This is a genomic window from Nocardia vulneris, from assembly GCF_001613425.1.
Lineage (GTDB): Bacteria > Actinomycetota > Actinomycetes > Mycobacteriales > Mycobacteriaceae > Nocardia > Nocardia vulneris.
Genome location: NZ_BDCI01000042.1, coordinates 1 through 57,671 on the forward strand (window position 1 = coordinate 1; position 57,671 = coordinate 57,671).

Below are 57,671 nucleotides of genomic sequence, written 5' to 3' on the forward strand. Positions count from 1 at the left end.
TGGTGGTGGTGGTGCTTGTTCGAGGATGACGTGGGCGTTGGTGCCGCTGACACCGAATCCGGATACCGCCGCCCGGCGGGGATGACCGTTGACCGGCCACTCGCGTGCCTCGGTGAGCAACCCGATATGCCCGGCGCTCCAATCCACGTGGGAGGACGGGGCATCCACATGCAAGGTCCGGGGAAGTACACCGTGACGCAGGGCCTGCACCATCTTGATCACCCCGGCCATACCCGCGGCGGCCTGGGTATGGCCGATGTTGGATTTGATCGAGCCCAGCCACAACGGCTGCCCGTCACGGTCACGCTGACCATAAGTCGCCAGCAGGGCCTGAGCCTCGATCGGGTCTCCCAGCCGGGTACCGGTGCCGTGGGCCTCGACCACATCGACCTCGTCCGCGCCGACTCCCGCGTTGGCCAGTGCCCGCCGGATCACCCGCTGCTGGGAGGGCCCGTTGGGTGCAGTCAAACCATTGGAAGCGCCATCCTGATTGACCGCGCTACCCCGCACCACCGCCAGCACCTGATGACCGTTACGACGAGCATCGGACAACCGTTCCAGCACCAGCACACCCGAACCCTCACCCCACCCCGTCCCGTCGGCCGCCTCCGCGAACGGTTTACACCGCCCATCAGCAGCCAGCCCCCGCTGCCGGGAAAACTCCACGAATGTCCTCGGCGACGCCATTACCGTTACGCCACCAGCCAAAGCCAGAGAACACTCCCCCAACCGCAACGCCGCCACTGCCTGATGCAACGCCACCAGACTCGACGAACACGCCGTATCCACCGACACCGCCGGCCCCTCCAACCCCAGCACATACGACACCCGGCCCGACACCACACTCGCCGAACCACCGGTCAGCCGATACCCCTCGGCGCTCTCCCACACAGAGCTATTCCCGATCCAGCCTCCCCCGTAGGCTTGATCCATTACGCCTACAAATACCCCAGTCGGTGTGCCCCGCAACCGCCCTGGGTCGACTCCCGCCCGCTCCAGCGCCTCCCACACAGTTTCTAGCATCAACCTCTGCTGTGGATCCATTGCCAGCGCCTCGCGTGGGCTGATCCCGAAGAACCCAGCATCGAACTCACCTGCGTCGTAGAGGAACCCGCCTTTGCGCACATACGACTTGCCTGCTCGCTCTGGATCAGAATCCAACACGCCTCCGGCATCCCACCCGCGGTCGGCCGGGAACCCTGCGATCACATCCTGCCCCTCCGACACGACCCGCCACAGCCCCTCCGGCGAATCCACACCGCCAGGAAAACGACACCCCATACCAATAATCGCCACCGGCTCAACTGACCTGGCTTGAGATTCAGATATGAACTGCCGCGCCTGCCGCAGCTCTGCTATGAGTTTCTTGATGTATTCGATGTAGTGCGAATCTCTTGACATTAGCGAACCTTTCAAATTGCACCCTTAGGTACAACTCGCGGAGGACGTATCGCCCCACACTGCAGCAGGATTATCCAAAAGTGTATGCAAATAGAAAAATCGGCCACGCCATTTCGAAGGAACTACACCACACCGGCACATACTGATTTCGCTAAGATATATCGAATTCGTCTCTTAGGAGATCTATAATCTCCTCACCCGTCATCAATTCAAGTTCATGCATATCCGCCCCGCCGGTTGAATCGACAATTACCAATCGACTGAGACGAAGTATGCTGCTCCTAATATCCGAGCGTTCACCAGCGTCTGTCACCTCACCCATGAGTCTTCGCACAATCTCAAGATTATTCAGTATTATCGCCGCAGCATCTGGCGAATCCGAACCCCGCAATTTCTCCAGGTGAGATATTAGCTCCACAGGAGTGGGAAATTCAAATAGCAGAGTTGAGGGCAATCGCAGTCCCGTGATAGCACTCAAACGATTTCGTATCTCAATCGCATCCTTTGAACTCAGCCCGAGATCTTTGAAACTCACATTCGTTTCAAAATCTTTACCGATATTCTTTATCAACCGACGGAGCGTGTCCTGGATATTTAACTCAGGTTCTACAAAACGTTCTTCGATAGTTGCCAAACCTGGACTAATTGCGACTGCGTTTCCATTCATCAGAGATGAATAAGACTCGATTCTATGTGCAATGAAGTTGATAAACCCAGAAGCGACCTCGCCATCACACGCACGATGATCGAAGGTTAGGCTGAGATGCAGGACGTGCCTTACCGCAATACCGTCAACAGTTACCCACGGCCTCTTTTTTATACGACCAATGCCCAAAATGGCCACTTCAGGGTAATTAATGATCGCCGCAGAACCGTCTACCTCCAACGCGCGAAAGTCATTCAACGTAAAAGTACCGTTACGATACAGGCTGATATCCGCATCGCCCGATAGGGCTTTACCTCTTATTGTTGCGATAGCTTTCGCAAGTTCAGCCTTATCCATTGAGCTCGCACCTTGGACAACCGGAACAAATAGTCCAAGTTGAGTCTGTGTGGCGATACCCAGATTCACGCTACTGGCCGCATGAATCACACCATCGATGATTGTAGAGTTCAGCTCTGGATAACTTTTCAGCGCTTCTACCGTCAACTCAGCGATACAAGCAAGGACTGGATCACACCCATCAATGGATGCGAATACAGATTCACTCTCCATAAGGTCTGTAGCGTCGACATCCAGCCAGATTGTCACGTCTGGAATTGTCCGCCGGGACAACACGTACTTCTCTGCTCTAAGATCTAGGCTGTGGCTAGCTGTTTTTGCAGTTATTTCCCGTTGAACATCGCTCGCAGTTATCATTCCCCCAATCCCCGTCCCGCGCACAAGTCTTAGATTTATCTCATTAAGCGCCGCTAAGTGACGAATCCGTGGCGATACCACTTTTATCGAATCAGTATCACCAAGAAATCCAGACTCATCGCCATTAGATGCTGCATTCGCGTCTACGCATGACGTTTTTGCCACGAGCGGTCGAGAAGCTCTGACGTCAGGTCCACGACTACTTGCCCTCTTGCGCTCCAAGATTGACATAAGGGGCTGACCGACTTCGACCGTCGAGCCTACTGCAGCGTACAATTGCTCCACAGTCCCAGCGCATGAACTAGGGAGCTCCACCCGTGACTTCGCGGTCTCTACTTCGACGACAGGCTGGTCGAGCTCGACCGCTTCACCTTCGCGAATAAGCCAGCATACGATTTCTGCAGTAACCAGCCCGTCACCAAGTCTCGGTAGACAAAAATCAACCATGGGTTACCGCTACTTGACTCTCGTCCCACTGAAGCCGCTTTATTGCTTCCAGAATCTTCGACACACTCGGAAGATAGTCACCTTCAAGCCTAGGCGGCGGGTAGGGAGCATCGAGTCCAGCAACCCGCAATATTGGGGCGGATAGGTAGTGGAAACACTCCTCGGTGAGTCGCGCCGCAACTTCCGCACCGTAGCCGAGGAAGCGTGGAGCCTCATGAACAACGATACATCGACCAGTCTTTCTTACCGAATCACCGGACGTTGTGTCGTCGAAAGGTGCGAGCGATCGCAAGTCAACAACTTCAACGTCCCAACCGTGATCAAATGCTAGCTCTGCCGCCTCAAGCGCAACCGCCACTGATCCTCCGTAAGAAATTATAGTCACGTCAGTACCTTTGCGCCGTACTAGCGATTTCTCAATATCGGACACATTTGCTGATAAGTCTATACACTCTTTATCCCAATACCGGCGTTTCGGCTCAAGGAATATAACAGGATCACGCGAAGCTATGGACGCCTTTAACATCCCATATGCGTCAGACGGCGTCGACGGAGTAACGACGCGCAACCCGGGTGTATGGGCAAAGTACGCTTCGGACGAATCGCTGTGGTGTTCTACAGCACCGATGCCACCGCCATACGGAATTCTGATGACTACCGGTAGCGTAATTGCGCCCTGTGTACGGTAGCAGAATTTTGCCAAATGGCTAAAAATTTGCTCAAGCGCAGGGTACGAAAAGGCATCGAACTGCAGCTCCACCACCGGCTTCAAACCATTCATCGCCATTCCGATAGCGGCGCCAACAAGGCCAGACTCAGCTACTGGTGCATCTATTATCCGATGCGATCCGTAGCGCTCAACCAGACCAGTCGTTACTCGATATAGCCCACCTAGCCGCCCAATATCCTGCCCGAGCAAGGTCACAGTTTCGTCCCGCTCAAGTGCTTCCGAAAGCGCATAGTTTAGTGCCTGTGAAAAACTTAGCTCTACCTCGTCACTCCGTGATGGTGCGGTTCTGGAATACAAGGATTCCCTCCCAAAGACGGCCAGCCCAATAGCCAGAGCCCGCGCTAGTTGCAGCTGGCAAATATGATTCGAACTCCGCGAAGCGGATCCTATTCAGGACCGATATCTATTAATATTAGTTAGCCGGCAAGTCATGGCACTGCAAAGACGTGAGCGGTTAGAGAATTACCGCTAGACTGTTCAGATAGGACAGCTGCCTCACGGACGTCATTAACAACCCTATGTTCGATCTCTAGCATTCTGGCTCGAACTTGGTCGCTAACTATTCCCCTAGCTTCAAGAAAATGCTTCATCCGCTCAACAGGGTCCCGAAGTATCCAACGCGCATGCTCGCGCGGATCACGGTACTTGTCTGGATCATCAGATGTCGTATGGGGTCCGGTACGATATGTCAGCGCTTCGATAATAAACGGCCCCCCACCCGAACGACTAGCGTCCAATGCGTTCTTTACCCGACTGAATACAGCGGCAACGTCATTTCCGTCTACTAGTTCACCCGGTATCCCGTAACCCACCCCTTTACATGCAAGTGACGGAGCGACTGACTGCATCTTTGACGGTACGCTGATTGCGAACCCGTTATTCTGAATTAGAAAAACGACCGGAACCTGCCAGACGGCGGCCAGGTTGAACGCTTCGTGTGCATCGCCCTCACTAACCGCCCCGTCCCCAAGAAGTACTAGAACTGCACCGTCTTCTTTATTATGTTTCGCTGAAAACGCCAGCCCAACGGCGTGTGGCATATGTGTGGCGAGAGGGGTACATCTCGGTGCGACCCTGTAGTAGTGGGGATCATGACCCGAGTGCCATTCACCGCGAAATGAGGTCAGTATTTCACGCGGAGTAACCCCGCGAGCCAGCATAGCTACGCTATCGCGATAGGTTGGAAATAACCAATCCCGCGCCTCCATTGCTGCCGCGGCTCCAACTTGACAGGCTTCTTGACCAAGACACGGTGGATAAGCGGACAATAATCCTTGCCTCGCAAGTATCGTCGCTTGGCTATCAAATTTTCGACCTATCACCATCTTTTCGTACAGCGACAACAGTGTCTGCGGATCAGGAAGATCCGGATGATCCGCTGTGAGTTCATCGCCGTTTCCTGGCAAGATACTGAGTGGATTACGGGCTGGAAGTAGATCCACCCCCAGTCGGCTTTCGGATTCCACCGCCACGCCCTCCCCTTGCAGCTAGATCCCCACAAGACAGTCGACCCAGGTCCTGACTGCCTAGCAAGACTTACTACTCCAGCACCGTACCGGCAAAGTGGCATGTCGGCAACAGACGAAACCCTCGCGGCGATAGCATGTTTCGATGGCTCAGCTCGGTACGTCAGGCGAAAGGGTGCATCCTCACGCTCAAGATCATCGACGTTGTGGAAGTTCTCCGGCCTGGCGCGTCCACCGTGCCACGGTCGCCGATCGACACGATTGTGGGGTGAGGTGCTCGGCAAATGCTGGCCGCAGCGTCGCAGCCCAGAGTCACCTTCTATCCGCCGGTTCGTCGGCGGATAGAACAGTACGGCCAGGCCGGGCGGTTGGTGTATGCGACAACTACTGACCCGAGCGGCCAGCGAAGACCAACTCTTCGTGCAACCGAGGTTCCCGCCTTACCGCAGTGAACGACAAACGCCGGCCCGTTGTCGGTCAGGCCACGCTCCATTGCATGAGCTATACGAAGATCGAAACCATCGCCGAGCACAGTTGGCCTGACCCTCAACACACGCCGCGAGTCACTGGTTACGACCGGCGCGTACGCGTCCGGAAACCGCTGGACCGTAGCGGAGAGACGCCGCGCCTTCTACGCTAGTTGGTCGATTTTATGCAAGCTGCAACCTGACTGCCACCGCGAACACTCGGCAGCTTTGGCCGGTGCGCCGCTCGTTGATCGCCAAGGCGTGTAAGGCTCCGGCCCTCGTGCGAGTGCCGCTACACAGGACTCGGTGCACCTCGCTTAACCGCGCTGAGTCCGTATACCGATCAGGCTTTTGCGAAATCGCTCACTGCCGAGGAGAACACCCGATGAGCAGCATGCCCGCCTGCGCCGTTCGGGCGGGTCCACTTGCACCGCACCTCTTGCGTCGTGCCTCGAAAGTAACTTAGGCTGCGATGCACTGACATTCACCGAGGGGGCGGAATACCTTGTCTCACCAGGCTTTTCACCACAGATTGCGATCTTGGGGGGGTTGGCCGGTAGTCGTCCTTGTCGTACTTGCCGCCGCGGTTCCTGAAATCCTGACTGGAACGACCACCCTGACCGGATCGCCAACAATACTGTCGAACGTCGTCGGTCTCCCCCTGCGGATGGCCCTGTATGGGCCCGGCGCGCTGCTGATCCGGGAGGTTGTCCGACGGCGCGGCGGCAGTTGGCCGTCGATGCTGGTGTTCGGTGCCATATACGCAGCCTTCTTCGAAGGACTTTTGGAACCAGCATGGCTCACCCCGCAGCTCTTTCCACCAAATGGACACCCATATGGAGCGGCTTTCGGCGTTTTTTGGACATACGCTGCGTTCAATATTGGCTTTCATTCAATTTGGAGCATAACGCTACCGATCGTGCTCACCGAAATACTATTCCGTCGTCGCCGCTACCAGTCCTGGCTCGGCGCTGGCGGCATACGCTTGGCGGCTGCCGTCTTCGTCCTGGGCGCCTCATTCACCGCACTGTTCTTTCGCCACGTCACCATGGCACGGTACGGTATCGATGCCAAAATCGGGCCGATACGATACCTCGGTGTAGTCTTGTTTGTTGTGGTTTTAACGTTACTCGGCTGGCGGAGCACGAAGTGGGTAAACCAGCTCGGACGCGCAGAGAGGCGAGCCCCTGCGGCATGGCTGGTTGGATTGTCAGCAGCGGTTGGAGCGCTCCTATGGTTCGCAACGATTGAACCCGACGCATGGGTGCGACACCTACCGATACCAGTCACATTGCTATGGCAATTCGCGATTGTCGTGGCTGGCGTTCTGCTTGTGCGCGAGTGGGCAGCCCGCGAAGCCTGGGGGAACCAGCATAGACTCGCCCTTATCGCTGGGGCTCTCGGAGGGGAAACCTTCGGTGGGTACCTGATCTTCCATCGGACCGGAGTCAACCTAGTGTTCGAGATCGGTGCAGGGATCGTCGCAGTGACCGCGCTTGTCATCATGGCTGCTGTAGTCGGTAATCGTACTGATGCGTGGGCCCGGGTTGTGCCTTAGCAAAGCTCGATCAGCAAATTGACGGACAGTTCGAACGCACAGTTGTAGCTATGGGCGTCAACGTCGCCGGCAGCAGCAATGCTGGTGCAGTCGAGGCAGACTGGGCTGGCTAAACGGTACCGTCACTCAGGTCCTGACATTCGGCCGAAACCGATGTAAGTCTAACTGCATCTTCTCGAAATAATCACAAGCTAAGCACGCGTAATTCTCCGTGTACACAGTAGCAACTTGATCCACATCCGCCTGTTATTTGAGTAGCCGAACTGCTGGGTGGATCCAAGTGCGGGACACCTTCGATCGCCGCCTGGTCGCGCGCATTCACAAGACATCTGATATTCAGCTACTGCATCAAAGCTACGTTACACGGTTCCGGTTCTGTGTTGACCGCACTGTTTACTGCGCAAACTGGTAAGCACACCTGCAAATCTGGCCCGCCGCCCAGACTCACCGCAATCAGTATCCGCGGCGGCGCCGACCTCCCCTCGGCTCGGCGCGAGTTCGAGCGTAATCCACGGTTCATCCACCACAGATCAGCGCCTCATCTCATTTACCAGCGCTCGACGTCGGCCGAATATGTGTCGGTGTTGCCCATAGGCGGACTCGCCCTCATACAGGCGAAACCGCGTCGGCGATTGACCGGCTCGTTTCACAGTTGCATCTTCGAACGCCTAACGCCTGTCATCGCGAGCCACATCATCGCAGTTCACCAAGCAAATCAGTTGCACACTCCCACTACAAATAGACGCGGTCGGACAGGGAGAACTTGATTCGTGCGGCCAATCTACGCGTCATCATGAACAACATGCAGTATACGACGCAGGTTAGCAATCACTGCCGATGCTTGGGAATTTAAGTAGAAATGACCTCCGCGGTAGGTATGAAGCTCGAAATGACCAGTAGTGTGCTGCGCCCAGTCCTGCGCCTCATCCTTGGTCACGCGCGGATCGTTAATCCCAATATGAGCAGATATTGGTGCTCCAAAGGGCTTCCGCGCGGTATGACGATAGTTCTCTACAGCAGTGTAGTCAGCGCGCAATGTCGCAAGAACCAGTCGTCGCATTTCAGGATCAGCAAGCGCGACCGGATCAGTCCCGCCCAGCGTGCCAATCTCTGCGAGGATCGCCTCATCAGTGAGAGTATGGATCTTCTCCAATCGTTCGCGATTCGGTGCCCGCCGACCGGAAACGATAAGCACTGCTGGTTGACATCCGTTCTCGACAAGCCGATGTGCAACCTCGAATCCAACTAACGCACCCAGACTATGTCCGAAAATAGCCAGGGGCCTGTCGGCCCATCCGAGCAGTTGCTCGGCAACGGCGTCGGCGAGCTCGGCAACAGTCTCAAGCGGCTTCTCCAGTCTGCGATCTTGGCGTCCCGGATACTGAACAGCAAGCACATCGCAGCCAGGAGACAGCGCCCTTGCTACAGGCATAAAATAGCTTGCGGAGCCGCCGGCATGCGGCAGGCAGGCGAGCCTGATCGTCGCGTCGGGGTCAGGGCTGAATCGCCGAATCCATAGCTGATTGGTCTCATCAAGCGCTACCATGGCGATCAATACCTCCCACTGTCAAACTCCCACACTCCACTCACCGTATCAGCCTCGATCGGCCTAGGTGCTGTGAGTCGTTCCTGATGTGCAGTAACCGGCAATCTATCCGTCCTTCTCCACTGTTATTGTTCCCGTTGGGAAGGGATCGAGGTCGGATGGAGGGAGTTTCCAGCTAGGGCACACGCATCCTCAATCGCCAACGGGCCGGTGTCTCTTCGATACCCCGTGTCAAAGCAGACTTGAGACAGAAGTAGCGGCATGACACTAGCTACCGCACCAGGACCGCTGCTCGATAGGTCGCATCTGGATGTCATTGGCAGCAAACGAAGCTGAACACCAACGCGGTCGGGGCGCTGGCCGAAGTGTACGTTTCACCTCCCTCCGCCATACTCTTGCCGATGACCGTTGCGGAACGTGCCCAGGCATGACCGCCGAGTTGCGGGGCAGACTTAAAATTTCGGTACGCGAGCGACATCTCGCTGGCTTACCAGGGCAACTCCATCGGATCTTAGTGCTGACCAATGCTGCCTAGATCAAACGACTATCAACGACATACGTCAAGTAGCTACCGCAGCCATCCAGCGCAGCCATGAGTCAAATAATTCCCAGAAGCTCGCTCGCAGCAGCAGGGAGGGCGGCCTCAGTTGCTGTCAGACATCCCGACTACATTTACTCCATAGCCGAACACTCGCTGCGGGTGCTTTTGCGCCCTTGGCTACAGTGCTGACACTTGGACAGGAGTCATATGAGCAGGTACGTGGTCATCATTACACCCGAGCATGAAGGCGCAGACGCAGCCGCCGGACACGCGGAAGCCACGATCAAGGTCGAAACTGCCGGCCCGAAGCCTCGCATCACAGAAATGACCATCAGGTCCACGGCAGCGGGAGGCTTGTCCGCCCACACCCTGCCGAGTATCGACCTCGAATCGGTTGTCACCGCACTCGCGGCCGGAGTAAGTCCGAGCCCATCCACCCCAGAGCCTTGTGCGACTGCAACGCATACCGCGCAGTCCGCCCTCGCCGCGACAGGCGAACAACGCTCGGCGCAGCAACCGGAAGCGGCACAAACCGGCAATGTGCCAGTATCAACCGTGGCCAAGGACACGACTACCCGCGGTGCCACGGAACGGGCTTATCGCCGTATGCCCGACGCTGACGAACTCCGCGAGGTGTATGACAGGATTGGAACAGTCACAGGTCTCGCCCAACATTTCGGTGTCCCTCGACACACCGCGCAAGGTTGGATGGGCCGACTCCGGAAAATGGGTGCCGAATCCATGCCGAGATCCGCAGATGCCGAATAGGTCGCGGAGCTACGTCAGCGAAGGGGATATTGTGAGCAGTACATACAAAGTAACGATCGCATCTGACGAGCCGGATAAGGCTACTGCAATCATAACCGTCGAGCTTGCTGCAGGAAAGGTGCGAGTAACCGAGGTTCGTGTAGTAATCGGCGAAGATGGTGCGCCGCTGCCGAACGAGCTAACGCACGTCGACTTTTCATTGTTGATAAAAAACGCTGCGCTTATGTCACATGGGCAGCTGCCGGTTGATGCAAAATCTCCCGATGCCGAAGCTGAGGAACTGAAGCCAGCGCCTGATCATGCACACACAAAGCCCGCGCCCGCCCGAGAGCGCGCCGTTGTTCCATCTGGACCTAGGGATGTCGACAATACTCGTCGCGCGTCAGGCTCGGCCCGCGCATCCGGTGCGCCGTCGGACTTGGCAGTAACCTTCTGGCGCCTCGGCAGTATTACCAAAGTCGCCAAACACTACGATGTTCCACGTCACATAGCGCAAGACTGGATCAAGGTTCTGAGTCAGGAGGCCAAGCTACCGAATACCTGGAGCAGCAAAAGGCCAGCACGATAGTTTGATCAAAATTGGACGGTTACCGATCGATTCAAGGGCGATCATATACTCTCCGCGGCAAACACCGCCGTGACAGCGCCGCTTATTCTCCCCTAATTCATTCCTCCACATCGAACCTGCCTGCATCGGACAACCTAGGGTCATATATTCAGGTGTGAATGCCGATCAACTGCTGGTCGACAACGAGACGGCATTGCGAATATTCACTCAGCCATCCGCTTGCTTGATAGTCACCGCGCCAAGTGAATACCGCTGTTCCGTACTCGTAACCACGGCCAGGCACGTCAGCAATTACTTTTCCTTGGGGTGCTGGGGAGGTAACGTACTTCGATCCAGACCATATGACCAAGTTGGCAGTTGTCGAACATTTAAGACGAACTTCGCTGGCGGTGCTTTCGACCACAGCGCCGGTGACACGATCTCGTAGCAGCGCCGCATAGTCCGAGGGGCTGAGTTGAGTTGCTTGTGGTCTTCCTGTTTCCGTCCAATCCGGACTGATCAAGCCACGCGAGGTGGCCGCTTGCCACAGTGTGGGAACGAGGTCCTCGGCGTGCTCGGCAGTGGCCATTTGCTCACACATCCACAGCAACCGCCCAGCTCCCCTACCGGGCTGGCACCGCCGCCACCGAATTCTCTTACTTAGGTCAGCAGCGACCACAGCCACCCACGGATGAACAGTGCCTAGAAAGCCCTGACTGCTCAACCAATACAAGTACCGCGGTGCATGCTCAAGGATCGGATACATTGTCGAGTAAGGAATCCCGGCAATCACCCGAGCGCCACGATGGAACTGAGATGGCGAGTTCGCAGCCGTCAACAACACCGCGCAAGCCAAGTCGCCCTGACTGTAAGCGAACGAACCTGCGCTCTGACGCCTCTCGACGTTTACCTGTCCATCGTCGGCCACCACTCCGTCAGCAAGTTTGAGGTGTATGGCGTTCGCCTTGAGGGCCTCACTGATTGCGGCCTCAGCCAGTTCTGGAACATAAGCGGCGATGGTCTCGATCAGGAGGCGTTCCGCCTCTGCAGGGCTGTTGGGTGGATCCAGTCCCGCCAGCGCCGTTCGTAACTTGTAGCAAACCTGAGGGGATACCATCAACCTGGCCGTTAACAGACCGAGCTCGGTGGGGATTAACTCGTCGTTTCTTTCGACTCGCGCTATTGGCTTGAGAAAGTCGCCGTCTGTCAAGAACCGGACTGCTTGCCGGAGCGGTGTCATATCGCGGCTCCCCTGGTGATGGGCCAACGTTTCTGCCCACCACCGTTCGGCCTGCGACAGAGAGTTGATGCGCCCCTGAATCGCTTCTGCCAGCACATGCTCAGGAAAGCTATCCTGAATTTGAGAATCGACGCGAAATCCAGCCAGAAGCTTGCGCTGCCACACCGCCTTTTCGATATCATCCACTATCAGAAAAGCCCAACCCTCATTTTCCCCAGCACCCACACGTCCGGCACGACCGAACATCTGCTGAACGGTTGCAACGTCGATTGACTTCAAGCCGACCTCCGTGTCTTGCACAACAACCGCCCGAGCCGGCATGTTAACCCCTGCCGCCACCGTTGATGTCGCGACAAGCACGTCCAATTCACGTGCACGAAAGCCTTTTTCAGCCTCGCGCTTGTACTCCCATCCCTTATAGTGTAAGCCAACTCTTGCGGCTCGGCAGATCCGATGCACAATGTCGGGATCATCGGGGTCAACATCGAAGACATCCGCACCCCGGCTGGCTGCAATGATCAACGCAGTCCGACGTACATTACGTTTGCTGCTGCAGAACACCAGCACGCTACCGCGATCGGCCGTGACCATGTTGACAATCCCACTCGTCAAACGCGACTTGGCACCTTCGACCAAGCTCCAATCCGCAGTCTTGGCCACGACAGGCAACTGCCACGTCAGCTGCGTAGGGCGCCACGCAACCCGGACCGTCCGAGCATGCAACCACACGGCGAGTTCATCGGCGTTAGCGACAGTTGCCGATAGTCCGATAATTCGCATTCGAGACCCTACACCTCGTACTCGCGCGAGAATCGCTTCGAGAAAAGGGCCACGCGTACGGTCACCAAGTAGGTGGATCTCGTCGACGATCAAGCAGCCAACTTCGGCCAAGGCCTCTCGCAAAGAAGCAGTCCGACAGATCGATTCGAACTTCTCCGTCGTGGTCACCCACAAGTCAGCATCTCGAATACGTTGCGCGTCAACACGATACTCACCGGAGAGTCGTTCTACACGCAGGCCACGTTGGCGCCAGCTGTCGAGTTCGTTATTGAGTTCATCGGTCAGCGAGCGCTGCGGCACCAGCCACGCAGCCTTCTTCCCATGCTCAAGCACAGTGCGCAGCGCAGCAACCATCCCCAGCACTGTCTTGCCTGCCCCTGTAGGTGCCACCACGATCAGGTGTTCGTCGCTGCTAATGATGTGTGGAATCGCCTCCGCTTGAGCAGGATTCACCACCGGGTGAGGCAGGTACCGAACCCACGCCTCAGGCACGACCTGTTCGATAGGCAGGGGCTCGGTCGGCAAGCCCTCCCTCGCGGAGTGGTTCTGCCACATCAGCTCGAACGCATCGCGTGCCGTTTGCGCCGCAAGTCCGCTGACTGCTCGATTCTGCCGAGAAGCCGACCGGGTGAGCCCTGTCAAATTGGTGATTGCGGTCAACTGACCATCATCGCTCAATGTGTGGACTGATTCTTGCTCCAGTAGATAACCGACCTCGCGGAACGGTACCTGATCGACTGTCAGCCGGCGTCTGAGATCAGAGAAACGATCACCGTTGGGTATCAGTACTCGGACATCAGTGTTCGGCGGATGGGGGGGAAGCATTGCATCTGGGTCAGCAATCTTCAGCCACAGCAGCGGAGGCTGGTTCGCGTGCTGAAACCTGTCACTGTCGACTTGCATCCGCGTGAACCGACCTCCATGGGAACCGATCACACCGGCACACCGTTGCCGGCGCGCCTCCAGTGTGACGAACTGAGCGACCTCGACACCATATCCGAGGGCAGTGACAGACCACGATCAGCATCGAATGAGTCCCCAAGACAGGCGATTACGAGCCAGGTACGCCCGTTCCGCTGAACGATAGCTGAGTTGGCCGAGGCTTCCAGACACTGACGGCGAGGTGGAACAGTCGCCTCCGGAAGAAGTCCGCATCCTGTAAGGTCAGTGAGCGCCATCGAGTTGATCCACGCGGATGATCGCCCGATCACTCAGGTCGCGTTGAGCTGGCAGTGCAGAAACCATCCTTCGAAACCGGTCCAAATTCACCGGCATCGCCGGCGGCGTCAGCGCGGTCCTGACCGGCGCCGGGGCACCACGCGCTGGTCAACTTGCGACGCAACGCGCTCGACGATCACGTAGAACGCAACGCAGCACATCCCCAAGTGCGCCAAGATCTTCGAGCGTGCACAGATTGCATCACGTCGTCGCCCATCTTGGCCTGCCGTCCCGACTTCGGCCGGGTCAACCACGTTGCAGCGGAACTGGCCTATCACGTCAATTGAACTGCCGCAGGTATGACAGGCTGATGCAATCCAGCACACAACCCAACGTTTGCGCCTCGCTCCGGGTACGACATCACCGGTTCCAGGGATCTCTTCCCTGCTCGACCAGCTAGGAACTGGCACCCGAGTCCGCTACCGAGCAAGCCTCGTATCCGACCAGGAGCGCTCACCGGGCGCAGAGACACGAGGTTGGCGAAAGGCCCTGAACAGTGAAGATACCGAAGTAGGCAGTGAGCAGCGCCGGAAATCAGCAAGCCCGCGAGACCTTTGTACTACGTTGTAGCTCAGGCGCTCCGCAGCCCTAGGCCAATCCAGGACGCGAGTAGCACGGGAATCTGGCTACGCTTCAGTTCCGGGCTACGGGCCTTTCCGACGGAGAAACTACCACAACGGTCGCATAGCCTTGTCGATGTCCTCAACGGCGATCCGGACCTGGCCACGGAATCGGTAGGCTGGCAAATCACCGACCGCGATCATCCTGCGGATCGTGTCCGGGCTTACGCTCGCCCGGCTGGACGCACTTTTGATTGAGACATAATGACTGGGGTTCTGGGTTGGCTCCCACTTGCGCATGCTGACGACCTCCGCTGCCAGCGGCCGTGAGGCAATCGCCTCTACGTTGGACCCTGACAATGAAGTACTCCAGGATTCGGCGGAGAAGTCGACAGGCTGACTTCGAACTGAAGACAACAGAGGCACTACATCAACGTGAATGGAACTTGTACACCGATGCACGAGTAGCTAGCAGACACAATTAGACAACATAGCCGAATCTGCACGGAATATGCACGGAGTCAATTGCAGATCAGGAAAATGGCCTTGACCTGGCGTTACTTGGTGGTCCCAGCTGGTTTCGAACCAGCGACCTCTCGCGTGTGAGGCGAGCGCTCTCCCGCTGAGCTATGGGACCGGGAGGAGTGTTCTGGGCGCTTGGAGTGCGCTTCGAACGAGATGGAACATTAGCACGGGGCACCGGCGGTTCACCAAATCGCCACCCTGATGAGGGGAAGCGGGTGGGGGTGGATCGGCTCGGCGAGTGCGCTGCGGATGGGCAGCCTTCGGGCAGTGCGGGTTTCGGAAGGGCGGAACCGGAGTCGGGAGTGGCCGCGCGGGTGCGCCAGGGTAGGCGGGTCGCAAGTGCGGACAGGGAACTGGCGGTGCGGGAGTTATCAGCGAAGTTCTCGCCAATGACACTGTGCGGTGAGGTGCGGGTCGCGCCGCCTCTCGGACCACTAGGTCCTCCTCAACCACATCGGCCACCTCCGCCACAGTGGCAACCTGCTGGATTTCAGGCGTTCTACCAGCCGATTTGTAGCTTTCACCGGGCGTCGGCTAATGTTCTGTCTCGCACCACGGAGGCCGGAACAGCCACCGAGATGCACGCGGATGTAGCGCAGCTGGTAGCGCATCACCTTGCCAAGGTGAGGGTCGCGGGTTCGAATCCCGTCATCCGCTCGAGAGGTAGGGCCAGGCAAACTAGTTTCGCCGTCCCCCTTCGCACGGTGGAGTGGCCGAGTGGTGAGGCAACGGCCTGCAAAGCCGTGCACACGGGTTCGATTCCCGTCTCCACCTCGCGCGATTAGCTCAGCGGGAGAGCGCTTCCCTGACACGGAAGAGGTCACTGGTTCAATCCCAGTATCGCGCACCACCGTAGTACCAGGTCAGGCCCCCTTTCGAGGGGGCCTTTCTTGTTGTCGTGAACTATCTGTGAACTGACGGCTAGCTTTCTGGCGGCTCGAACAGCTCGTCACAGACCTCGCAGCGGATGCCGCCGACCTCGAACGCACTGCGTGAAATCCGAAGCTTCCGACCACAGCCACACTCAGCCGACACCCCGTTGTTGCTGGATTTACGTCCGCCCCGCCGTTGCGGCTCTCGACGACGATAGGCGACCAGAGCGAACGCCAGCTTGTCCAGCTCGTCTCGATAGAGGCGCTCAGTATCGGCCGGCACCCTGGTGAGCGACCACCCGAGCTTCGGGTGATGGTTCAGCGTAAGCCCCAGTTCTTCGCCGATTCCCCGGAAGCGCTCGTTGTGCCAACGTCCCTGGCGGCTGGTGTCCTTGATCCCGCGAGTGACGGCAACGCCGTGAGCAGCTTCATGTAGCAGCGTGCCGAGCACATCGGCCGCGCCGCGTTGAAGTCCTTCGCCGCCGACGAACAGCTCGTGCAATTCGTACTCGCCCCTAATCCAACGATTCGGTGCGAAGTGACCGAGCGTGAGGTCACTGCCCGTCGACCCAGAACCGACCGTGAGCACGACTTCGGGGACGTCGGGATGACGGGATCGGATTGCGGCCCAAGTATGTTCGAGCGCTGAGACAAGCAAGCCGGTGATGGTGTCGGAATCGGTCATGGCAACCGCAGCCCTTCCGGAAACGCTGACACCTACGTGTCAACCGACCAGCGGCTGTGACACGTACGTGTCAATGAGTGGAGTCCCGGACGAGACGTGGATTCCCTGGGCGCGCGCCGCGTCCCGTCCGGGGCAGGCCCGCGGCCTGCCCCCACCGCCTGCCCAGGGCGTCGCAGAGGCTCGCGACCAAGGAGGAATTTCCGAACACCGCACCGCAGCCTGGTCGAGGTATCGCTACACGGAAATTCGTCCTTGGTGGGGTAGGAGCGACGCCCTTACACTGCGGCGCGCGCCCAGGGAATCAACACCGCCTGATCCCCACGAACGCAACCCCGCGGCGGACCGCAGAACTCGCGCTCACACTCCGAATCGGACCACGCGCTCGTAACCATCGCTCCCGGCCGCCACCACCGCTCGACTCCGAATACCGCCCCGCACTCAACCCCAGCGCGACCGCGTCTCGTCTCCTAACCGGACCACGCACTCACCCCAACGATCCACTCCCAACGCAACCCACTCCCCTACTCAGTCTTACTTCAACTCAACCTTTTCCACCGCTCCCACCCCTGACTCTCATCAATTGCTCCTCTCGCCTAGATCACCAAATATGCAGCGAAGCGTGTATTTGGTGATCTAGGCGAGAGGAGCGCACAACAGAACAAAACTGCTGGCCAGGGGTGGGAGCGGTGGAGATCATGCCGAATAACTCCAGTGGTAGTTTCCGGCCTGTTCAGGGTCATATCCGATAGATTCTGGGCTACACAGGGAGTTGTACGGTAAGTGTCCGTCCACAATGGATCTTTTTCCGGGGATCGTCCGCCGTAAAACGCATGCTAGAAGTTTGCTACTACCCGCCGGGCGCATTCTGGTGGTTGAGTACGGTCCGGTAGTGAGGAAACCATCGAACGCGGCTCGCGCCCGGTGAGCCGTGGTGGTGCGCGATTGTGACGGTGCCGCCCCGCCCACGTCCAGGGCGCTTCGCGTCGGCTACGCCGATGGCCTACGGCCACCCTTGACCTGGGGCCCCTGCGGCACCACGGGCAGGATTTGCGGGCAGGCCGTGGCCTGCCCGATCGACGCGCGCACCACCACGGCCAATCGATCACAGTCCAGCTGTCCGGCGTCGTACTCTAGGCATGTGGCACGGCGCATCGACTACCACCAGCATCCAAACGCACCGGCCGCAAACAGCGTCCGGCCAAGCGCAGGCGCATTCGTGCGCCGCAACGATACGGTGCTCCTCATCCGCCGCTCCGACAACGGCAACTGGTCGATGCCGGGTGGTGCACACGAGCCAGGCGAATCGCTCAGCCATACTGCTGTTCGCGAAACTCGCGAAGAGACCGGCATCATCATTCGACTCACTGGGCTTGTCGGGATCTTCACCGACCCGATGCACGTGATCCACTACACCAGCAACGACGAGGTCCGGCAGGAATTCACCATCGTCTATCGGGCTGAACCCATCGGTGGCGAACCCAAACCCAGCAGCGAAAGCACACATGTCGAATGGGTTCCCATACGTCATTATTCGGCGCTCGGGATGGACAGCAGCCAACGCAAACGTATCAGTTGGGCGCTCATGCAGCATGAACCTTACCTCGATCCGGCTGACCCATGAGCCTGTTGTTCACTGGAATGCAAACTTCAATCCTTGTAGGGCGTCCTGCTCGTGGTTGACCGCCTTTGCCTAGTCGTCGCGGCGGGTGTGATACCTGTAACGAGGCGAGCAACCGCACGATAGCCTGATTAGAACTGCAACCGAACAGACAGCAGCCAAGAATTTAGCTTTAGTAAATAATCAGGCTATAGCCAACGGTTCGACCGAGAGGAAAGTGCGACAGTGAAGACAGTGCTGCCAGAGTGGTACGGTCCGAGCGAAGAAGATCTTGGCAAATTTCTATCCGAAGCAACAATTGCACTGGATGCAAATGTCTTGCTGGCACTGTATCGCGTAGGCGGACCACAGCGTCAGCAGTTGTTGAAGGTGTTACATCAAGTTTCAGGACAACTTTGGGTGCCTTATCAAGCAGCGCTTGAATACCAACGACGGCGGTTAACAGTTGCTGCGTCCCAACATCAGATGTATCAAACAATTGAGTCCATCGGTGCCGAAAAGTTCGACGAAGCAATTGATGCGGTCGTAATCGCCCTAGACGGCTTGAAGAAGAAGGCTACCGAGGGTTTACGCGACAAGGAAATCAGCACAGTAGTTGCACGCGGTTTCGACCAAACTATTGCACGCATTAAGGAAGTTGCCCAAAGTCGTCGCGCAGAAATGAAAGAGGAATTCGAAGAAATTCGAAAGACTCACGCGATTGACTTTGCGACAGTCAGAGCAGATGATCCAATTCGAGCAGAACTCGATTCGATGCTAACCCATGGCCACGTGGGAGAACAGCCCGATGCAGCCAAGCTGACTGAATGGAAGGATAGAGCTAGGGACCGAATCGAGAAGAAGATTCCACCTGGCTATATGGATGCCGACAAGCCCGACCCATCTGGCGACTGCATCATTTGGTTCGAACTGATTGAATGGGCAAAAATGACAAAGAAGCCCGTTCTTTTCATAACTGACGACGTGAAAGAGGACTTCTACGACAGAGTTCATGGACAGACCGTCGGACCTCGGCCTGAGCTTCGTCAAGAAATGCTTGAACTGTCGGGACAGCAATACCATCAGACTACAATTGATGGATTCCTCAGGATGGCGAATAACTATCTACAAGCCTCAGTTCCCGAAGACACTATTGATCAATATCAGGCTAGGCGTGGAGACATAGTTTTTCAGACAAACAGGATCTCCCCAGAGGAGCTGCTGCGCTTGCTGATTGAAGATGGCAAACTTAAAGATATTCGCACAGATGGCGTCGATGATCCTGAAGCATTGAACGCACTGGGCGATAGAATAATTCAGATTGCAGAAACTCGGGGTTTAGCGAGCGATCCAGATGATACGCGCCTACACCTGATCGCCCGAAGCCGACGCCGCGAAGCTTTGCAGGCACACCGACGCGGCGAATCGGACGAGGCAATTACCATCCTGGAGAACTTGCTTCGCAGACAACTGCGCGCGTTTTCCGACACATCCCCAGAGCCGATGATAACTCGATACGCAATTGCTGAAATACTGGCTGATACAGGTAATTACCAGGCGGCTCGTCGACTCGCCAGTAGGGCGATGACGGAGTGTATAGAGAACCACGGTGTGGAGAGTGCCCTAACTAAGAAATGGATGGATTTCTACCAAAAATTGACGCCCCAAAGGCAGGTGGCGACCCCGCTACCCGAAGACCCCACAGACGATTGACAATTTAGTTTAGCAATTCACTTCCATATAAGGGCAACCAGCGAACCTGGCACAGCGTAAGCCGGACAGTCGGTACAGAGCTGGTATACAGAACACGGAGTCCGTGCCAGGTAGTGGCTGGCACGGACTCCGCTTGTCAGGTGTTCAGTTGTTGTTCTGTTGTGTTCGGTGGGTCAGCTGAACAGGATCAGCTGGTGTTGGTGGGATCTTCGGTGGCAGTCGTCTCGGTAGGCTTTGGCGAGCCGCTGGGCCTTCGTCTTCGATATGTCGAAGTCGACAGCGATCGCGGTCCACGGCCGGCCGTGGTCGAACTGCTCCTGAATCTCCCGTCCTAGCGCGAGTTCTTCGCGGCTGGTCGGCTTCCTAGAGCGAGCCATGGTCGATGACCTGGGTCTCGTCGTCGGGGCCGCACTGACCGCAGCGAATACACTTGTCGTAGTCCGCTACTGCTGGCCGGAACTCGTGCATGCACGGCGACGTGTCGTCGACGTCATTGTCGATGTCGTCGCCGTACTCCTCGTTGTGGCAGGCCCACTGACCGTCGATGCTGCATCCTGCCTCGTTGCAGGACCAACACAGGGTCGGGCCGGTACCGATCGCGATCTCGAAGCAATCCCGGCACGCACATGCCCGGTAGCCCGATCCACTGGTAGCCGACATCAGACACCTCCTACCGCGGGAACCGCGATCGGCAGCATCTGCTGGACCGGCCGGACCGCGCGAATGGGCTGGATTGCCCCGCCGCGCCGGTGGTCCCGACCGCTCGCCGCGTACTTCGCCGCAGTCCTGGGTGACACCCCCAGCGCCTGGGCGATCTCGGCGTAGGTCTGGCCTTCGGCACGCAGCGCGACAGCGCGAGCGACCTTGGCCGGATCACGACGGACCGGATTCTTCGGCGCCGGATCAGCCAGGGCAGCGACCGGTGCAGACGGTGCTGCCTCGGTTGTCACGGCTGTCACCGCAGGAACCGGTTCCGGTGTCGTGGCGGGTGCCACGACCGCGGGTTCGGATTCCTGCTGTGCGGCCCGGAACAGCACCGCCAACCCGTGAGTGTCAACGACCAGTGACACCGGTGCCACGGCCGCGACCAAAGCCGCAGCCCACCACGGCAGCTCAGTACCCGCCAAGGCAGCGTGCACCGAGTTGCCCGTGATCGACACCAACGCACCAGCAGCGAGGACCCACAGGAACCAGCGTCGTTGGGGTTTCGACGCCAGCACCAGAGCGGAGACGGTGGCTTGGATGATCGTGCCGTCCACGATCACCGGCCACAACCACGCCAAGTTCTCCGGTGTGTGCGCCATGACCGCCAGCTCACGCAGCGCCGCGAAGCTCAACGTGAACGCAGCAGCCCCGATGGTCACAATGACCACCACAGCGCAGAACCGAACCCAGCGCATCCCGGCGGAACGAGCCTGCTGCCCGCTCACCCCAGGGCCTCCGGTCGATCGGTGAATACGGTCCACTGGTTCTGGATCGCGTCCACGATGTGCTCATCGGCGGTATGGATATCGCCGACGATCACCCCGACCTCGCTCAGGTACTCCAGGGCTGATCCGATCACCGCCGCCAACTGGGAACGGTCCAGGACGTGAACATCAGCCATCATGGTCATCACGCCTCCTTACCGATCACAGCCGGGCAACGGTCGTGCTGAATCTTCAGCGCCCCGAGGTCCCATTGCAGGCACTGCACCTGATCGAACAGCTCTGCGCACTCCTCCCGGAGTTCATCGCGTTGCCGGATCAAATGAGCGACGTCGTTGTCGCTACCAGTGCCGTTGAGGACCATGACCCGTTCAGCGGCAGCGCTTTTGCTGCCGTGATCGGATTCGGGCTCCCACACACCATCAGGGGTATGGAAACCGACGGTCCACAGACCGGGTTCGGTACGCAGATAGACGTAACCGCTCATCGCGCACCGCCTTTCGGTCCCGGTACGGGCTGGTCCGGGGTGAGGGTGTTGTCGAACAGCTGCTGGGTGTAGCTGCTCACCGCCTCCGTTGAGTCAGCCTCGGTTCCATCGCCATTGATAGAGGCCGTGTCATCGACGTCGTTGTCGATCTCGGATGTATTCGCCACTGCGGCAGCGACTTTCGCTGCTATCGCGTCGGTGATTCCTGCGTCGATCAGGTCCCGTAGTGTCGTGGCTTGTTCGAGGGTCAGTTGCATGGTCATGTCGCCGTATTCGGCGAATCGACGCACCGCTACGCACACCTTGTCGATGTGTTCGGCGTACTTGACCTGGAACGAGCCCCGCACCGCGGCGGTAACCCAGACGTCCAAGGTGTCTGCTGGGTGCCCGTGCTGATCGACGGCCGGTACATGGTTGCCCAATACGTCACGCATCAGGCCACCTCTTCCGGCTGCGCGTCGTGGCCGGTCCACGGGTCGTCACTGGCTGTGGTCGTCCCGTTGACTGGGTTGTTGCGCTGGTTGCTGTTGCGGCCGTTGCCGTTTCGCCCGTTGTTGCGCTTGATGGGCTTGGCGACGGCGTACTTCAGCGACACCCCGACTTCGTCGGCGACCAATTCCATGACGTAACGCTTGATGTTGTCGCGGTCGGTGTAGTCGCGCTGCTGGAGCTTGCCGGTCACGATCACCCGAGCGCCCTTGGTCAGGGACTCGGCGACGTTCTCGGCGGCGTCGCGCCACATCGTGCACCGCATGAACACCGGCGTTCCGTCTTTCCACTGGTTCGACTTGCGGTCGAACGTCCGTGGGGTGGAGGCAACGGTGAAGTTGACTACCGCGGCCGCCTGGTCGGTGAATCGGATGACTGGGTCGGCGACGAGGTTGCCGACGATGGTCAAGGTGGTTTCTCCGGACATTGTGTGCACTTCCTTCGGTTTGGTTAGGTGTTGTGTCCGTTGGTAATTCCCGAAGCTGTTCGGGAATCGAGTTGTGTTGTGGGTGAATGGTTTTCGTGAAATTCAGCCGATTCGTCTGAGCCTGTTTTTGGGATGGGTGGGGTAGGGCTCCTTTCTGGTGTTGTGAATGAAAAACTCAGGGGCAGGCCGGTTTAGGGATGGGCTTCCATCTCGGCGATCCATTCGGGCGGCGTCTTGGCGATGAGTTGTTCCTCATCGATCAAGCTCGCCTGCGGATCGGCTTCCGGCTCCAAGTGCGTTGCTGCGGGTGCGGCGTGCTGCTGGGCCTGCTGCGGTGTGGGCTGGGGGGTGGCCGGCATGGCCTGCTCGGTGTGCTGCTGCTTGGACGCGGTGGTGTGGCCGTTCGTTGCGGTTGTCGCCGTGGCGGTTTCGCGTGCTTGCCACGCGCTGACTTTCTGTTCGAGTTCGGTGATGCGCTGGGTCAGAGTGCTCAACAGCCGGGTGTTGTTTTCTCGCCATTGCGCGGTGTCCGCATCGGGGGTCTCGACTGCCTGAGCACGTTCAGGTGCGGGTTCAGCGATCAGGCGTTGCTTGTGCTGGATCACCCGGTACTCGCTGGTCACGGCCGCCAGCCGCGCCCGCGCCGCTTCGGTCCGGCTCAAAGGTTGGAAGGTGTTGCGGGCGAGTGGTTGTCGCGGGTCGGTATCGATCGCGGTGAGGGCTTGGACGGTTTGGCCGCGTTCCTCGGTGCTCAATGGAGCGTCGTGAACGGTGTGCTCGATGCTGTGGCGCATCCCTGCCAGGTAAGCGGTCATACGCTCGTGCTGTTCGGGGCTGACGCCTTTCTCGATCCGTGCCCGGACCGCGGCGGCTTCGCGCTGGTAGTCGTGCAGGCGGGCGTGGAACCATTCACGGCTTGTGTCGTGGGCGTACTGGTGAATCAGAACGGTTTGCTCGATCTGCCGGGCGAGTTCGCGATGCTCGGCCCGCGACAGCTTGACTGTGTTTCCGCCGAGGAGACGGGCTTGTTGACGGAGCTGTATCAGCAACCGGAACAGCTGCGCCCAACTCCGTGCGACATCATCAACGGCGTTGTCTGTCATCGGATTACGCCTCTCCGGCAGCAGGCGCGTCAGCAGTGACGCGCGCTCGGACCGTGCGCCAGCGGGCACGTAGCGGACGAGTACGGGCGTGAGCGAACCGAGAACCGGCACGACCGGACGCGACGGCCACCTTCCCGAGTGCGGCGGCGGTGATCGACCAATCCGGGCGGCCCAGGCTGATCCAGATCCCGTAGGCGATCCAACCGATCGCCCAGATCATCAGCGGGACCACTGCCGCGGTCGGGGCACCTGAACCGGCGACGAACCACATCCCGGGCACGGTCACCGCCACCGCGCCGAAAGCAGGCTTAGCGGTTCGGGCGCGGCGTGTCCAACGCTGGGCTCGGTTGGGCCGGGTGGCTTCGCGGGGGTCGATACCGCTGGATTCCATGAGGGCTTGCAATTCGCCGTCCCAGTCGACGCCGTGGTCGTTGCTGGTCATGAAAGAACTCCTTCGAGAGGTTGGTGATGGTTCGAATTGATCGGTGCCGCATCGGCAACCGGTGTGGGCTCGTCGTCGCCTCCGGTGCCGGTGGCCGGGCTGGTGTCGTGGGTGGCCAGATAGCGGCGCACAGTCCGCTTGCTGACTCCGAGTTCGGCCGCGATACGGGCGTGTGTCCACTTCTGATCGGACAGATGCCTGGCCTTGGCGCGGCGCGTGTCCGCATCGGTGTCCGCGTCGCTCGTGTGGCCGGTGTCTGCCTCCGTAGCGGGCATGACCGGATCGGGGACAGCCAGTACCGGCACGTCCACCGGCCTGGGCTCGGCGCGGTCACTGGCCACCGCTGGCCGCTCGATGTCCGCGACTGATGCCTTCGTGGCGGCTTCCGTCGTGACGACGGGTTCGGCTGCTGGGGTGGTGGTTTCGTGGTCCAAGGTCATCGACAGCAGGGCGAATCCGGAGACCACCATCAGCCCGTCGAGAACGAGCGGGCCGACGTAGGCCGCAGAGCTGCCGTATCCCCACGTGAGCAGAACTTCACGCAGGTGCGAGTAGGAGATAACCGCGGACCCGATCGCCACCGCACCCGCGCCGCCGTAACGCGCCAGCGCCCACAACAGCCCGCGCCGCCACCGCGCCCGCGAGAGCACCTCGACACTGAGCAACAGCCCGATCGGCCACACCGCCGCACCGACTTGAGGAGCGATGCCCGGTGTCCACCCAGCGGGCATCGACGCAGCGGGCAGCCAGGTGTGCAGGATGTTGGCCGCAATCGAGGTCACCGACCCGAACACGAACCCCATCCACGACACCAACCGTCCACGCGGCGTCCTCCTCGGCGCGGTCACCGTGACCACCGGCTGTCCGCCTCGGTGACCGCACGGTCCTTCGCGGTGTCCGCCGTGTCGGTTGCGGTGTCCGGCTGGTCATCGACAGGCCGGACAGCCGTGCGGGTGTGGTGCTGGCTGGCCACGTAGGCCGCGATAGGACGCAGGTAGTCACTCATGCCGCTTCACCGCCGTCAGCGTCGAACCCGAGATCGGCGCGGCGTGAACGCCCGGTATCGAGATCGCGGACCTTCGCCAGCGGCACCCGCGGCAGCGTGCTCGTCACCCACCGATCCGGATACGGGTCCGGCGGCAACGCCGATACCTCGTCGGCATCGACCGGGATCACATGCCCCCACTGAGCTTTCAGCGCGTGCACCCAGACCACATCGCCGCGGTCGAACTCGGCGAGCCGGTTCGGGTCGATGAAGAACGTCTCGCGCTGCCCGAGCGAGCCTTCGTCACCGATCTTCCCGCCGCGAGTGTGGCGGGTGTTCTCGGTAACCGGGCGCGACCCGAACACCTCTGAGACCTTCCCACCGCCCTCTTGGGCCATCAGCAGGGCACCGGACGGGCAGGCTTCCATCAACCGGCGCCGCTCGTCGGTGGTGGTGCCGAGCCCGAACTGGTTCTGGGCGGCGAAGATGGCGACCACGTTCATGCCCAGCAGGCGTTCAGCGATGTCGATTTGGCTGATGCCGCCGGTCTTGTCCGCGACCGCCGACATCTCATCGATGATCAACACGATCTGACGGTCGTGCTCACCACACGCAAACTGAGAAATCAGGGTGTTCAGCGCCGCGACCTGGGCGCGGGCGTACTCCCCGCGTACGGTGCCCGGCACGGTCGCATAGATCATGTCGAACGAATCGAGCTGACGTCCGCCGTCGAAGCCCTCACCGATCGCGGAGAAGATGTTGCGGAACTTGCCCGAAACATCACCCACCGCAGGCGGTTTCGACTGCTCCAACGCATCGATCTCCGCCCCGATCGCCGCATCACCCTTCCAACCCACGTCTTTGAGCCACTTCACCGAAAGCCGTTCCAAGAACTCCTGCTTCGAACGCGGCGGCCCGCACGGCGCAGTCACCGCGAGCTTGGTCACCCGGATACGGTTCTGCTTGAAATGCTCCTCACCGAGGTTGGAAGACTGGACCGGGTTGAGCATCGACTCCAACGTCGCGCACATGTCCTCGACATCCATCGCCCACAGATCCAGACGGTTGGTAACCGGCCACAACGCCACCCGACGCGGATTCACACCCATCCGAGCGGCGATCTTCACCAGCTGACGCCCCGTCGCCAGACCCGGCTTGCCACCCTTGCAATCCACGAAGATCAGCAGCGGACGCTTCTCCCCGGTGCGGACGTAGCGATGCCAGTACGCGCTATACAGCCCGGTGCCGAGCCGCAGCAGCATCGTGGTCTTGCCCGCCTTCTGCGACTTACCCAGCACCACCAGATGCCCCAAGCCATCGATCGGCAGTTCCAGCTTCGAATTGCGTTGGTCCGCAAGCTGAGTCAACGTGGTCGGCTGCGTGGCATCCGTGCGTTCGGACAGCGTGCCGAGCACGACCTTCGACGACAGCCAGCCCGACACCAGCGGCGCACCGTACTTCGCCGCCCGCCGCGCAGCAGCCGCCTTACCCCGCTGCTGACGACGCTGAAGCCGCCGCGTCTTCGACGGCGAACCCACACCCTGAGTACCGAGATGTTCCAGGAACCGCGCCCGCCACAACGCCGCACCCCACCACGCCACCGGCAACCCACCCGCAGCCATCGCCGCCAGCGCGCCCGAACCCGGACCATGCTCGGTCAAAACCTGAGCACCCTGCCACCACAAACTCAACGGAGCCGTCCACGAACCCGCCGACCACACCGCACCCACCGGCAGAACCAGCGAACCCGCCGCATAGTTGCGGACCTGGGCAGCTTCCCAACGCCGCTTCGCAGCAACGGTATTCATCCCAACACCGAGTGCGGCGATGAACGCCGCACCGGTCAACGAGGTACCCGCGAACTCCAACGCCTGCCCGACCGAGGGCAGATGAAAACTCCAATGCGGAGCCTGCCAACCATTCGGCAACGAAGGGTTATCGAAGGTCGGCTCGACCTGCCCGTTCACTGGCGGCGGTGGTGCTTCGACCGCTGGTGTCCATGCCGGCGGGGCCGCCGTGGTCGGCTGAGTACGCCCGCAATCAGGCTGGAACGGATAGCACGTCATCTCAAGCCACCCCCTTCCTACTCAAAGTCACGTCCAGGTCATGAATTTCGAAGTTGTCCAACTGCTCGACACCACGGTCCCGAGCGATCTGGTCACGAACCGATTCGATGGCACGACGAAGACCCTCACCACGAACGAAGTACAGAACCCCCGCCAGGTCGTGCTGATCAGCAGCAGCCAGAGCAGCCGACACCGACCGCAGCAACCGGCCTGCACCGAACTTGCGTGTCAACTCGACCTCGACGGCCCACACCTTGTCCGGATCGGCCGCATCCCGATACCAGGCATCATGCAGATGGGAAACAAGCTGACCTCGTTCGTCTTTCAACATCCGCCGCAACAGACGCTCACTGGTCCAAACCTCCGGATCGGTATCCATACCGGTCACCGCCAACCGAAGCTCCGACACAGCTGTCAGATGTGCCGCCGTCGACGCCCGTGGTTCCCACTCTCCCGGATCGAATCCCAGGTAACCCCAAGCCGTTTCACGAGCCATGTAAGCCCACAGCGGGCCATACGGCACAGTGTCCGGCGCATCGAAGTGCTTTGACTTATGCCACAAGCCGGGGGAACCGATATCGATGCGCGTCACGTGAATTCGCCCCGCCAGCTTCAATCTGCGCATGATCTCGTAGACCTGAGTCGACCGAATACCGAGCGCCTTGCCTGCAAGCCAAAACGGAATACAGTACTGCTGGCTCATCCACTCCTGAAGCAACGTCTCACGCGGCTGCCAGCGAAAGTTCTGAGCACTCATCGCGGCATCACCCCCGTTGGCCGGACGCATGTTCCCGACTGCTCAGCGGCGGAACCGAACTGATCGACACGGCAGATGTTCGGCGACGGCCCGAACCGATCGCCGGTCAATGCCACCCCGGTGCAAGCACCGAGAGCGAAGAAGATGAAAGCGGCCAGGACCGGCAACAGCAAGCCCGGAGGCAATGCCGCCAGCGGGCGGTACACCGAAGCCGGATCGAACTCGGCTCCGTTCATCGCATGCAGTGGCGTGTAGTCGTGTGTAACCCGACGCGGGTAGGGACGGTTCATCGCCGATCACCCGGCCGACCCAGAACACCGCGCACAACCCGCCGCGACAGGATGAAGACGACGCCGCACAGGACCAGCGCAGACACAACGACTGGTGCCAAAGCAGGCACAGCGGCACCGACGACGATCAGGCCACCGACCAGGAATACGCGAATCATGCTGCATCACCAGCAGCCGGAATCCTGCACAAGAGGGCTGTGACATCGTCCTGTCGTACGCGAATCGCGCGTACTCCTCGAACCTTATATCCCGTCAGCACACCTGCCGCGATCAACCGGCGAACTGTCCGGACGCCGAGATCGAGCTGAGCGGCCGCCACTTCCAAGCTGAGTACCGTCCCGACATCTCCGTCGGGGTGATCTTTAGTCATTCGAAGTCCTTCCTTGGCTTGACCTGGCCGAAAATGGCCTGATACGAAGCTAAGGCCGACTACGGGCATCAACCCGGAAAAAAATTCCGGGGTATCTCCTCAACCTCCTTTGATCCAGGTATTATTAAGAGATGCGCGGAATGACAGATTCAATGACCATTGGCGAACGAGTTTCTTGGTATCGTCGACGTCGGGGTATGTCGCAGAAAGTTCTTGCGGACCTGGTCGGGAGAACCGAGGACTGGTTGAACAAAATCGAGAACAACCGAATTCAGCTCGATAGAATTTCGGTGATTCAGAATCTGGCAACACAACTCGATATCACGTTGGGCGATCTACTGTCTGAACCAAGTCTGGTCGATTCAACACAGTCGTCCGGTAAGCCCACCGTTCCCGCCTTGCGAGAAACACTTCTTAGCTATAACCAACTTATGCCGTTTACCCGGGCAGATTCGCGTTCCATGCAACCGATAGCCCAGCTCGAAGGCCGCCTACGGGCTGTTTGGGACGCTTACCAATCAACACGCTTCGCCTACGTAAGTGCCTCACTGCCTGCCCTGATCGCAGATCTCGATGCAGCTTCGCGCAGTTCATTGCCGTCTGAATCCGAGCGCGCAACTTTGTTGCTTGCGAGCGCTTATCATGCAGCCGCAACCGTTCTTACGAAGGTTGGAGAAATAGATCTTGCCTGGGTTGCGTCTCAGCGAGGTTTCGATATTGCTCAACAGACTGACGAACCAATGACTTGGTTGTCACTGGCTCGATCCGTCGCTCATGTCACTATGTCCACCGGCCGCCATAAAGACGCCGCAATATTAGTTGGGCAAATAGCGTCACATGCCGGACCAGCCGCAAACAATGCTTCCCCGGAGTACCTATCAGTCTATGGCACCCTATTCCTTACTGGAGCGATGGCGGCTGCCCGCACCGAAGATCGCGGCCTGACGAACGAATATCTGGCTGAATCGGCGGCAGTCGCCGCACGATTGGGGCGTGACGCGAATTACGCATGGACAGCATTCGGTCCTACTAACGTCGAAATACATAAGGTATCGACAGCAATGGAACTCGGCGATATCGAGACCGTGCTTCGTATCGGACCTCAGATCGACGCGACGCCACTGCCAACCGAGCGGCAGGTCAGGCATTCTATCGAACTGGCACGCGCTAATAATGCACGCGGTCGACGAGATCAAGCTTTGAGCATTGTGCTTTCAGCAGAAGCCAGGGCACCGGAACAAGTCAGGCACCAAAGCCTGTGCAGGGACCTGGTGGTCCAATGGGTCCGCTCCAGCAAGACGCAACCATCTTCGACCTTGGCGGGGCTCGCTTCACGCATGAACCTGCTCCGAATCCCCTACGATGGGTTCGCATGAGCACTGTTGAACCTCCACCGATGGCAACGCCTCGAGTCGCCGCTGGCGCGATCGTGCTGAGAGGAAGCGCAGTACTCATGGTGCGGCCCACGTACAAGGACTATTGGGATATCCCTGGCGGCTATGTCGAACCCGGTGAATCTCCAAAAGCGGCTTGTCAGCGAGAGATTCACGAAGAGCTTGGTTTAGCGGTCAGCAGGCTTGAACTTGCATCGATTGACTGGGCCCCCAATGACAAAGAGGGCGACAAGCTCCTCTTTTTGTTTGCGGCACCGGATCTGTATGGTGTCGAAGTCGAAGAGCTGAAGTTTCCAGATCGTGAGCTTGATAAAGCTCAATATATAGAGCTAGCCGAACTCGATAACTACACGGTTCCGCGCCTGGCTCGTCGACTGAGCGAGACGGCGAATGCTTTGCTGTCTGGCCAAATTCCGCTCTATCTGGAGCATGGCAACGTTCCGAGTGTCGAGCCCCATCCGCGTTAGCTTTGGCTACCACCAGAGTCATGTCGTGCCGCCGCCGCGTGGAGTTCGTCGGCTAAGCCGATTAACCGGCTGCCCCTTACGGCGCGACGGAGGCTGTGTTACTCGCCCACTTCGTCGCGAACTCAACCGAACGGAGGTACGTGATGACGGCGTGGGCGGGGTGACGAACGCCGACAAGCCCTGAGCTATCGCTTCATCACTGCCCGCAGCTGCGTGCTGATATCTCATCGCGGCCTGATGCGTGGAATGACCGAGCCGTTCCATCAATCCGGCAAGGGTTGCACCGGTCGCCGCGGCCAAGGTGGCACCGGTATGGCGGCAATCGTGCAACGTGAGGTCTGTCCGGCCGACCTTGTCATCCTCGTTCTCGTACTGCCAACGTCCGGCCGCCTTGCACGCCCGATACCAGTGCCGATAGAACGTTGATGGTGCGAGATGCCCGCCGTTGGCCGCTGGGAACAGCAGTGCGTCGGCGCCGGAGCCGACGTGGTCACGAAGATGGTCTTCGAGAGCAGGCACCAGGTGCGGAGGAACGGTGACTGGTCGCCGTCCTGCCTCGGTCTTGGGCTTCTTCACCTTGCGGCGCGCAACGCCCTTCGTTGTGCTTTTGAGCCTGACGACGCCATGGTCGATCCACACCTTGCGCTGGACCAGATCAATACTCTTTCGCCGCAGTTCAGTCAGCTCTCCGAACCGAAGCGCGCACCACGCAGCCAGTAGCACCATTGCCTGGAACCGACTCGGCATCGCCAAGGTGAGCACCTCAAGTTCGGCCAGGGTGGCCGGCCGGACCTTGTGCGCTGGCTTCACTGTCGATGCACCGCGGATACGGCATGGATTGGTCGAGAGGCCGGTCTTCTTGCTGTCGTCTACTGCCGAATTGAAGATGGTTGACGTCAGTCCGTAGACACGGGCTCGGAGAGTAGGCGTGTCCGGGTTCAAGGTCCTGTACCACTCGTCGATGACTTCGCGGTCCTCGAAACGAGCCATCGGTAGATCACCGAGCGTCGGCAGGACGTGGGCGTCGAGCCATGCGCGGTAGTCCTCGCGCGTGCGGTCTTCAAGCTCTCGATTGCGCAGCCAGTTGTTCGCGTACTCGCCGAACGTCAACTTCTTCGGCGGCTGAGCGGCCGGTGGCTTCCACGCCTTGCTGATGATCTCGGCTTGCCGCAACGACAGCCATCCGCGGGCATCGTCAATCGTCAGGAACGTCGTCGGCGCTTTGTGCCTCAGACCGTCCGGCCCGTAGTACTGCGCGCGGTACCGGCCGCTTGGTAGCTTGTCTACTGAACCAAAGGTGCCTGACCTGCGGGTCTTCCGTTGCTCGCCCCGAGCCATAGGTGCTCCATTCGTGAACTGAACATGAACTGACGCGGGGCTATTTGCGTCCACTTGAGTTCACGACTGTCATTCCGAATTAAGCAGATATCCCCTGGTAGAAGGCGATTCTAGCTGGTCACAGCGCCAAATAGGAAGGGGCACATACTGGTTCAATCCCAGTATCGCGCACCACCGTAGTACCAGGTCAGGCCCCCTTTCGAGGGGGCCTTTCTTGTTTCTGGGGTTGGCGAGTTTTCTGTCGAGGCGGTTACGCGTGACGCCTGGGTTGGTGGTGGGCTGAGGGTGCGCCGGTGTCGGCGGTGACCGCGGCGCTGCAGGGTGCGGGTGCGGCGGTGACTGTGGGTGCGGCGGGGTGCGGGTGACCTCACAGGTCTTGCCGACGGAGGGGCGGCGTGGCGTGCGGCGAGTTGGGCTGTGGGGTGTTGAAAAGGTCTGTGGGGGCGGTGAGCTGCGGGCGTGGTGAGCTGCGGAGTTCGGGCCGCAGGCGGCAGGCCGGCGGCCAGCAAGCGGCGGAGTTACCTCACAGACCTTGGCGGCAGAGGGGCGGCGTGGCGTGCAGCGAGTTGGCCTGTGGGGTGTTGGGGAGGTCTGTGAGGTTGTGCTGTAGCGGCTGGGACATACCTGCGGGGTGGCGCTGGCGCCGGGGCAGGTTGTGCCCCGCGCGGCATGGCCCGGGCACCTCTAGGAACTCCGTAACCCGGGCGCTTGGGACGGCTGTATCGACGACTATCAGGCTTTCCGACAGCGAGCAGTGTCTGTCCGAGTTCGGGTGTCTTCGTTCGGCAGGGCGAGTCGATCCTGTTGAGCTGCAGGTCGGATAGCGGACCCGGACGCCGCACCGACGGACCGACGCGCCGCTGACTCACGGACGTATCGCGAGTTTCCCTGTGGTGGAGCGGGATTCAAGGGCTACAAGGGCTTTGGGTCCATCGGCGAGGTCGTAGAGGGTGGGGGTGCCGGGCGGGTAGACGCCGGAGTCGATGAGGGTGGCGAGTTCCGCCATCAGGTCGGTGAAGAGGGTGGGGGCGGATTGGATGAGGATGCCCAGGTGTAGGCCGATGACGTGGACGGAGTGCTGGAAGTTCAACTCCCAGTTGGTGACAGCGGATTCGCCGGCGGCGACACCGTAGACGATCACGCGGCCGGTGACGCGGCGGGCGGCGGCGAGGCTGGCGCGGAAGTTTTCGCCGCCAACGGATTCCAGGACGATATCGGCGCCGCGACCTTCGGTCAGGCGTAGGACTTCGGTGGGGACGTCGGCGGTGCGGTAGTCGATGACGTGGTCGGCGCCTGCTGCGCGCACGGTGTCGTGTTTGTCGGGGGACGCGGTGGCGATGACGGTGGCACCGTAGTGCTTGGCGAGACGGACGGCGGCTTGGCCGACGGCGCCGGCGGCGGCGTGGATGAGGACGGTTTCGCCGGGGGCGATGCGGCCCAAGGGTTTCAGCGCGGCGAGGGCGGTGGCCCAGTTGAGGATCAGGCCGAGGGCTTGTTCGTCGGACCAGCCGGGCGGGATCGGCGCGACCGCGGCGGCGTCCTGCACCATGTATTCGGCGAAAGCGCCGTAACCGGTGCCGATCACGTGGGCGCCGAGCGCGGGCTCGGTGACGCCGGGGCCGAGGGCGACGACCTCGCCCGCGGCCTCGAACCCGGCGAGATAGGGCGCCTGCGGGCCGCCGTGGTAGGTGCCGTGGGTTTGCATGACGTCGGCGAAGTTCACCCCGGCGGCGGTGACCCGGAGCAGGACCTCCCCCGGCCCGGGCGTCGGCACCGGTGCATCGGTGATCAACCGCAGATCCTGCGGACCGGTCAGGGACGGCTGCCGCAACGCGCGCATGGTGCCGGGAATGGTGCGGGTCATGGTGATTCGAACTCCGTTCTTCGGGACCGACTCGGCACAGCGCCACCGGCCGACCTCACTACTACGACAGCTGTAAGCCCGCGCAGCCCCGAAGTGTTCCCGAGACCGACAGCGGCGAAGGTCGAATAGTGCCGTCCAGTTCTGTTCACCCATTCATGCGGCAACCGCATGTGTCCCCGCCGAACCCTGGCACATACTTTGTCAGATCCGCCGACGAAGTGCTGCCCCATCGGCACGAGTCTCGAACAGGCACAGGCCATTTGGTGATCATGGAGAGAGTTATTCACTTAAACTGCAAAATGTGAGCATCCCCACGGAGCCAATCGGAAGCATTCCCCGTCCCCGCGAATTGCAGGCCGCCATGGCGGCCCATGGTGCAGGCGAAATCGATGATGCTGCGCTCGCTGAGATCCAACAGCGGGCTGTCAGTGACACCCTCGAACGCATGGCACAGGCAGGTTCCCCGATCGTCACTGACGGCGAACAGTCGAAACCCAGTTTTGTCACCTATCCGATCGCCGGTTTGACCACTCTCGCCGCGGAGGGCGCGGTGATCCCCTTCGCCGACGGGCATCAGCGGCAACTGCCGGTGCTGACCGGTGGACCGTTCCGTTACCAGGCGCACGCGGTGGACTATCTGCGTGCGGCACAGGCGGCGACGGGCCTGCCGGTGAAGCAGGCCGTGATCGCACCCTCGGCGTTGAGCCTGCTGTATCCGGCGGACGGCATCGCCGACTACCCCCGCGAGACCTTCCTGGCGGACCTGATCGCCGAGGCCGAAGCCGACATCCGCGGATGCCTGGACGCCGGTGCGCCGGCGGTGCAGCTCGATTTCACGGAGGGACGGCTTTCGCTCAAGCTCGACCCGAGCGGCGGCGTGCTCGATCAGTTCATCGAGCTGAACAATCTGGTGCTGGAACGCTTCTCGGCCGAGGAGCGGGCGCGGATCGGGGTGCACACCTGCCCCGGCGGCGACCAGGATTCCACGCACAGTCTCGACGTCGACTACATCCAGCTGCTGCCGAAACTGTTGCAGCTCAAGGCGGGCAATTTCTACATCCAGCTCGCCAGCGAGCCGGATCCGGAGAAGGTGCTCGCGGTGATCGCCGAGCATCTGCCCGCGGATGCCCGGATCTTCGTCGGCGTCACCGATCCGATCGATCCGCGCGTGGAGACCGCGGAGGAGGTCCGCGATCGAGTGCTGGCCGCGGCTCGCCACATCCCGGTGGACCGGCTCGGCACCTGTGACGACTGCGGGTTCTCCCCCTTCGCCGACGACACCTCCACCTCCCGCGAGACCGCGTTCGCCAAGATCAAGGCGCGGATCGACGGCACCGCGCTGGCGGCCGCGCAATTGGGGGTCTGAGCTACCGACCCCTTCGGTGCGGCCGAATTGTCGGTACCCGGCATTAGGCTGAGCCGACAATGCAACCGAGCCGAGGGGGTCGCAGCGTGACGGCAAGCCGGGAGCTCGAGGCGTCGGACGGCACCGACCCCGAGCTACTCGATCTGCAGGACGACATCTCGTTCGAGCTCGAGGAGATCAACGAACTGCTGGCCGAACTGATCGCGCTGCAGGCCGACCGCAAAGCCAAGACCGGCGAGATCCTGTCCGCCCGGCTGGGCGTCAGCGGCCAGCAGCCGGAGACCCTGGCCAAAATCGGGGCGCGCTACGACCTTTCACGGGACCGGATCCGCCAGTTGCACACCAAAGCGGTGGGCCAGCTGATCCGCGACGCCCAGCTGAGCGGGCACCGCGCGCTGGGCATCTTCGCCCAGCGCTATCCCGTCAGCACCCGCGACCAGCACCTGGTCCGGGCCCTGCTGGTGGAGACCTACGCCACCGACACCGATATCGCGGCGCACGAGCTGTCGTATCTGAAGCTACGGCTGGCCGGGCACGCGGCCGAGGACGCGAAACGGGTGTCCGGATTCGTGTCCCAGCGCATCGCGGCCTGGCAGAAGAAGACGAACCGGCGGCTGGCCAAGCTCCGCGACGCCGAACCGCGCGCGACGAGCCAGCTGAATCCGTGGCTGGGTCAGGTGGATTGGCCGGGCACGGCGACCCCCGACGCCTTGCCGCTGTCCTCGGCACGCACCGTCGACAGCGACGACGACGGCCGCGGGCGGTTCTACCTGGACAAGGTGGGCCGCGACGTGCCGTTCGATTCGGGGTTGGCGGCGCGGCTGCTCTGGATTCTCAACGCGAGCGATCTGGTCGACTCGTTCCAGGAACAACCCGTGCCGGTCGCTTACACCATCGACGGCATCGAACGGCTCGGCTACCCGAGCATCGCGGCGCGACTCACCGACGGGCGCGTGGTGCTGATCGACGTGCAACCGCTCGGACACGTTGCCTTCCACGTCAATCGAGCGAAGTCGGCCGCGGCGCGCGCCTACGCGCATCAGAGGGGCTGGGGTTGGCTGATCTGGACCGGCAGTCTGCTCGGCGTCCCCGACCTGCTGGCCAGAAAGGTCGACCCGGGCGCGCTGCCCGAACTGGTCGAGCAGGGCCCGGTGCCGTGGCCGACGATCCGCCGACTGCACCAGGAGACCGGCCTACCGCTGCTCGACTTCATCGCACTGGTGTTACGGCACGAATGGCGCTGGGACCGTGCGCCGTTCCGGCTCAGCGCACCACCAGCGCCCCCGCGACGAACGTGACGATCAGCATCATCGCGCAGCAGGTCACCAGCTGCCAGTGATTGATGGTCTGCTGCAGGCTCTTGATCGTGTTGCGCAACGTCGTGTCCACCCGGTGGTGGTCGTCGAGTTTGCGCCGCGCCTGGGCCAGCGCGTCGGCCCGCTCCTGCGCTTCCAGCTCCGCCCGCTCCAGCCGGGTGGTCAGCTTCATGACGTTCTTCTGCTTGTCGCGCACGGTTTTCCGGGACAGGGCCAGCGCGGTGCGCTGATTGACCAGCTCCTGACGCTGCCGGGCGATGATGGTCGCCTGTGTCCTGGTGTGGTGCTCCCAGTCGGCCACGGTCGCCCACCCTCCTGTCGTCACGTCACGATAGCCCCAGACGATGTCGCCGGTGACCCAGCCGTGGATGAAGTCACGCAGTTCGAACGGGTCGCGGCGGGGGCCGGCGACCGCGCTGTGCACGGTGTCGAGCATGCCGCGCACCGTCAGGTAATCGCATGCGGGCGGGGCGAAGTCGGCGATGCCGAGGGCGTGCAGATGATCGACCCAGTACCCGGGCGGGCACAGCCACAGCACCTCGGCGATGCCGGCGGCGCGCATCCGCTGCGTATGTTCCTGCGCCAGAGTCCGATCCAGCGACCCGCTGCGCACCTCGATGACGAACTCGCGGTCGTCCTTGCGCCAGTAGATGTCCACGGGCACGCCGTCCACCCGGCGGTCCACCTCGGCCACGTCGGCGCCGAACGCGAGCAACCGGCCGCACAGCCAATACTTCAGCCGCCGCATATCCCATTGCGCGGCGTCACATTCCGGACACTTACAGCCGTATCCGGCGGACTGTCGGCGGGCTTTGCCCGGACCGTCCGCGATACCCAACTCGGCGAGCATCGCCCGGCGACCGCAGGCGATCTCCGCCCGCTGCTTCGTTCTCACGCGACCACTCCCCTGCACACCTCCGCAGGCCTGGCGACCTACGCCATAGATCAAGAGTGCGCCACGCGCGCAAACCTCGCCAGTCCCCTTTACCCCGCGCCCGGGTGCGCCACGACGGCAGATTTCCGGTTCAGCGCCTGGTGTAGGCTGCGGCACAAGGAATTTCGGGTACCGGGCGGCCAGAACACCTCGCTTATACCGGTGGATTGACAGTAGCCGCCATCCTGCGACGACACCGCGCCGCGCGCCGAGTGGGGGCCGGGCGCGGCGGTCGAGGCTGCCATCCGACGGCTTCGGGCTGCCATCCGAGCGGGAAACCGCATAGGCTACGACCGGGGTGCGCCTCGGCTGGTCGCTGATTCGCCTCGGCGGCGCCGATCGCCGAGCAGATCTGTTCCGGACAAACCGGATCACGCCGACCACCGCCTGCAATGGCGCGGGACGGTCCGCCTACGCTGCTTCGATCAGATCCCGAGAAGCCGGTACCGAGCCGGTGTTCGTGAGCTCGAGCGAGGCACAGCAGCAACCGCGTATTTCCAAGTGGGCGGATAGAATCGTCCGGCCCAGCGTGAGCTGAGCCGATACGGGGAAGTGGGTACTGGATGGAGCACGGTCAGCAGGCCGACGAGTCGATCGGCGCGATGTTGTCGAGCATCGCGGCGGTCTTGCGCGAGGTCAGCGACAAACTGGACGCCGTGGCGGCCCGGGTCGACGGTGCGGTCCCGATCCCACCGGCCGAGCACGGCATCGAGGCCAGGCTCGCCAAGCTGGAAGCCTGGGCTTTCCGTGCCGGACAGGACATTTCAGGCATCGACGGCCGGCTGGCGAAGGTCGAGGCCGGTGCGGACGCGGAACCCGCCGCCCCGGCAGCCGCCCGCTTGCCGCTACCCCGCGCGACCCGCCGGAACGCCGCGGCGAGCGAGCCGGCCACCCACGAGTCCGACGCCGTGGCGCAAGCCGCGCCGGCTCGCGAGGGCGGGTCCCGGCGCTACGAGGGCGGCGTGGGCAGCGAGAACGGCACGGCCCGCGATTCGGCCGCGCACGAGGTGAACGCGGTGCCGCAACGCAGTTTCAGCGCACCTCGCGAACCCGTGACCCCCGAGCAGAACTCCCCCTCCGGTTTCACCGCACCCACGCCCCGCGAACCTGTCACGGCGTCGCGCGAGCCGATCCAGGCGACGCGCGAGCAGATCACGACGCCGCGCGAACCGGTCGCCGTGCCGCGCGAACCGACGCCCGCCGCGCAGGAATTCACGGCGCCGACACCGCGCGAGCCGCTGCCGTCACGGCAGTCGAGCTTCACCGCCCCGCGCGAATCGATCGGGTCGCCCTACCAGAACTTCACCAGTCCGCAGGAAAAGCCGTACGAGAGCATGGTTCCCTCGGCGCACGACAGCGGTGACTACAGCACGGGCCGCACGAACGGCGCCGCGCCGGAGGAGAACGGCGTCGCGCTCACCGGCGCGCACCGCGCTTCCGACGAAAGCCTGATCCCCGTGGACAACACGCACGTGGACAAGCTGCAGGCGATGCTCGACGAACTGAAGAAGACCGCGGCGGCCCCGCTCGGGCGCAACGACATCTTCGGCCCGCCCGCGACCGATCTGAGTTCGACCGGCTATCAGCCCGAGCGCAGCACGGACACGCCGCGCGACTACCGCTTGTCCAGCCCGCCTTCGTCCTGAGCGGCCGCGTCGCCGGCCGTCCGCGCGAGGACGGCGGCGATCAGTTCGCGCAACCAGCGGTGCCCCGCGTCGGCGGTGTTGCGTGGATGCCAGGCCATGCCGATCGGCACCTCGGGCAGCGGCAACGGAATCTCGAACGCGCACAACCCCAATGCGGGCAGTGCCGACCTGCTGAGCAGCGCGGGCGCGGGACAGATCAGATCGCCGGCCTGCACCGCGAACAGCGCGGCGGTCAGATTCGGCACGGTGGCCACCACGCGCCGGGTGCGCCCGTGCAGGGCCAGCCGGTCGTCGATCGGGCCGCGCGCCTGCCCGGTACGCGAGATGCTCAGGTGCGCGGCCGTCGCGAATCTGGCGACGGTGACCCTCCCGGTGACCAGCGGGTGATCGGCGGCGGCGATGCCGAGCATCCGATCCCCGAGAACTCGGCGCACCGTCGTCGCCGGGTCGGCGTGTTCGATGACGCCGACCTCGATGTCCACCCGTCCGTCGCGCAGCGCCGCGGTGCCCTCGCGGGTCTCGGGCAGGAAGCGCAGTGTCACGCCCGGCGCCTGCGCGCGCACGGCGGTCAGGAGCGGCGCGATCAAGTCCGCGAGCACGGCGTCCTCGGCCTGGATCGCGAAGCTGCGCTTCAACCCGCTCGGATCGATGGCGGCCTGCGAGGTGAGCAGCGCCCGGCCCTGGGTCACCAACGCGGCGACCTCGTACCGCAATTCGAGTGCGCGCGGTGTCGGCACCAGCGTGCGACCCGCCCGGACCAGCAGCGGGTCGCCGAGCACCCGGCGCAGTCGAGCCAATGTCCGGCTCATCGCGGGCGGGGAGGTGTGCAGCCGCTCGGCGGCCCGCGTGACGCTGTTCGTCTCCAGTAGCGCGTCGAGGGCCACGAGCAGATTCATGTCCAGCGCCTCCATTCCTGGATTATCACCAGTGGAATGGTCCGCACCCAACATTGCGGCGTCGAGCACCCCTCGGCGAGTCCTGGCCGCGCCGACGTGGATTCGTCAGCCGAAGGGCCTGGCCATGTCTCGAAGCCGGGCGAGTCGGAGCGCGGAGTTGCCGGATGGGCCTAGCGCCCGCCCGCGCGCTGATCCGCGGGCCCGTGGGCCTGGACGGGCAGGAATTCGGTGGGCGCGTCGGCGAGCGGATCCGGGGTCCGCAACTCGGTCGACTGCGGTCCGAACTCGGGACGCGGAGTCTGCGGCGCGCCCTGGGGTCCGAATTCGGGATGACCCGAGGTGGGTCCGAATTCGGGATGACCGGTGGTCTGCTCGACCACCGCGGCGGGCGGGGCCGGTTCGGGCTCGGTGTGCTGCTTGGCGGTCAGTCCGCGGTAGGACTCCGGCCGCACCGGCCGCAACCACTGCACCGCACGGGTGCCGAGCGGCAGCTTGAACTTCAGATCGCGCAGCAACTCGTCGATGTCCCGGATGGAGAAAGGCGTGACCACGGTGCCGTGCGCGTGGTGGCCGTTGGTCTGCTCGGCCAGCCAGTTCAGGCGCGCGTCGATCTGCTCGCTCAGCACCTCACGGTCGGGCAGGTGCAGCTCACCCGCGAGCAGCGCGGCGGTCCAGTGCGCGGTGGCCTCCGCGCTGACCGTGCTGATGGACGACGAGTTGTAGCCCGCGAAGCTGAGATTCGGCACATCCAGCGGCAGGATCTGGCGGTGCAGCCGGAAGTTGCCGTGCTCGTCGGTGAGCCTGCGCTGCACGTACGGCGTCAGGAACGGCACCCGCTGCTGGAAGCCGGTGGCGCTGACCACGATATCGGCGGGCACGATCGCACCATCGGACAGCGCCACGGCGGGCGCCTCACGGCCACCGCGCATCTCGGTGATGGTGGTGTCGCGGTGCACCACGATGCGGCCGTTGCCGACCTGCTCGTAGAAGCCTTCGGTGGCGATGCCGAGGGTGCTCTCCGCGATCTGCTCGAAGCCGCCCTCGGGCAGCAGGCCGAGTTCGCGCAACCGCAGGCGCTTGGTCGCGAGTTCCTGCATGAGGTCGAAATTGCTGACCCGGAACGAATTTCCCGATCCGGTCAGGAAACGGTCCATCCGGCCGGGATCGCGGTGCTGGAAATGCGCCTGGCCGAAACGGGTCAGCAGCATCCGTTCGTAGTCGAAGGCCCGGCCCAGCTTGCGCGGCAGCTTCCACAGCAGCCGCCGCGCCACCACGGTGGTCGAGGCGGCGACCTCGCTCACCGCCGTCGCGATCTCGCAGGCCGACGTGCCGTAGCCGACCACGACGACCGACTTGCCGCGCACCGCCTCGATATCGCCGAGTTCGGTCGAGTGCCCCAGCTGGCCGCCGGCCGCCCGGAACAGGTCCGCGCCACGGTAATCCGGGACCGCGGGCTCACTGAACACCCCGTTGGCGATGACGAGGTGATCGCAGGAGCTCCGATGTATGCCGCTGCCGTCACGGATCTCGAGCAGCCAGCCGCTGTCCACCGGATCGGCCGCGACCACCTCGGTGCCGAGGCGCAGGTGCGCCCGCAGGCCGAAGTGGTCGGCGTAGGCGTCGAGATAGGCCTGCATCTGCTGACCGTCGAGAACCTTCGGAAATTCCGACGGCATCGGGAAATCCGAGAAGTGATAGGTGTTCTTGGAATTCTGCGTTCGCAGCCCGGGGTACCTGCGGGTCGCACTCCACACGCCACCGACATCGGGTGCACGGTCGAATATCTCGACCGGAAAACCCTTCTGGATCAGCACTTTCGCGCAGGCAAGACCTGCGATACCCGCGCCGACGATCGCGATGCGGTTTCCGCTCGTCATGGGCGAGAGATTACGTCGCTCACGGCGCACAGCAAAGTCGGTTGCCCGAAACGATGTGTCAATGCACAACCCGCATGGCGGCGGGACGCCGCCAGGTCGGTGAGCGCGATTCGCGCCGGTCCTGCGTCGAGGCAGTAGTGCATGCGGTCACCGAACGCGAGATCACTGCTCGTACGGCCGGCTTCGCACGCGGCGGGATCCGGCAATGAGGTTCGTCACGGTGGGCGGAAGCAGGCGAGACGAGCACCAGCTCGGCGGCCGGGCACACCGAGCACGCCGATTCCACCCGCGTGGTACCCGGCACCCCGATACCCTGCGCAGATGAGTTCGATCGCACCCGAACTGCGGGGTGCCCGGGTGGCGAATTCGGTCGCGTTCGGGTTGCAGGGTTTCTTCTTTGCCGTGGTGCTGACCGAATTACCGCAGCAGAAGGACAAGTTCGGGCTGTCCGACGGGTTGATCGTCGGATCGGTGGTGCTGGTCTCGCTGCTGGCGGGCGGTGGCAGCGTGGCCGCCGAGCGGCTGGCACTGCGCTGGTCGAGCCGGGTCGCGGTGCGCACCGGACTGCTGCTGATCGCGATCACCGGCACCGCGGTGGCGTTCGCGCCGAACACGGCGATCCTGCTGCTCGCGCTCGGCTGCTACGGGATCGCGGTCGGCATCGTGGACGCGAGCACGAATATGCAGGCGGTCTTCATTCAGCACGGGTACGGGGCGTTCATTCTGTCCTCGTTCTATGCCGCGTGGAGCGCGGGTTCGATCGCGGGCGCACTGTTCGTCTCGGGGTGCGAGGCAGTGGCGGTGACACTGCGGGAGACGCTGCTGGGCGCGGCGGGGATCGTGCTCGTCGCGGGTGCGGTGCTCGGGCCACGGCTGCTCGGACCGCAGCAGGCCGAAGCGGGTCCGGCCGAGCAGCGGGAGGTGCCACCTGCCGAAAAGATCGCGCTGCGCGGCTATCTCGTGTTCGGCATCGCGATGGCGCTGGTGTTCGCGATCGACCTGGCCGTCGGCAACTGGTCGGCGCTGTATCTGACCGACGATCTGCTGGCCGGTTCGGCGACCGCGGCGCTCGCGCTGGCCGCGTATCAGGGCACCTCGCTGGTGGCTCGGCTCAGCGGCGACCTGCTGGTCCGGCGCTTCGGCCCGCGACAGGTGGTGCGGTCCGCGGCGTTGATCGGGGCGAGCGGCCTGCTGATCGTGATCGTCGCGCCCGGCCCGCTCGTCGCGATCATCGGGTTCTCGATCGCGGGCGCGGGTATGCCGGTGATCGCGCCGCTGTGTTTCAGCGAGGCGGGGCAATTGACCAGTGGGCGTGGCCTGGACGCCCTCATCGCCCGGCTGAATCTGTTCAATTACGCGGGCACGTTGATCGGCGGCGGCGTGGTCGGCGCGGTCGCGGCGGGTTTCGGGCACCGCGTCGGCTTCGTGATCCCGTTGCTGTTCGCGGTGCTGCTGATCGGGCTCGCGCGGGTGTTCCACGCCCGGCCGGAAGCCGATAAACATCCCACCTCTGCGGACGACCGTGCTCTACTTGATTGATGAGCAACATCCCAGTCATCGTCGACCGGGCCGGCCTGTGGGACGCCGAGGAACTCAGCGACGTTGCCGCGGCGACCTTTCCGTTGGCCTGCCCGCCGGATGCCACGCCCGACGACATCGACCTCTTCGTCACCGAGGCGCTCTCCGGCGACCGCTTCGGTGAGTACCTGAGCGATCCGGACCGGACCGTGCTCAAGGCGGTCGCGGGCGAGGACATCGTCGGCTACGCGATGCTCATCGCGGGCGAACCGGCCGATCCCGAGGTCGCGCGGGTACTGGACGTGCGCCCGATGGTGGAGATCAGCAAGATGTACGTGCTGCCCGGTCATCATGGCACCGGCGTATCGACGGCACTGATGCACGCGGCGCTGGAACGGGCGCGTGACGGCGGTTTCGCCGCGGTGTGGCTCGGTGTCAACGAGGCGAACCCGCGCGCGCAGCGGTTCTACGCCAAACACGGGTTCGTCCAGGTCGGCACCAAGTCCTTCACCGTCGGCAACCAGACGCACCACGATTTCGTGCTGCGGCTGACCTTCTAGTGCCTCGTCCAGGAAGGTCGGTGCGTTTATCGGCGGTCTGGGGCGTCCGCTGGCAAGGCGGAGGAGGAGCCGATACCGGGGTTGTATCGGCGACGACGACAACGCGGCCAGCGGGCGTTCCAGACCGTCGAGAAACGTGCCGAAGTTCCTGGGCGCGGCACGAAACTCACACGAATTCGGTCAGCGCGGCATGGAAGTCGGGCGCAACGACCGCCATCAGGTGATCGCCCGGCACCACGGCGAGCTTGCCGTCGGGTAGTGCCGCGGCGAGACGTTCGGGCTCGGCGGCGAACGGATCGTTGTCCCCGGCCAGCACCAGCGTCGGCACGGTGATGCCGGACAGCCCGTCGATCGGCCGGGAATCCAGTCCGGTCGCGAGCGCGGTGATGGCCGCCCGGTCGGCTTGCACCGCGTCGGCGAGGATGCGGAACATCATCGCGAGTTGCGGCACGCCGGCCGTGTCCGCGCCCATCGCGGCTTGCAGAGCGGACAGTTCGACGACCCGGCGGTCGACCCCGCCGCAGTCGAGCACGCCCGAACCGACGCCGCCGATGGCGAGGCGCTCGACCCGCTCGTCGGCGGCGGCGGCGAGCAGCGAGATGATCGCGCCCATCGAATAGCCCACCTGCACAACCCGATCGAAGCCCAGTTCGTCGTACAGCGCGCTGAGGTCCTTGGCCATGAACTCCCAGGTGTACTGCGCGGAGTCGTGCGGCTTCGCGGAGCGGCCGTGCCCGCGCGCGTCCAGCGACACCACGGTGCGCCCGGCGGCCTGCAGCGCGCGCACGACACCGGTGCTCATCCAGTTCGCGTTGGTATCCGCGACCACCCCGTGCTGCAACACGACAGGAACGCCCTCGCCCTCCCAGACCCGATAGTTGAGTTCCAGGCCGTCCCACGTCTTGAACTTCGTCATGACCCCGGATCGTAACCGGCGGTACCGGGTTGACAAGTTTTGCGTGTTCAGTCTTTACTGAACACATCGTTCCTTACAGAACATCCAGTACTCAGGAGTACTCCATGACAGCCGCGATTCGCACCGAGGGCCTGACCAAGCACTACGGCAAGCACGTCGCCCTCACCGGCCTCGACCTGGACGTGCGGGCAGGCGAGGTGTTCGGTTTCCTCGGACCCAACGGCGCGGGCAAATCCACCACCATCCGCATCCTGCTCGACCTGATCCGGCCGACCTCGGGACGCGTCGAGGTGTTCGGCGTCGACCCGCGCAAGGGCGGCGCGGAATTACGGAAGCGGATCGGCTACCTACCGGGCGAGCTGGCACTCGAGGGACGCAACACCGCCCGCGATCTGCTCGGCTTCCTGGCCGACCAGCGCGGCGGCGCGGTGCCCGCCCGCCGGATCACCGAACTCGCCGAGCTCCTCGATCTCGATCTGTCCAAGAAGGTCGGCGCCATGTCCAAGGGCAACAAGCAGAAGGTCGGCATCGTCGCCGCCTTCATGCATCGGCCCGATCTGCTGATCCTCGACGAACCGACCTCCGGCCTGGATCCGCTGTTGCAGCAACGGTTTCTCGATCTGGTCCTCGCGGCAAAGGCGGACGGGCAAACGGTGTTCATGTCCTCGCACGTGCTCAGCGAGGTGCAGCAGACCGCCGACCACGCCGTGATCATGCGCGCGGGCAAGCTGCTCGGCACCGAGAACGTGGACGAATTGCGGCGGCGCTCACCACGTTCGGTCGAGCTGGTGTTCGGCGCCGACGTCTTCGCCGACGATTTCGCGCGGCTGCCCGGCGTCCGGGACCTGACCATCGACGGACGGACGCTGCACTGCACCACCGAGGGCGAGGTGGACGGGCTGTTCAAGATGGCGGCCAAATACCCGCTGGTGAGCGTGCTCTCGACCGAGCCGGACCTGGAGCAGATCTTCTTCAGCCTCTACGGCCGCTGACTCGAACCACTTATCGCACAGGAGAATTCGTCATGACTCGCTCGGTCTTCACGCAGACGTTGAAGGAACAGCGCCGCGGCCTCATCGGCTGGTCGATCGGCATCGCGCTGGTGCCGCTGCTGTATCTGCCCTCGTTCAACTCGCTGAAAGAGCAAGGCTCGCTGAACAACATCAAGCAGAACCGGGTCTACGACGCGCTCGGCGCGGGCGATTTCGCCAGCGCCACCGGCTTTCTGCACTCGATGATCTATTCGATGATCGGCCTGCTGCTCATGCTGATCTTCGCGGTGACCTTCGCCGCCCGCTCGGTGACTCAGGAGGAGAACGGCACGCTGGATCTGCTGCTCGCCCAACCGGTCAGCCGGATCCATCTGCTGAGCCAGCGCTTCGGTGCGCTCGCGGTGCAGATCACGGTGATCACGACAGTGCTTGCGCTGAGCGTGATCTCGGGCGCGCGGGCCGGAAAGATGGTGGTGCCCACCGGGCAGATCATCGCGGCCAGTGTGGCGCTCGGCCTGCTCGCGCTGGCCGTCGGCGCGATCGCGCTGCTGGCCGGTGCGATCACCGGAAAGCGTGCGCTGGCACTGGGTTCGGCGTCGGTACTCGCGCTCGGCGGCTACTTCGCCAACACGCTCGGCGCCGACTGGCTGCGGCGGATATCGCCGTTCTACTACGCGGTCGGCGACAAGCCGGTGGTCAACGGCTGGAACCCGCTGCACCTGATCGTCCTGATCGCGGTGGCGGCCCTCGCCTTTGCCCTCGCACTGGCCGCATTCGACCGGCGCGACCTCGCGGTCTGACCGAGCGACACGCCGGCGGCGGGCGACCGCCGCCCCGTGCACCTGTCCGCGTACACCCGAAGGGATACTCGAACCATGTACCAGCCAGCCATGCACACAGTGGAACCGAGCGCGCGCGAGGCGCGGCTGTGAGCAGTGCCGAAACCGCCCCTACCCCGGAACAATTGGCCTTCGTCGAAGATTTCGCGCTGGTACTCGAACGCATGGGCCTGGTCCGGATGACCGGACGCGCCGCGGGGTGGCTGCTCGTCTCGAATCCGCCGGAACAGACCTTCGGGCAGATCGCCGACGCACTGCAGGCGTCCAAAGGTTCGATCTCCGGCGCGTTGAAGATCCTGGTCACCATGCGCTGGGTGGACAAGATCTCCAAGCCGGGCGATCGCAAGGACTACTACGCGATCCGCCCGGGCATCCTGCCCGAACTCACCCGCCAGCAGAGCAGCATGTACAGCGACCTGACCGCGATGACCTCACGCGGCCTGGCACTGTTCGACGACCCGAACGGCGAGCAGGCCGCCCGGGTGCGCGATATGCACGAGTTCTTCGTCTGGATGGGCAAGGAGCTGCCCGCGCTGATCGACCGCTGGTACGCCGAGCAGCGGTCCTGACCTCAGGCGAGCAGCTTCGCCCGCAGCGCGGCGATATCGGCGGCGGACAGGCCCAGCCCGTCGCGCACATAGTTGTCGAAGCTGCCGTAGGTCTGGTTCGCCTGCTCGAAAGCCGCGTCGAGCCAAGGCTGTTGGACGCCGTTGAGCGCATCGTCGGGACGCGCGTTGCGGTACTCGTTGGACAGCAGGTAGTCCTGGTTCACCGTGGCGCGGTCGACACCGAGCAGGGTGAGCAGCACGGCGGCGGTCCAGCCGGTGCGATCCTTGCCCGCGGTGCAGTGGAACAGCACCGCGCCGTCCGCCGCGCCGAGGATGTCGCGCAGTACCGCGGCGAACGCCGCGTTCGCACCGGGCGCTGTGATGAAGGCGCGGTAGAGGCTGTCGCCGCCGGTGAGCGTGCTCGCCAGCACCTCCGGCGGTGCCTGGCCGATGACGTCGTCCCAGTGCGCGACCGCGCCCGCGGGCACCTTGTCCGGCCCGACCGCGCGCTCGTAGACGGTGCGCAGGTCGTCGACGAAGCGGACCTGGCGGTCGGCCAGCGCGGCGAGATCGTCCGGCGTGGCGTTGTTGAGCTGCCCGGTGCGGTAGACCAGCCCGGTGCGGACCGTCTTGCCGTCGACCGTGCGGTAACCGCCGAGGTCGCGAGCGTTCTGTACGCCCTGCAGGTGCAGCGACCGGTCGAACGCGACCGCCGCCGCGGCGGGCGGGTCGGCGAGCGCGACCCCGGCCACCGGGCCGAAGGCGACGGCCAGGCCGGCGGCGAGGGCGATCGGGCCGCGCATCGAGCGCTGGGTCATGTGCTGGCTCCTATCCGTGGTTCGAGCTCCCCCTTCGAGTTGGGGTCTGTTACGCGGGCACCTCGAACCGTGACAGTGCCAGCAGCCGGGAAATGGCGCGCAGGTACTTCTTGCGGTAGCCGCCGTCGAGCATCTCCTGGGAGAAGATCTCGTCGAGCTTGGCCCCCGACACCGTGACCGGCACGCTCGCGTCGTACAACCGGTCGGCCAGCACCACGATGCGCAGCGCGACGGCCTGATCGGTCACCGGGTGCACGTTCGAGATGAACACCGCCGAGACCCCGGCGATCAACGCGCCGTACTTCGACGGATGCAGCGTGCTCAGATGCTTCAGCAGCGCGTCGAATTCGTCGAGGGTGGCGTGCTTTGTCGCGGCGGCCCGTTCGGTGAGCAGCTCGGGCGAGGTCGGATCGGGCGCGGGCGGCAGATCGCGATGCCGGTAGTCCGGACCGTCGACCCGTACCGGTTCGAAGATCGAGCCGAGCTTCTTGATCTCGCGCAGGAAATCCTGTGCGGCGAAACGTCCTTCGCCCAGCTGACCCGGCAGCGTGTTGGAGGTCGCGGCGATCGAGACGCCCTTCGCGGACAGCTCGGTCAGCAGGCGCGAGACCAGCATGGTGTCGCCCGGATCGTCGAGCTCGAACTCGTCGATGCACAGCACGCTGTTCGCCGACAGCCGCTCCACCGCGTTGGTGAAGCCAAGGGCGCCAACCAGATTGGTGAGCTCGCCGAAGGTGCCGAACGACTTCGGCGCGGGCGCGCTGTGGAAGATGGAGGCCAGCAGGTGGGTCTTGCCGACGCCGAACCCGCCGTCGAGATACAGGCCCGCACCCGAGACCGGCTTCTTCTTGCCGAACAAGCTCTTCTTGTTCGTGGCCTGGTGGATCTTGGCCACCTCCCCCGCGAACTCCTCGGCCTTGCGCACCGCGGCCGCCTGGCTGGGCTCTTTGGGGTCGGGAATGTAGGAGGCGAAACTGACCTCATCGAACATGGGCGGCGGCACCATCTGGGCGACGAGCTGGTCGGCCGGAACCTCCGGGTGGCGGTCGACGAGGCGTTCTTGCATATGCGGAGCCTAATGACGTGGTGTGATCTACCTTCATGCAGCGTATCCACAATGCGACCCAGCTCACAGACCTCACTCCGGGCGATCTCGCGCAGGTGTACGCCTACCCCGAAAATCCGTCCGCACCATGGGTGCGCGCCAATTTCGTGTCGAGCATCGACGGCGCCGCCACCAGCGACGGTCAATCGGAGGGCCTCGGCACGCCCGCGGACAAGGCCGTGTTCCTGATGCTGCGCGACCTGGCCGATGTGGTGCTGGTCGGCGCGGGCACGGTCCGTTCGGAGAATTACGGCGGCGCGCGCACCGACGCACAGCTGCGGCGCGCGCTGCATCAGCGCGGCGCGGGCGGCCATCCGGACGGCACGCCGCCACCGATCGCGGTGGTCACCGCGAGCGCGGCGATCGACCTCGGCGCCCGGCTGCTCACCGACACGACGGTCCCGCCGTTGATCATCACCACGACCACCGCGCCCGCCGACCGCAAACAGCAACTCGCCGACGCGGGCGCGGAGGTGATCGAGGCGGGCGATCTCGCGGTCACGCCCAAGGGGCTGCTGCGCGTGCTGGCCGAGCGCGGCCTCTACCGCGTGCTCTGCGAGGGCGGACCGCACCTGTTCGGCGAACTGCTGGCCGCCGACGTGGTCGACGAGCTGTGCCTGACCACCGCGCCGATCCTGATCGGCGGCACCGCCCGGCGGATCTCGTTGTCCGCGCACGAGTTCCAGCTCCGCATGCGCCGCGCACAGTTACTGCTCGACGACGACGGCACCATGCTGACCCGCTGGGTTCGCCGATAGCCACGCCATCGCGGCTCGTCGACCCCTGCTGTGTGAAAGACCGGGCCGAACCTGGCAGGCTGTAGCGCATGCGCTGGACTCGGGCCGTCGTGCTGGCCGCGACACTCTCGATCGTTATCGCCGGATGCGGGGCGGGGCCCTCCGACCGTCCCGGCGTCGCCGTCGAGCGCCAGCGGGTCGGCGGCGACGTCGCCACCACCTCGCCCGCCCCGCCCCCGCCGCCCAGCGCCGAGCTGCCGAAAACCGATCTGGCGTGGCGCGAATGCACCAAGCCGACCCTGGACCTGCTCGGGTTCGGACCGGCCCCGGCCGGCCTGGTGCTCGACTGCGCCGAATACTCCACCCCGATCGACGCGGCCGGCTCGGTGCTCGGCAACTTCCGGGCCGCCGCCATCCGGGCCAAGCTGCCGCAGACCCCCGCGGACGCGGCGCCGCTGGTGCTCACCTCCGGCTCGGACCGTTCCTCGACGGCCACCCTCGCCGGACTGGCCACCGGACCGGCGAGCGCGCTGCTGGCCGCCCGGCCGGTCGTCGCGGTGGACCGCCGCGGCATCGGCAGCTCGCAGCCGATCGACTGCCTGCCGCCCGAGATCCGCAAGGGCATGGCCGACAACGCCCAATTCGGGCCCGGCGCAGCCGATCCGGTCGAGGCGGTGACCGGATTCAGCCAGGACGGCACCATCGCCTGTCGCGACTTCCTGCAACCGTACGAGGGCACCTTCGACGCGCCGCACGCCGCGGACGACATCGAACAGCTGCGCAAGCAGTGGCAGGTCGAGCACATCGCGCTGCTCGGCACCGGCAACGGTGCGAAGGTCGCCCTGAGCTACGCCCGCAAGTACGGCGACCACCTGGCCCGGCTCGTCCTCGACTCCCCCGAGGCGGTTGCCGTCGACGCCACCACCCGCGCCGAACAGCAGTTGGAAGGCGCGGAAGCGGCGTTGACCGCGTTCGCGCAGCGCTGCACCGGACTCGGTTGTGCGCTCGGGCCCGACCCGCGGGCCGCGGTCACCGATCTGGTGAATCGTGCCGGCTCCGGCCAGCTCGGCGACATCTCGGCCAACGCGCTGCTCACCGCGGTGTCCGGCTTCCTCGGCGGCCCGCGCGCGGACCAGGCCGACCGGGTGCGCGAACTCGCCGACGCGCTGTCGGCCGCCGGGCGCGGTGATCGCGGCGCGCTCGCCACCATGATCGAGCGCGAATCCGCGGCGATCAGCGGCGACGGGCAATTCGTGAACCGCTGCACCGATATTCAGCAACCGCCGACCCCGACCCGGGCCAAGGAGCTGATGAACACCTGGGGCACCAAATACCCGGTGTTCGGCCGCGCGAGGGCGATCTCACTGATGGACTGCTCGGCCTGGCCGGTGTCCACCGCACCGCAACTGCCCGAGAAACTCGACCTCCCGGTGCTGGTGCTCGGCAGCATCGCCGACCCGGTAGTAGGCAACGCAGGCCAAGCCTCGGTGGCCGGTGCGCTCGGCAAGGCGGGCGCCAGGCAGGCCGGCGTCACCTGGCAGGGCTGGGGCCATCCGGTGACCAATCATTCGACCTGTGCCCAACGACTCTTGGTCGACTATCTGAAAGAGGCGAAGCTGCCCGCCGACGGCACCGCCTGCCCGGCCTGATCCGGCCCCGCGAATAGCGCTTCTAGCGGCGCGTCGAAGAGGTCCGGGCAACCGGATCAAGGGGATTCGGTGTACCGTGCCCCAGTGTTCCTTCGACAGCTCGAGCCCCGCACCGCTCGCACCACCGCCGAGGTGATCAAGTTCGCACTCTGGCCCATCGCGGTCATGACCGTGCTGAACCGGGTTTTCATCAAGGCTGTCAACGGGTACATCACCGACGACTTCCGGCCGGTCTACCAGGCGTCGCTGGACTTCCTGAACCGGCGGCCGGTGTACTGGGCGAACTTCGACTCGGTCGATCCGCACTACCTGTACTACCCGAGCGGCACGCTGCTGATCGCGCCCGTGGCCTGGGTGCACGACTACGAAAAGGCGCGCTGGCTGTTCATCCTGGTGAACGTCGTCGCGATCATCCTCGCCTGGTACCTGCTGCTCCGGCTGTTCCGGTTCACGGTGCGCTCGGTGGTCGCGCCGGTCCTGCTGTTCGCGATGTTCCTGTCGGAGACCGTCACCAACACACTGGTCTTCACCAACGTCAACGGCTGTATCCTCGCCGCCGAACTGATCTTCTTGCACCTGCTGCTCAAACGTCGCGATCTGTGGGCCGGTGCGGCACTCGGGTTGAGTCTCGCGGTGAAACCGACGCTGGCACCGCTATTGCTCGTAGCGCTGGTTCGCGGCCAGTGGAAGGTCTTCCTCACCGCCCTCGGCGTGCCCCTCGCCCTGATGGCGATTGCGTGGCCGCTGTCGAAGGACCCGGAGAAGTTCTTCAGTCACACCGCGCCTTACCTGTTCGAGACACGCGACTACTTCAACAGCGCGATCGCGGGCAACGGCGAGTACTACGGCCTGCCGCCGTGGTTGATCTGGGGCATGCGACTGGGCATGGGCGTGCTCGTGGCCATCTCCCTGTGGCTGCTGTACCGGTACTACCGCGAAGACGAGTTGTTCTTCGTGTGCACGTCGTCCGGCGTGCTGCTCACCGCATCGTTCCTGCTGCCCTCGCTGGGCCAGATGTACTACTCGATGATGCTGTTCCCGTTCCTGATGACCGTCGTGCTGCGCAATTCGGTGCTGCGCAACTGGCCCGCCTGGCTCGCGGTGTTCGGGTTCATGAGCTACGACAAGTGGCTCTCGGATCGGCCGGGCTGGCAGCACTGGGGTCGCGACGTCGAATACCTGCGCATCACCTTCGGCTGGGGACTGCTGCTGGTGGTCGTGTTCTGCGTGCTGGGTGAGCGGTACCTGTCCGCGCGACGCGAAGGGCGGCTGCAGTTCGGCATCGACCCGACCTGGATCAAGCCGGTACCCGCCACGGCCCCCACGACGACCGAGCAGCCCAGGTCGGCGAACGGTTCGGCGACAGTTGTCGCCAAACCTATTAGCGTGGAGTGATGAGTTCCGAAGCCGACACCTCCCTGCCCGCGCCGCGGATCCAGCTCACGCCCCAGGAGTGGCGACTGAAGCTGAACCCCGAGGAGTACGCGGTGCTGCGCGAGGCCGCGACCGAACGCCCCTTCGTCGGTGAATACACCGACACCAAAACCGACGGCGTCTACGAGTGCCGGGCCTGCGGCGCCGAATTGTTCCGCAGCACCGAGAAATTCGACTCGCACTGCGGCTGGCCGTCGTTCTTCGACCCGGCGAAATCCGACGCGGTGATCCTGAAAGCCGACGACACCCTCGGCATGCACCGCGTAGAAGTGCTGTGCGCGAACTGCCACAGCCACCTCGGCCACGTCTTCGAAGGCGAGGGCTACAACACCCCCACCGACAAGCGCTACTGCATCAACTCGATCTCGCTGCGGTTGCAGCCCACCGAGGGATCGGCCGGCTGACCCGCGGGGACTCCGTTGCTCGTGGACGCCGGGCGACCGGGTCACCTGGCGATGCTCACAGCCCGATGTCGTAGTGGCCGGTTTCGTGGAGCCAAGCCAGGTGTCCGGCAATCCAAGGACACACGCGCGGTCGGTAGGCTACGACCCGGTGATGGCCGCCCGCGGTCAGCAGTGCGATGTGGATCGAGAACACTACGGCGCTACAGCCTTGAATTGCGCGCGTTGCTGCATCGACTCGATCTCGCCGTGGTCGGCGTCGGCGGAAGGCGGGCGACTGATCCGCAGGAACGTCGGCTCGTGCCGATTTCATGACGCCCCTCGGTCCGGACCCGGCAACGAGTTCATCAGGACGGCAAGGGTTTTCCCGTCCAGAATGACCGACGAGGTGTGGTCCCAAACGATCCGCCAGCCCGCGACCCCGCGTCGCCATGTCAGTGAACTGGTCGCGCGCAAGCCCGTCTCGGTACCGTCGGCGGATACCAACCGCGCGATGAAGACCAACCGCGAAGCGGCGAGGTCTTTCGGCTGCCCAGTCATAGAACTCGCCCTGGACCGCGCGGAAGTCGAACGGCGGATCACCCGGCTTCCGGTCCCAGCCCCACAGCCACCGCAGATGGGTCGCCGCCACAGCCGCCACGGCGGTCACAATGCGGACCACGGTTCGCGAACCACCCAACCAGCCAGGGCAAGAACCTGACCGCCGTGGGCCGTCGTCGCAGACGACATCGGACCAACGCCGTAGTATCCAGTTGGACCATCACGGCGTGGTCGAACGAGCGAGCGGCGGAGGCGAAGTATGACCGACGAGGAAATCGTCGTCGCGTTCGCCCTGGCCAGACTGGACAACGCGGACAGCGAACTCGATCTGGACGACGTTGCCGCCCTGGTGGTGCGCCGCCTGACCGCCGATCAGATGCTCGACCTCGCCACTCGCAACCTGGCTACGCGAAATGAACTGCGGGGAGCGTTGTTCGAGTCTGCGGTCGAGCACGTACTCAGAACCGTGCTGACCGCCCGAGGGCCTGTCGACTGACCGATCGAAATCACAGCAGGCGTCGAAATCGGCTCGCGCACAGCTGATTACATCGCCGCCGAGGCACCTCGACGCCGGTGCCTCCGTTGCCGTCGCCGCATCCGAGCTCTTCACTGCGACTGCACCCCTCGGGCAGCGCAGCGAACGGCGCTGGGGCGAACTCTACGGTTTCGACACGGGCCGGGCATGCCCCGAAAACTCAGGGCATGCCCGGTGATTGCTCCGCGGCGCTACTTCGGCAGGCACGCACCGCCGACCAGGTGGATCCGGATCAGGCAGGCGATGTATTCGATTTGCTTGGTGAGGTCGGCGGAGCCGGAGAAGATGCTCGTCTCGGCGCCGACCGGCGACGGTGCCGCCGTGGCGAGCGGTGCGGCGCCGGTCAGCACCGCAGCCGTCACCAGTACTGCGGCGGCACCACGCTTGGTACGCAACATTGTTCGTCCTCCAAGTCGTGTATCCCGACCTGGAGGCAGCGTAGCGAGAGCCGGGCCCGCGGGCATGCCCGGAATTCCACCGGGGCCGGCCGTCGTGGATCAGGGCAGTGCGGTGATGAGCTTGTCGAGTTCGACGCGGGGGCCCGTGAAGAAGGGGACCTCTTCACGGACGTGCAGGCGCGCTTCGGTGGCGCGCAGGTCGCGCATCAGGTCGACGATGCGGTGCAGTTCCGGGGCCTCGAACGCCAGAATCCACTCGTAATCGCCGAGCGCGAACGAGCTGACCGTGTTGGCGCGCACGTCCGGGTAGCCGCGGGCGGCCTTGCCGTGGTCGGCGAGCATCTTGCGACGCTCTTCGTCGGGCAGCAGGTACCACTCGTAGGAGCGGACGAACGGGTACACGCAGATGTAGTTGCCCGGATCCTCACCGGCCAAGAAGGCCGGAACGTGGCTCTTGTTGAACTCGGCCGGGCGGTGCAGCGCCACATTGCTCCACACCGGCGCGCTCGCACGGCCCAGTTCGGTGGTGCGCCGGAAATCCGCGTAGGCGGCCTGCAGGTCCTCGACCCGCTCGGCGTGCGTCCAGATCATGAAGTCCGCGTCGGCGCGCATGCCCGCCACGTCGTACACGCCGCGGACCACGACCTCGCGGTCGGCCAAGCCCTCGAAGAACGCCCGCGCCTCTTTGATCGCCGCGGCCCGGTCCTCGCCGAGCACGCCCGGCTGCACCTGGAACACCGAGAACATCAGGTACCGGATCGTCGAATTGAGTGCTTGATAGTCCAGTCGCGCCATACCCCCCATCGTGCCACTCCCCCCACCCACCACCGCCGTGCGGTAGCTCACGCCCCGTCGCCCGCATGTCAGCAACCTCCGCAGGCGCTGACACATTTGCACAGGAAACGCGAAACCTGCTGCGCCGGTAGGACTTCCGCACTGCAGGGTGCGGCGGGCCCCACCGCCACGCGCTAGGCCGCTACCGCGCACCAGGCCACCAACGCTCCTCAGGCCGCCGCCTGCACGTCAGGCCATCACCGCTCATCGGACGGCGACCGGCTACTGGATCACGGCAGGTCACCGAATCTCTGCCGAGCGGCGAACCGCTGGCGGGCGTTCAGTTCAGCGTGGCGGCGATGTGCTGGGCGGCGGTGGTGCCGGAGGCTACGCAGGCGGGGACGCCGACCCCGTGCAGGTAGGCGCCGGCCAGGGCGAGGCCGTCGAGGGCGGCGACGGCGGATTCGGCGGCGGCGATGCGGTCGGTGTGGCCGGGGGCGTACTGGGGCAGGCCGCCGCGCCAGCGCTGGACGGCCGCGTCGGTGTGCGCGATGACGGTGCCGGTGACGGTGGCCAGGTCTGCCGCGGCGGTGGTGATCAGGTCGGTATCGGACCAGGACAGGGTGCTGTCGTCGCCGAATTTCCCGAAGGAGACGCGCACCAGCGCGGTATCCCGCTGAGCGAGATGCGTCCATTTGCGGCTGGACAGGGTGAAAGCCTTGGCGCGCAACGGCTCTCCGGTGGCGACCAGAATCCCGGAATGCTGCGGCAGCTCGGCTTCCAGCGGAAGCGCAAGGGCGACAACGACGGACGAGGACAACTCGATGCCCGCCAGCGCGGTCGCGGCGTCGGGCGCGACAGTGCCGAGCAGCCGGGCGGTCACCGGCGCGGGGGTGGCGAGCACGACGGCGTCGACCGCGCCGACCGGATCGATGACCCAGCCGCGCAATCCGCGCGCGAGCCGGGTCGCGGGCGTCGCAGTCACGAACTTCGCACCGGATCGGGCCGCCAGGGCTTCCAGCAGTACCTGGTATCCGTCTCTGATACCGCCGAACACGGGCGCGTTGGACGGCGGCGGCAGCGCGACCGACACCGCGTGGGTGAGGCTGGGCGCGCCGTCGTCGAGGGCCGCGGCCAGCGTCGGCACCGCCGCGCGCACACCGATCGAACGGGAACTGCCCGCGTACACGCCGCCGAGCAGCGGGTCGACGCTGCGGTCGGCGACCTGCGCACCGAAGCGGTCGGCGACCAGTTGATAGACGTCGATGTCCGCGCCCGGCTCCCAGATCAGCGGCCGCTGCGGCTCCGCGGCGATCTTGGCCAGGGTCTCCGCATCGACCAGGCCGCGCATCGACTCCGCGTCCGATGGGATGCCCATCAGCGTCCGCTCGGGCAGCGGATGCGCCACCCCGCCGGACCACAGCAGCGGACGCAGCCCCGCGGGCGTCACGAGCTGGGTTTCCAGCCCGAGTTCGCGGAGTAGTTGGGGGACTTCGGGTCTGCGGCCGACAAAGGCCTCGGCCCCGAGATCCAGCGGCCCCCCGGCGAGTTCACCGGTGTAGAGGATGCCGCCCACCCGCTCGGCCCGGTCGAGCACCACGATGTCGGCCTCGGTACCCAGCAACGTCCGCATCCGATACGCCGCGACCAATCCACTGATCCCGCCGCCGACCACCGCGATCCTCATGCCTTCGACGCTATCCCCCGTCCCGGTCGCGCGACCCACCGGTCCACCGGAGGCCGGGCGGCACCCTTCCCCGTGCCGTACGACAGCACGCCCGGCACACCTCGAAGTTGACCGACTTGCCCTGTTTGACCGATTAGGACCAAACGCGACCCAGCGCCCCCATAGGACAATCAGGGCTACGCTTGCATAGGGGGGATTGAAAACATCAATTTTGAAGCACTACAGGCGTGTCTAGACAGGTCTAATACACCTTCCAAG

At 63.4% G+C, this 57,671-nt stretch carries 51 protein-coding genes and 4 tRNA genes; 21 read left to right on the top strand and 34 right to left on the bottom strand.

From position 1 onward, the window contains the following. The 5 genes from NVU01S_RS35775 to NVU01S_RS35790 all read right to left on the bottom strand — a co-directional run. On the bottom strand, positions 1–1,401 hold a 1,401-nt coding region (locus tag NVU01S_RS35775), incomplete at its 3' end, for a type I polyketide synthase (RefSeq protein WP_169815269.1). Between the two features lie 151 nt (positions 1,402–1,552). Continuing rightward, a complete protein-coding gene (locus NVU01S_RS42795) occupies positions 1,553–3,208 on the bottom strand; it encodes a 2-oxo acid dehydrogenase subunit E2 (RefSeq protein ID WP_082032310.1) in 1,656 nt (551 codons plus the stop codon). Then, positions 3,201–4,235 carry an alpha-ketoacid dehydrogenase subunit beta gene (locus NVU01S_RS35780; protein ID WP_052281106.1) on the bottom strand — a complete coding sequence of 345 codons (1,035 nt, stop codon included), beginning with the start codon at positions 4,233–4,235 and terminating at the stop codon, positions 3,201–3,203. Before NVU01S_RS35780 ends, NVU01S_RS42795 begins: the two co-directional genes overlap by 8 nt. A 131-nt stretch (positions 4,236–4,366) precedes the next feature. Next, on the bottom strand, positions 4,367–5,410 hold the full coding sequence (locus NVU01S_RS35785) for a thiamine pyrophosphate-dependent enzyme (protein WP_052281107.1): 1,044 nt from the start codon (positions 5,408–5,410) through the stop codon (positions 4,367–4,369). A 2,800-nt stretch (positions 5,411–8,210) separates the two neighbouring features. Further along, entirely contained in the window at positions 8,211–8,975 is a 765-nt protein-coding gene (locus tag NVU01S_RS35790; protein WP_052281108.1) for a thioesterase II family protein, read from the bottom strand. A 1,340-nt stretch (positions 8,976–10,315) separates the two neighbouring features. On the opposite strand from NVU01S_RS35790, the gene NVU01S_RS43750 reads away from it, so the two are divergent. Continuing rightward, positions 10,316–10,852 carry a hypothetical protein gene (locus NVU01S_RS43750; RefSeq protein WP_156161824.1) on the top strand — a complete coding sequence of 179 codons (537 nt, stop codon included), beginning with the start codon at positions 10,316–10,318 and terminating at the stop codon, positions 10,850–10,852. A gap of 148 nt (positions 10,853–11,000) precedes the next feature. Here the strand turns inward: NVU01S_RS43750 and NVU01S_RS42800 are convergent, their stop codons facing one another. The 3 genes from NVU01S_RS42800 to NVU01S_RS35800 form a co-directional block, all read right to left on the bottom strand. After that, positions 11,001–13,754, bottom strand: a complete 2,754-nt coding sequence (locus NVU01S_RS42800) for a DEAD/DEAH box helicase (protein WP_082032311.1) — start codon at positions 13,752–13,754, stop codon at positions 11,001–11,003. A 983-nt stretch (positions 13,755–14,737) separates the two neighbouring features. Beyond that, a complete protein-coding gene (locus tag NVU01S_RS45510) occupies positions 14,738–14,929 on the bottom strand; it encodes an excisionase family DNA-binding protein (protein WP_156161825.1) in 192 nt (63 codons plus the stop codon). Between the two features lie 262 nt (positions 14,930–15,191). Continuing rightward, positions 15,192–15,266, bottom strand: a tRNA-Val gene (locus NVU01S_RS35800). A 472-nt stretch (positions 15,267–15,738) separates the two neighbouring features. Here NVU01S_RS35800 and NVU01S_RS35805 point away from each other — a divergent pair. The 3 genes from NVU01S_RS35805 (at position 15,739) to NVU01S_RS35815 (ending at position 16,004) form a co-directional block, all read left to right on the top strand. Next, positions 15,739–15,811, top strand: a tRNA-Gly gene (locus NVU01S_RS35805). 46 nt (positions 15,812–15,857) lie between these two features. Further along, positions 15,858–15,928, top strand: a tRNA-Cys gene (locus NVU01S_RS35810). A 1-nt stretch (position 15,929) separates the two neighbouring features. Continuing rightward, positions 15,930–16,004 (top strand) — tRNA-Val (locus tag NVU01S_RS35815). Between the two features lie 71 nt (positions 16,005–16,075). Here NVU01S_RS35815 and NVU01S_RS35820 read toward each other — a convergent pair. After that, complete coding sequence (locus NVU01S_RS35820; RefSeq protein ID WP_043677944.1) at positions 16,076–16,711, bottom strand: hypothetical protein; 636 nt, start codon at positions 16,709–16,711, stop codon at positions 16,076–16,078. A 1,138-nt stretch (positions 16,712–17,849) separates the two neighbouring features. Between NVU01S_RS35820 and NVU01S_RS35825 the strand changes: the two genes are divergently transcribed. Next, entirely contained in the window at positions 17,850–18,332 is a 483-nt protein-coding gene (locus tag NVU01S_RS35825) for an NUDIX domain-containing protein (RefSeq protein ID WP_043677946.1), read from the top strand. A 222-nt stretch (positions 18,333–18,554) separates the two neighbouring features. Beyond that, on the top strand, positions 18,555–20,021 hold the full coding sequence (locus NVU01S_RS43755) for a PIN-like domain-containing protein (protein WP_156161826.1): 1,467 nt from the start codon (positions 18,555–18,557) through the stop codon (positions 20,019–20,021). Positions 20,022–20,194: 173 nt separating this feature from the next. On the opposite strand, the gene NVU01S_RS35830 is transcribed toward NVU01S_RS43755, so the two are convergent. From NVU01S_RS35830 to NVU01S_RS42810, 14 genes are all read right to left on the bottom strand, one after another. Continuing rightward, positions 20,195–20,398: a hypothetical protein gene (locus NVU01S_RS35830; protein ID WP_043677948.1), complete on the bottom strand. Its 204-nt coding sequence runs from the start codon at positions 20,396–20,398 to the stop codon at positions 20,195–20,197. Beyond that, positions 20,385–20,681, bottom strand: coding sequence for a hypothetical protein (locus NVU01S_RS35835; protein WP_043677950.1), 297 nt, complete (start codon positions 20,679–20,681; stop codon positions 20,385–20,387). The genes NVU01S_RS35830 and NVU01S_RS35835 overlap by 14 nt, the downstream gene beginning before the upstream one ends. After that, positions 20,681–21,421, bottom strand: coding sequence for a DUF2637 domain-containing protein (locus NVU01S_RS35840; protein WP_280140872.1), 741 nt, complete (start codon positions 21,419–21,421; stop codon positions 20,681–20,683). The genes NVU01S_RS35835 and NVU01S_RS35840 overlap by 1 nt, the downstream gene beginning before the upstream one ends. A 26-nt stretch (positions 21,422–21,447) precedes the next feature. Next, the gene (locus NVU01S_RS35845) at positions 21,448–21,636 is read right to left on the bottom strand and encodes a hypothetical protein (protein ID WP_043677953.1); all 189 of its coding nucleotides are present in this window, start codon (positions 21,634–21,636) and stop codon (positions 21,448–21,450) included. Further along, positions 21,636–21,935, bottom strand: a complete 300-nt coding sequence (locus NVU01S_RS35850) for a hypothetical protein (protein ID WP_043677955.1) — start codon at positions 21,933–21,935, stop codon at positions 21,636–21,638. The genes NVU01S_RS35845 and NVU01S_RS35850 overlap by 1 nt, the downstream gene beginning before the upstream one ends. Next, positions 21,932–22,369: a hypothetical protein gene (locus tag NVU01S_RS35855; RefSeq protein WP_156161827.1), complete on the bottom strand. Its 438-nt coding sequence runs from the start codon at positions 22,367–22,369 to the stop codon at positions 21,932–21,934. The genes NVU01S_RS35850 and NVU01S_RS35855 overlap by 4 nt, the downstream gene beginning before the upstream one ends. After that, the gene (locus tag NVU01S_RS35860; protein WP_052281110.1) at positions 22,369–22,851 is read right to left on the bottom strand and encodes a single-stranded DNA-binding protein; all 483 of its coding nucleotides are present in this window, start codon (positions 22,849–22,851) and stop codon (positions 22,369–22,371) included. The genes NVU01S_RS35855 and NVU01S_RS35860 overlap by 1 nt, the downstream gene beginning before the upstream one ends. A gap of 191 nt (positions 22,852–23,042) precedes the next feature. After that, the gene (locus NVU01S_RS35865) at positions 23,043–23,954 is read right to left on the bottom strand and encodes a hypothetical protein (RefSeq protein WP_043677960.1); all 912 of its coding nucleotides are present in this window, start codon (positions 23,952–23,954) and stop codon (positions 23,043–23,045) included. A 4-nt stretch (positions 23,955–23,958) separates the two neighbouring features. Next, on the bottom strand, positions 23,959–24,396 hold the full coding sequence (locus tag NVU01S_RS35870; RefSeq protein WP_043677962.1) for a hypothetical protein: 438 nt from the start codon (positions 24,394–24,396) through the stop codon (positions 23,959–23,961). Next, positions 24,393–25,199 (bottom strand): DUF2637 domain-containing protein, encoded by an 807-nt coding sequence (locus NVU01S_RS35875; RefSeq protein ID WP_052281111.1) that lies wholly within the window; start codon positions 25,197–25,199, stop codon positions 24,393–24,395. Before NVU01S_RS35875 ends, NVU01S_RS35870 begins: the two co-directional genes overlap by 4 nt. A gap of 41 nt (positions 25,200–25,240) precedes the next feature. Next, positions 25,241–25,402, bottom strand: coding sequence for a hypothetical protein (locus NVU01S_RS43760; protein ID WP_156161828.1), 162 nt, complete (start codon positions 25,400–25,402; stop codon positions 25,241–25,243). Next, positions 25,399–27,309, bottom strand: a complete 1,911-nt coding sequence (locus NVU01S_RS35880) for a hypothetical protein (RefSeq protein WP_156522238.1) — start codon at positions 27,307–27,309, stop codon at positions 25,399–25,401. The genes NVU01S_RS43760 and NVU01S_RS35880 overlap by 4 nt, the downstream gene beginning before the upstream one ends. 139 nt (positions 27,310–27,448) lie before the next feature. Further along, positions 27,449–28,204 carry a hypothetical protein gene (locus tag NVU01S_RS35885; protein WP_156161830.1) on the bottom strand — a complete coding sequence of 252 codons (756 nt, stop codon included), beginning with the start codon at positions 28,202–28,204 and terminating at the stop codon, positions 27,449–27,451. Positions 28,205–28,648: 444 nt separating this feature from the next. Continuing rightward, positions 28,649–28,933, bottom strand: a complete 285-nt coding sequence (locus NVU01S_RS42810) for a helix-turn-helix domain-containing protein (protein WP_307684579.1) — start codon at positions 28,931–28,933, stop codon at positions 28,649–28,651. Positions 28,934–28,995: 62 nt separating this feature from the next. Between NVU01S_RS42810 and NVU01S_RS42815 the strand changes: the two genes are divergently transcribed. After that, positions 28,996–30,240: a helix-turn-helix domain-containing protein gene (locus NVU01S_RS42815; RefSeq protein WP_175068939.1), complete on the top strand. Its 1,245-nt coding sequence runs from the start codon at positions 28,996–28,998 to the stop codon at positions 30,238–30,240. Then, positions 30,237–30,725, top strand: coding sequence for an NUDIX domain-containing protein (locus NVU01S_RS42820; RefSeq protein WP_043677972.1), 489 nt, complete (start codon positions 30,237–30,239; stop codon positions 30,723–30,725). The genes NVU01S_RS42815 and NVU01S_RS42820 overlap by 4 nt, the downstream gene beginning before the upstream one ends. 18 nt (positions 30,726–30,743) lie before the next feature. Here NVU01S_RS42820 and NVU01S_RS42825 read toward each other — a convergent pair whose 3' ends face one another. Both NVU01S_RS42825 and NVU01S_RS35900 read right to left on the bottom strand, forming a co-directional pair. Beyond that, positions 30,744–32,063, bottom strand: a complete 1,320-nt coding sequence (locus NVU01S_RS42825; protein WP_082032313.1) for a site-specific integrase — start codon at positions 32,061–32,063, stop codon at positions 30,744–30,746. Positions 32,064–32,928: 865 nt separating this feature from the next. Beyond that, entirely contained in the window at positions 32,929–33,927 is a 999-nt protein-coding gene (locus NVU01S_RS35900; RefSeq protein ID WP_043677974.1) for an NADPH:quinone oxidoreductase family protein, read from the bottom strand. A 301-nt stretch (positions 33,928–34,228) separates the two neighbouring features. On the opposite strand from NVU01S_RS35900, the gene NVU01S_RS35905 reads away from it, so the two are divergent. Together NVU01S_RS35905 and NVU01S_RS35910 are read left to right on the top strand one after the other, a co-directional pair. After that, a complete protein-coding gene (locus NVU01S_RS35905) occupies positions 34,229–35,293 on the top strand; it encodes a cobalamin-independent methionine synthase II family protein (RefSeq protein WP_043677976.1) in 1,065 nt (354 codons plus the stop codon). Positions 35,294–35,379: 86 nt separating this feature from the next. Continuing rightward, positions 35,380–36,591 (top strand): sigma factor-like helix-turn-helix DNA-binding protein, encoded by a 1,212-nt coding sequence (locus tag NVU01S_RS35910; protein ID WP_043677978.1) that lies wholly within the window; start codon positions 35,380–35,382, stop codon positions 36,589–36,591. Here the strand turns inward: NVU01S_RS35910 and NVU01S_RS35915 are convergent. Then, positions 36,557–37,504 (bottom strand): hypothetical protein, encoded by a 948-nt coding sequence (locus tag NVU01S_RS35915; protein WP_244467435.1) that lies wholly within the window; start codon positions 37,502–37,504, stop codon positions 36,557–36,559. The genes NVU01S_RS35910 and NVU01S_RS35915 overlap by 35 nt on opposite strands. Before the next feature lie 602 nt (positions 37,505–38,106). Here NVU01S_RS35915 and NVU01S_RS35920 point away from each other — a divergent pair. After that, complete coding sequence (locus tag NVU01S_RS35920) at positions 38,107–39,189, top strand: hypothetical protein (protein WP_043677981.1); 1,083 nt, start codon at positions 38,107–38,109, stop codon at positions 39,187–39,189. Here NVU01S_RS35920 and NVU01S_RS35925 read toward each other — a convergent pair. Together NVU01S_RS35925 and NVU01S_RS35930 are read right to left on the bottom strand one after the other, a co-directional pair. After that, entirely contained in the window at positions 39,159–40,100 is a 942-nt protein-coding gene (locus NVU01S_RS35925) for a LysR family transcriptional regulator (protein ID WP_063776036.1), read from the bottom strand. The genes NVU01S_RS35920 and NVU01S_RS35925 overlap by 31 nt on opposite strands. A gap of 155 nt (positions 40,101–40,255) precedes the next feature. Continuing rightward, the gene (locus NVU01S_RS35930; RefSeq protein WP_043677983.1) at positions 40,256–41,962 is read right to left on the bottom strand and encodes a flavin-containing monooxygenase; all 1,707 of its coding nucleotides are present in this window, start codon (positions 41,960–41,962) and stop codon (positions 40,256–40,258) included. Positions 41,963–42,283: 321 nt separating this feature from the next. Here NVU01S_RS35930 and NVU01S_RS35935 point away from each other — a divergent pair, with 321 nt between their 5' ends. Together NVU01S_RS35935 and NVU01S_RS35940 are read left to right on the top strand one after the other, a co-directional pair. Beyond that, positions 42,284–43,501, top strand: coding sequence for an MFS transporter (locus tag NVU01S_RS35935; RefSeq protein WP_043677985.1), 1,218 nt, complete (start codon positions 42,284–42,286; stop codon positions 43,499–43,501). Next, complete coding sequence (locus NVU01S_RS35940; protein WP_244467436.1) at positions 43,501–44,040, top strand: GNAT family N-acetyltransferase; 540 nt, start codon at positions 43,501–43,503, stop codon at positions 44,038–44,040. The genes NVU01S_RS35935 and NVU01S_RS35940 overlap by 1 nt, the downstream gene beginning before the upstream one ends. A 166-nt stretch (positions 44,041–44,206) precedes the next feature. Here the strand turns inward: NVU01S_RS35940 and NVU01S_RS35945 are convergent, their stop codons facing one another. Next, positions 44,207–44,956: an alpha/beta fold hydrolase gene (locus NVU01S_RS35945; RefSeq protein WP_043677987.1), complete on the bottom strand. Its 750-nt coding sequence runs from the start codon at positions 44,954–44,956 to the stop codon at positions 44,207–44,209. 104 nt (positions 44,957–45,060) lie between these two features. Between NVU01S_RS35945 and NVU01S_RS35950 the strand changes: the two genes are divergently transcribed. The 3 genes from NVU01S_RS35950 to NVU01S_RS35960 all read left to right on the top strand — a co-directional run bounded on the left by NVU01S_RS35950 (position 45,061) and on the right by NVU01S_RS35960 (position 47,356). Continuing rightward, positions 45,061–45,948 carry an ABC transporter ATP-binding protein gene (locus NVU01S_RS35950; protein WP_043677990.1) on the top strand — a complete coding sequence of 296 codons (888 nt, stop codon included), beginning with the start codon at positions 45,061–45,063 and terminating at the stop codon, positions 45,946–45,948. A gap of 32 nt (positions 45,949–45,980) precedes the next feature. After that, positions 45,981–46,748 (top strand): efflux permease Rv1217c-related protein, encoded by a 768-nt coding sequence (locus NVU01S_RS35955; RefSeq protein WP_052281113.1) that lies wholly within the window; start codon positions 45,981–45,983, stop codon positions 46,746–46,748. Between the two features lie 128 nt (positions 46,749–46,876). Then, positions 46,877–47,356 (top strand): GbsR/MarR family transcriptional regulator, encoded by a 480-nt coding sequence (locus tag NVU01S_RS35960; protein ID WP_052281114.1) that lies wholly within the window; start codon positions 46,877–46,879, stop codon positions 47,354–47,356. Between the two features lie 2 nt (positions 47,357–47,358). Here the strand turns inward: NVU01S_RS35960 and NVU01S_RS35965 are convergent, their stop codons facing one another. Together NVU01S_RS35965 and zapE are read right to left on the bottom strand one after the other, a co-directional pair. Further along, entirely contained in the window at positions 47,359–48,153 is a 795-nt protein-coding gene (locus NVU01S_RS35965) for a tyrosine-protein phosphatase (protein ID WP_043677992.1), read from the bottom strand. Between the two features lie 49 nt (positions 48,154–48,202). Beyond that, the gene (zapE, locus tag NVU01S_RS35970) at positions 48,203–49,219 is read right to left on the bottom strand and encodes a cell division protein ZapE (protein WP_043677994.1); all 1,017 of its coding nucleotides are present in this window, start codon (positions 49,217–49,219) and stop codon (positions 48,203–48,205) included. Positions 49,220–49,254: 35 nt separating this feature from the next. Between zapE and NVU01S_RS35975 the strand changes: the two genes are divergently transcribed. From NVU01S_RS35975 to NVU01S_RS36000, 5 genes are all read left to right on the top strand, one after another. After that, positions 49,255–50,016: a pyrimidine reductase family protein gene (locus NVU01S_RS35975; protein ID WP_043677996.1), complete on the top strand. Its 762-nt coding sequence runs from the start codon at positions 49,255–49,257 to the stop codon at positions 50,014–50,016. Positions 50,017–50,084: 68 nt separating this feature from the next. After that, positions 50,085–51,644 (top strand): alpha/beta hydrolase, encoded by a 1,560-nt coding sequence (locus tag NVU01S_RS35980; RefSeq protein WP_043677997.1) that lies wholly within the window; start codon positions 50,085–50,087, stop codon positions 51,642–51,644. Positions 51,645–51,728: 84 nt separating this feature from the next. Next, positions 51,729–53,039: a glycosyltransferase family 87 protein gene (locus NVU01S_RS35985; protein ID WP_052281115.1), complete on the top strand. Its 1,311-nt coding sequence runs from the start codon at positions 51,729–51,731 to the stop codon at positions 53,037–53,039. Beyond that, positions 53,039–53,482 (top strand): peptide-methionine (R)-S-oxide reductase MsrB, encoded by a 444-nt coding sequence (gene msrB / locus NVU01S_RS35990; RefSeq protein ID WP_043677999.1) that lies wholly within the window; start codon positions 53,039–53,041, stop codon positions 53,480–53,482. The genes NVU01S_RS35985 and msrB overlap by 1 nt, the downstream gene beginning before the upstream one ends. Before the next feature lie 796 nt (positions 53,483–54,278). Then, a complete protein-coding gene (locus tag NVU01S_RS36000; protein WP_043678004.1) occupies positions 54,279–54,515 on the top strand; it encodes a hypothetical protein in 237 nt (78 codons plus the stop codon). Positions 54,516–54,745: 230 nt separating this feature from the next. Here NVU01S_RS36000 and NVU01S_RS36005 read toward each other — a convergent pair whose 3' ends face one another. From NVU01S_RS36005 to NVU01S_RS36015, 3 genes are all read right to left on the bottom strand, one after another. After that, a complete protein-coding gene (locus NVU01S_RS36005; RefSeq protein ID WP_043678005.1) occupies positions 54,746–54,952 on the bottom strand; it encodes a hypothetical protein in 207 nt (68 codons plus the stop codon). A 99-nt stretch (positions 54,953–55,051) separates the two neighbouring features. Then, positions 55,052–55,747, bottom strand: a complete 696-nt coding sequence (hemQ, locus tag NVU01S_RS36010; RefSeq protein ID WP_043678044.1) for a hydrogen peroxide-dependent heme synthase — start codon at positions 55,745–55,747, stop codon at positions 55,052–55,054. Between the two features lie 319 nt (positions 55,748–56,066). Further along, the gene (locus NVU01S_RS36015) at positions 56,067–57,413 is read right to left on the bottom strand and encodes a protoporphyrinogen oxidase (protein WP_043678007.1); all 1,347 of its coding nucleotides are present in this window, start codon (positions 57,411–57,413) and stop codon (positions 56,067–56,069) included. Positions 57,414–57,671 lie beyond the last annotated feature (258 nt).

Excerpts from the sequence above, each read along its gene's own strand:
- NVU01S_RS35790 (WP_052281108.1), bottom strand. The coding sequence starts at position 8,975 with ATGGTAGCGCTTGATGAGACCAATCAGCTATGGATTCGGCGATTCAGC.
- NVU01S_RS42800 (WP_082032311.1), bottom strand. The coding sequence starts at position 13,754 with ATGCAAGTCGACAGTGACAGGTTTCAGCACGCGAACCAGCCTCCGCTG.
- NVU01S_RS35835 (WP_043677950.1), bottom strand. The coding sequence starts at position 20,681 with ATGTCGGCTACCAGTGGATCGGGCTACCGGGCATGTGCGTGCCGGGAT.
- NVU01S_RS35845 (WP_043677953.1), bottom strand. The coding sequence starts at position 21,636 with ATGACCATGATGGCTGATGTTCACGTCCTGGACCGTTCCCAGTTGGCG.
- NVU01S_RS35975 (WP_043677996.1), top strand. The coding sequence starts at position 49,255 with ATGCAGCGTATCCACAATGCGACCCAGCTCACAGACCTCACTCCGGGC.
- NVU01S_RS35830 (WP_043677948.1), bottom strand. The coding sequence starts at position 20,398 with ATGGCTCGCTCTAGGAAGCCGACCAGCCGCGAAGAACTCGCGCTAGGA.
- NVU01S_RS36000 (WP_043678004.1), top strand. The coding sequence starts at position 54,279 with ATGACCGACGAGGAAATCGTCGTCGCGTTCGCCCTGGCCAGACTGGAC.
- NVU01S_RS36015 (WP_043678007.1), bottom strand. The coding sequence starts at position 57,413 with ATGAGGATCGCGGTGGTCGGCGGCGGGATCAGTGGATTGGTCGCGGCG.
- NVU01S_RS35840 (WP_280140872.1), bottom strand. The coding sequence starts at position 21,421 with ATGCGCTGGGTTCGGTTCTGCGCTGTGGTGGTCATTGTGACCATCGGG.
- NVU01S_RS35980 (WP_043677997.1), top strand. The coding sequence starts at position 50,085 with ATGCGCTGGACTCGGGCCGTCGTGCTGGCCGCGACACTCTCGATCGTT.
- NVU01S_RS42815 (WP_175068939.1), top strand. The coding sequence starts at position 28,996 with ATGCGCGGAATGACAGATTCAATGACCATTGGCGAACGAGTTTCTTGG.
- NVU01S_RS35965 (WP_043677992.1), bottom strand. The coding sequence starts at position 48,153 with ATGACCCAGCGCTCGATGCGCGGCCCGATCGCCCTCGCCGCCGGCCTG.
- zapE (WP_043677994.1), bottom strand. The coding sequence starts at position 49,219 with ATGCAAGAACGCCTCGTCGACCGCCACCCGGAGGTTCCGGCCGACCAG.
- NVU01S_RS35870 (WP_043677962.1), bottom strand. The coding sequence starts at position 24,396 with ATGACCAGCAACGACCACGGCGTCGACTGGGACGGCGAATTGCAAGCC.
- NVU01S_RS35885 (WP_156161830.1), bottom strand. The coding sequence starts at position 28,204 with ATGAGTGCTCAGAACTTTCGCTGGCAGCCGCGTGAGACGTTGCTTCAG.
- NVU01S_RS35950 (WP_043677990.1), top strand. The coding sequence starts at position 45,061 with ATGACAGCCGCGATTCGCACCGAGGGCCTGACCAAGCACTACGGCAAG.
- NVU01S_RS35860 (WP_052281110.1), bottom strand. The coding sequence starts at position 22,851 with ATGTCCGGAGAAACCACCTTGACCATCGTCGGCAACCTCGTCGCCGAC.
- NVU01S_RS45510 (WP_156161825.1), bottom strand. The coding sequence starts at position 14,929 with ATGCGCAAGTGGGAGCCAACCCAGAACCCCAGTCATTATGTCTCAATC.
- NVU01S_RS35865 (WP_043677960.1), bottom strand. The coding sequence starts at position 23,954 with ATGACAGACAACGCCGTTGATGATGTCGCACGGAGTTGGGCGCAGCTG.
- msrB (WP_043677999.1), top strand. The coding sequence starts at position 53,039 with ATGAGTTCCGAAGCCGACACCTCCCTGCCCGCGCCGCGGATCCAGCTC.
- NVU01S_RS42820 (WP_043677972.1), top strand. The coding sequence starts at position 30,237 with ATGAGCACTGTTGAACCTCCACCGATGGCAACGCCTCGAGTCGCCGCT.
- hemQ (WP_043678044.1), bottom strand. The coding sequence starts at position 55,747 with ATGGCGCGACTGGACTATCAAGCACTCAATTCGACGATCCGGTACCTG.
- NVU01S_RS35875 (WP_052281111.1), bottom strand. The coding sequence starts at position 25,199 with ATGGGGTTCGTGTTCGGGTCGGTGACCTCGATTGCGGCCAACATCCTG.
- NVU01S_RS36005 (WP_043678005.1), bottom strand. The coding sequence starts at position 54,952 with ATGTTGCGTACCAAGCGTGGTGCCGCCGCAGTACTGGTGACGGCTGCG.
- NVU01S_RS35855 (WP_156161827.1), bottom strand. The coding sequence starts at position 22,369 with ATGCGTGACGTATTGGGCAACCATGTACCGGCCGTCGATCAGCACGGG.
- NVU01S_RS42825 (WP_082032313.1), bottom strand. The coding sequence starts at position 32,063 with ATGGCTCGGGGCGAGCAACGGAAGACCCGCAGGTCAGGCACCTTTGGT.
- NVU01S_RS35940 (WP_244467436.1), top strand. The coding sequence starts at position 43,501 with ATGAGCAACATCCCAGTCATCGTCGACCGGGCCGGCCTGTGGGACGCC.
- NVU01S_RS35935 (WP_043677985.1), top strand. The coding sequence starts at position 42,284 with ATGAGTTCGATCGCACCCGAACTGCGGGGTGCCCGGGTGGCGAATTCG.
- NVU01S_RS35945 (WP_043677987.1), bottom strand. The coding sequence starts at position 44,956 with ATGACGAAGTTCAAGACGTGGGACGGCCTGGAACTCAACTATCGGGTC.
- NVU01S_RS42795 (WP_082032310.1), bottom strand. The coding sequence starts at position 3,208 with ATGGTTGATTTTTGTCTACCGAGACTTGGTGACGGGCTGGTTACTGCA.
- NVU01S_RS43760 (WP_156161828.1), bottom strand. The coding sequence starts at position 25,402 with ATGAGTGACTACCTGCGTCCTATCGCGGCCTACGTGGCCAGCCAGCAC.
- NVU01S_RS35930 (WP_043677983.1), bottom strand. The coding sequence starts at position 41,962 with ATGACGAGCGGAAACCGCATCGCGATCGTCGGCGCGGGTATCGCAGGT.
- NVU01S_RS35925 (WP_063776036.1), bottom strand. The coding sequence starts at position 40,100 with ATGGAGGCGCTGGACATGAATCTGCTCGTGGCCCTCGACGCGCTACTG.
- NVU01S_RS35850 (WP_043677955.1), bottom strand. The coding sequence starts at position 21,935 with ATGAGCGGTTACGTCTATCTGCGTACCGAACCCGGTCTGTGGACCGTC.
- NVU01S_RS35920 (WP_043677981.1), top strand. The coding sequence starts at position 38,107 with ATGGAGCACGGTCAGCAGGCCGACGAGTCGATCGGCGCGATGTTGTCG.
- NVU01S_RS35820 (WP_043677944.1), bottom strand. The coding sequence starts at position 16,711 with ATGACCGATTCCGACACCATCACCGGCTTGCTTGTCTCAGCGCTCGAA.
- NVU01S_RS35900 (WP_043677974.1), bottom strand. The coding sequence starts at position 33,927 with ATGACCCGCACCATTCCCGGCACCATGCGCGCGTTGCGGCAGCCGTCC.
- NVU01S_RS42810 (WP_307684579.1), bottom strand. The coding sequence starts at position 28,933 with ATGCCCGTAGTCGGCCTTAGCTTCGTATCAGGCCATTTTCGGCCAGGT.
- NVU01S_RS35955 (WP_052281113.1), top strand. The coding sequence starts at position 45,981 with ATGACTCGCTCGGTCTTCACGCAGACGTTGAAGGAACAGCGCCGCGGC.